Origin of the sequence: Variovorax boronicumulans (assembly GCF_029892485.1) — a bacterium.
Lineage (GTDB): Bacteria > Pseudomonadota > Gammaproteobacteria > Burkholderiales > Burkholderiaceae_C > Variovorax > Variovorax boronicumulans_B.
The window spans coordinates 284125-340595 of sequence record NZ_JARXVG010000005.1 but is presented as its reverse complement, the minus strand read 5'-3'; the positions used below and the strand labels follow the sequence as shown (position 1 = coordinate 340595).

The 56471-nt window shown below is 66.8% G+C and carries 52 protein-coding genes (2 of these 52 only partly in view); 30 read left to right on the top strand and 22 right to left on the bottom strand.

Annotated features, from left to right (window positions below; all coding sequences use genetic code 11):
- From M2282_RS14525 to M2282_RS14515, 3 genes are all read left to right on the top strand, one after another.
- A protein-coding gene (locus tag M2282_RS14525; RefSeq protein ID WP_280809477.1) for a DUF4136 domain-containing protein crosses the window boundary here: on the top strand, positions 1–339 show its 3' portion. Its footprint begins 291 nt before the window's first position; the window shows 339 of its 630 coding nt (coding positions 292–630); its start codon lies beyond the left edge, outside the window; it ends in the stop codon at positions 337–339.
- A 21-nt stretch (positions 340–360) separates the two neighbouring features.
- On the top strand, positions 361–1005 hold the full coding sequence (locus M2282_RS14520) for a histidine phosphatase family protein (RefSeq protein WP_280809476.1): 645 nt from the start codon (positions 361–363) through the stop codon (positions 1003–1005).
- Positions 1006–1126: 121 nt separating this feature from the next.
- A complete protein-coding gene (locus M2282_RS14515) occupies positions 1127–1765 on the top strand; it encodes a Crp/Fnr family transcriptional regulator (protein WP_280809475.1) in 639 nt (212 codons plus the stop codon).
- 23 nt (positions 1766–1788) lie between these two features.
- Here M2282_RS14515 and M2282_RS14510 read toward each other — a convergent pair whose 3' ends face one another.
- Together M2282_RS14510 and M2282_RS14505 are read right to left on the bottom strand one after the other, a co-directional pair.
- A complete protein-coding gene (locus tag M2282_RS14510; RefSeq protein WP_280809474.1) occupies positions 1789–4956 on the bottom strand; it encodes an efflux RND transporter permease subunit in 3168 nt (1055 codons plus the stop codon).
- Positions 4953–6101, bottom strand: coding sequence for an efflux RND transporter periplasmic adaptor subunit (locus M2282_RS14505; protein ID WP_348541738.1), 1149 nt, complete (start codon positions 6099–6101; stop codon positions 4953–4955). The genes M2282_RS14510 and M2282_RS14505 overlap by 4 nt, the downstream gene beginning before the upstream one ends.
- Positions 6102–6355: 254 nt before the next feature.
- On the opposite strand from M2282_RS14505, the gene M2282_RS14500 reads away from it, so the two are divergent.
- From M2282_RS14500 to M2282_RS14460, 9 genes are all read left to right on the top strand, one after another.
- Positions 6356–6811: a hypothetical protein gene (locus M2282_RS14500; RefSeq protein WP_280809472.1), complete on the top strand. Its 456-nt coding sequence runs from the start codon at positions 6356–6358 to the stop codon at positions 6809–6811.
- Between the two features lie 84 nt (positions 6812–6895).
- A complete protein-coding gene (miaB, locus tag M2282_RS14495; protein WP_280809471.1) occupies positions 6896–8260 on the top strand; it encodes a tRNA (N6-isopentenyl adenosine(37)-C2)-methylthiotransferase MiaB in 1365 nt (454 codons plus the stop codon).
- Entirely contained in the window at positions 8260–9687 is a 1428-nt protein-coding gene (locus M2282_RS14490; protein WP_280809470.1) for a sensor histidine kinase, read from the top strand. The genes miaB and M2282_RS14490 overlap by 1 nt, the downstream gene beginning before the upstream one ends.
- Positions 9688–9788: 101 nt before the next feature.
- Entirely contained in the window at positions 9789–10412 is a 624-nt protein-coding gene (locus M2282_RS14485) for a hypothetical protein (RefSeq protein ID WP_280809469.1), read from the top strand.
- Entirely contained in the window at positions 10409–11797 is a 1389-nt protein-coding gene (locus tag M2282_RS14480; RefSeq protein WP_280809468.1) for a sigma 54-interacting transcriptional regulator, read from the top strand. The genes M2282_RS14485 and M2282_RS14480 overlap by 4 nt, the downstream gene beginning before the upstream one ends.
- A 193-nt stretch (positions 11798–11990) precedes the next feature.
- The gene (locus tag M2282_RS14475; RefSeq protein WP_280809467.1) at positions 11991–12194 is read left to right on the top strand and encodes a hypothetical protein; all 204 of its coding nucleotides are present in this window, start codon (positions 11991–11993) and stop codon (positions 12192–12194) included.
- A gap of 5 nt (positions 12195–12199) precedes the next feature.
- A complete protein-coding gene (mdoH, locus tag M2282_RS14470; RefSeq protein WP_280809466.1) occupies positions 12200–14224 on the top strand; it encodes a glucans biosynthesis glucosyltransferase MdoH in 2025 nt (674 codons plus the stop codon).
- Between the two features lie 306 nt (positions 14225–14530).
- On the top strand, positions 14531–15430 hold the full coding sequence (locus tag M2282_RS14465; protein ID WP_280809465.1) for an RNA ligase family protein: 900 nt from the start codon (positions 14531–14533) through the stop codon (positions 15428–15430).
- Positions 15427–16566: an AAA family ATPase gene (locus tag M2282_RS14460; RefSeq protein WP_280809464.1), complete on the top strand. Its 1140-nt coding sequence runs from the start codon at positions 15427–15429 to the stop codon at positions 16564–16566. The genes M2282_RS14465 and M2282_RS14460 overlap by 4 nt, the downstream gene beginning before the upstream one ends.
- Positions 16567–16643: 77 nt before the next feature.
- Here the strand turns inward: M2282_RS14460 and ffh are convergent, their stop codons facing one another.
- Positions 16644–18032, bottom strand: coding sequence for a signal recognition particle protein (gene ffh / locus M2282_RS14455; RefSeq protein ID WP_280809463.1), 1389 nt, complete (start codon positions 18030–18032; stop codon positions 16644–16646).
- A 185-nt stretch (positions 18033–18217) separates the two neighbouring features.
- On the opposite strand from ffh, the gene M2282_RS14450 reads away from it, so the two are divergent.
- The 8 genes from M2282_RS14450 (at position 18218) to M2282_RS14415 (ending at position 28633) form a co-directional block, all read left to right on the top strand.
- Positions 18218–19033 (top strand): cytochrome C assembly family protein, encoded by an 816-nt coding sequence (locus M2282_RS14450; protein ID WP_280809462.1) that lies wholly within the window; start codon positions 18218–18220, stop codon positions 19031–19033.
- Positions 19030–19302: a PP0621 family protein gene (locus M2282_RS14445; protein WP_280809461.1), complete on the top strand. Its 273-nt coding sequence runs from the start codon at positions 19030–19032 to the stop codon at positions 19300–19302. Before M2282_RS14450 ends, M2282_RS14445 begins: the two co-directional genes overlap by 4 nt.
- Positions 19303–19318: 16 nt before the next feature.
- Positions 19319–21016: a two-component system sensor histidine kinase NtrB gene (locus tag M2282_RS14440; protein WP_280809460.1), complete on the top strand. Its 1698-nt coding sequence runs from the start codon at positions 19319–19321 to the stop codon at positions 21014–21016.
- 4 nt (positions 21017–21020) lie between these two features.
- Positions 21021–22592, top strand: coding sequence for a sigma-54-dependent transcriptional regulator (locus tag M2282_RS14435; protein ID WP_280809459.1), 1572 nt, complete (start codon positions 21021–21023; stop codon positions 22590–22592).
- A complete protein-coding gene (gene ampD, locus M2282_RS14430) occupies positions 22579–23199 on the top strand; it encodes a 1,6-anhydro-N-acetylmuramyl-L-alanine amidase AmpD (RefSeq protein ID WP_280809458.1) in 621 nt (206 codons plus the stop codon). The genes M2282_RS14435 and ampD overlap by 14 nt, the downstream gene beginning before the upstream one ends.
- Positions 23200–23548: 349 nt before the next feature.
- Positions 23549–26464: a ribonucleoside-diphosphate reductase subunit alpha gene (locus M2282_RS14425; RefSeq protein WP_280809457.1), complete on the top strand. Its 2916-nt coding sequence runs from the start codon at positions 23549–23551 to the stop codon at positions 26462–26464.
- A 191-nt stretch (positions 26465–26655) separates the two neighbouring features.
- Positions 26656–27885: a ribonucleotide-diphosphate reductase subunit beta gene (locus M2282_RS14420; protein ID WP_280809456.1), complete on the top strand. Its 1230-nt coding sequence runs from the start codon at positions 26656–26658 to the stop codon at positions 27883–27885.
- 196 nt (positions 27886–28081) lie between these two features.
- The gene (locus M2282_RS14415) at positions 28082–28633 is read left to right on the top strand and encodes a histone H1-like DNA-binding protein (RefSeq protein ID WP_280809455.1); all 552 of its coding nucleotides are present in this window, start codon (positions 28082–28084) and stop codon (positions 28631–28633) included.
- A gap of 81 nt (positions 28634–28714) precedes the next feature.
- Here the strand turns inward: M2282_RS14415 and M2282_RS14410 are convergent, their stop codons facing one another.
- From M2282_RS14410 to M2282_RS14380, 7 genes are all read right to left on the bottom strand, one after another.
- The gene (locus M2282_RS14410; RefSeq protein ID WP_280809454.1) at positions 28715–29617 is read right to left on the bottom strand and encodes a carbohydrate kinase family protein; all 903 of its coding nucleotides are present in this window, start codon (positions 29615–29617) and stop codon (positions 28715–28717) included.
- Positions 29618–29678: 61 nt separating this feature from the next.
- Positions 29679–31079, bottom strand: a complete 1401-nt coding sequence (locus tag M2282_RS14405; RefSeq protein ID WP_280809453.1) for a zinc-ribbon and DUF3426 domain-containing protein — start codon at positions 31077–31079, stop codon at positions 29679–29681.
- Between the two features lie 83 nt (positions 31080–31162).
- Positions 31163–32053, bottom strand: coding sequence for a 50S ribosomal protein L11 methyltransferase (gene prmA / locus M2282_RS14400; protein WP_280809452.1), 891 nt, complete (start codon positions 32051–32053; stop codon positions 31163–31165).
- Between the two features lie 16 nt (positions 32054–32069).
- Positions 32070–33419 carry an acetyl-CoA carboxylase biotin carboxylase subunit gene (gene accC, locus M2282_RS14395; protein ID WP_280809451.1) on the bottom strand — a complete coding sequence of 450 codons (1350 nt, stop codon included), beginning with the start codon at positions 33417–33419 and terminating at the stop codon, positions 32070–32072.
- 120 nt (positions 33420–33539) lie between these two features.
- Entirely contained in the window at positions 33540–34001 is a 462-nt protein-coding gene (accB, locus tag M2282_RS14390) for an acetyl-CoA carboxylase biotin carboxyl carrier protein (RefSeq protein ID WP_280809450.1), read from the bottom strand.
- 100 nt (positions 34002–34101) lie between these two features.
- Positions 34102–34656: a TlpA family protein disulfide reductase gene (locus M2282_RS14385; protein ID WP_280809449.1), complete on the bottom strand. Its 555-nt coding sequence runs from the start codon at positions 34654–34656 to the stop codon at positions 34102–34104.
- Complete coding sequence (locus M2282_RS14380) at positions 34657–35253, bottom strand: hypothetical protein (protein ID WP_280809448.1); 597 nt, start codon at positions 35251–35253, stop codon at positions 34657–34659. It abuts the gene before it with no gap.
- Positions 35254–35364: 111 nt separating this feature from the next.
- Here M2282_RS14380 and mpl point away from each other — a divergent pair, with 111 nt between their 5' ends.
- Entirely contained in the window at positions 35365–36756 is a 1392-nt protein-coding gene (mpl, locus tag M2282_RS14375; RefSeq protein WP_280809447.1) for a UDP-N-acetylmuramate:L-alanyl-gamma-D-glutamyl-meso-diaminopimelate ligase, read from the top strand.
- The gene (locus M2282_RS14370) at positions 36753–37262 is read left to right on the top strand and encodes a cupin domain-containing protein (protein ID WP_280809446.1); all 510 of its coding nucleotides are present in this window, start codon (positions 36753–36755) and stop codon (positions 37260–37262) included. Before mpl ends, M2282_RS14370 begins: the two co-directional genes overlap by 4 nt.
- Positions 37263–37269: 7 nt before the next feature.
- On the opposite strand, the gene M2282_RS14365 is transcribed toward M2282_RS14370, so the two are convergent.
- The 6 genes from M2282_RS14365 to M2282_RS14340 form a co-directional block, all read right to left on the bottom strand.
- On the bottom strand, positions 37270–38388 hold the full coding sequence (locus tag M2282_RS14365; RefSeq protein WP_280809445.1) for a 3-deoxy-7-phosphoheptulonate synthase: 1119 nt from the start codon (positions 38386–38388) through the stop codon (positions 37270–37272).
- A gap of 228 nt (positions 38389–38616) precedes the next feature.
- Entirely contained in the window at positions 38617–39150 is a 534-nt protein-coding gene (locus M2282_RS14360) for a hypothetical protein (protein ID WP_280809444.1), read from the bottom strand.
- A gap of 46 nt (positions 39151–39196) precedes the next feature.
- Positions 39197–40657 (bottom strand): metalloprotease TldD, encoded by a 1461-nt coding sequence (gene tldD, locus M2282_RS14355; RefSeq protein WP_280809443.1) that lies wholly within the window; start codon positions 40655–40657, stop codon positions 39197–39199.
- A gap of 48 nt (positions 40658–40705) precedes the next feature.
- A complete protein-coding gene (rodA, locus tag M2282_RS14350; protein WP_280809441.1) occupies positions 40706–41860 on the bottom strand; it encodes a rod shape-determining protein RodA in 1155 nt (384 codons plus the stop codon).
- A 32-nt stretch (positions 41861–41892) separates the two neighbouring features.
- Positions 41893–43761 carry a sensor histidine kinase gene (locus M2282_RS14345; protein WP_280809440.1) on the bottom strand — a complete coding sequence of 623 codons (1869 nt, stop codon included), beginning with the start codon at positions 43759–43761 and terminating at the stop codon, positions 41893–41895.
- Positions 43762–43767: 6 nt separating this feature from the next.
- The gene (locus tag M2282_RS14340; RefSeq protein ID WP_280809439.1) at positions 43768–44511 is read right to left on the bottom strand and encodes a response regulator transcription factor; all 744 of its coding nucleotides are present in this window, start codon (positions 44509–44511) and stop codon (positions 43768–43770) included.
- A gap of 366 nt (positions 44512–44877) precedes the next feature.
- On the opposite strand from M2282_RS14340, the gene M2282_RS14335 reads away from it, so the two are divergent.
- The 5 genes from M2282_RS14335 to mtgA all read left to right on the top strand — a co-directional run bounded on the left by M2282_RS14335 (position 44878) and on the right by mtgA (position 50182).
- Positions 44878–45471: a YqiA/YcfP family alpha/beta fold hydrolase gene (locus M2282_RS14335; protein ID WP_280809438.1), complete on the top strand. Its 594-nt coding sequence runs from the start codon at positions 44878–44880 to the stop codon at positions 45469–45471.
- Between the two features lie 127 nt (positions 45472–45598).
- Complete coding sequence (locus M2282_RS14330; RefSeq protein WP_280809437.1) at positions 45599–47659, top strand: ribonuclease catalytic domain-containing protein; 2061 nt, start codon at positions 45599–45601, stop codon at positions 47657–47659.
- Between the two features lie 49 nt (positions 47660–47708).
- Positions 47709–48560, top strand: coding sequence for an energy transducer TonB (locus M2282_RS14325; RefSeq protein WP_280809436.1), 852 nt, complete (start codon positions 47709–47711; stop codon positions 48558–48560).
- 16 nt (positions 48561–48576) lie between these two features.
- Entirely contained in the window at positions 48577–49434 is an 858-nt protein-coding gene (aroE, locus tag M2282_RS14320) for a shikimate dehydrogenase (RefSeq protein WP_280809435.1), read from the top strand.
- Between the two features lie 4 nt (positions 49435–49438).
- Positions 49439–50182, top strand: coding sequence for a monofunctional biosynthetic peptidoglycan transglycosylase (mtgA, locus tag M2282_RS14315; protein ID WP_280809434.1), 744 nt, complete (start codon positions 49439–49441; stop codon positions 50180–50182).
- On the opposite strand, the gene M2282_RS14310 is transcribed toward mtgA, so the two are convergent.
- On the bottom strand, positions 50148–50564 hold the full coding sequence (locus tag M2282_RS14310; protein WP_280809613.1) for a DUF2809 domain-containing protein: 417 nt from the start codon (positions 50562–50564) through the stop codon (positions 50148–50150). The two genes, mtgA and M2282_RS14310, sit on opposite strands and share 35 nt — an antisense overlap.
- Positions 50565–50573: 9 nt before the next feature.
- Between M2282_RS14310 and M2282_RS14305 the strand changes: the two genes are divergently transcribed.
- The 3 genes from M2282_RS14305 to ruvC are packed head-to-tail and all read left to right on the top strand — an operon-like array spanning position 50574 to position 52970.
- Positions 50574–51425: a lysophospholipid acyltransferase family protein gene (locus M2282_RS14305; RefSeq protein ID WP_280809433.1), complete on the top strand. Its 852-nt coding sequence runs from the start codon at positions 50574–50576 to the stop codon at positions 51423–51425.
- Position 51426: 1 nt separating this feature from the next.
- Positions 51427–52416 carry a phosphatidate cytidylyltransferase gene (locus M2282_RS14300; protein WP_280809432.1) on the top strand — a complete coding sequence of 330 codons (990 nt, stop codon included), beginning with the start codon at positions 51427–51429 and terminating at the stop codon, positions 52414–52416.
- Positions 52417–52421: 5 nt separating this feature from the next.
- Positions 52422–52970 (top strand): crossover junction endodeoxyribonuclease RuvC, encoded by a 549-nt coding sequence (gene ruvC, locus M2282_RS14295; protein WP_280809431.1) that lies wholly within the window; start codon positions 52422–52424, stop codon positions 52968–52970.
- A 4-nt stretch (positions 52971–52974) separates the two neighbouring features.
- Here ruvC and M2282_RS14290 read toward each other — a convergent pair whose 3' ends face one another.
- The 5 genes from M2282_RS14290 to ftsA all read right to left on the bottom strand — a co-directional run.
- Entirely contained in the window at positions 52975–53457 is a 483-nt protein-coding gene (locus M2282_RS14290) for a hypothetical protein (RefSeq protein ID WP_280809430.1), read from the bottom strand.
- Positions 53458–53526: 69 nt separating this feature from the next.
- Positions 53527–53703 (bottom strand): hypothetical protein, encoded by a 177-nt coding sequence (locus M2282_RS14285; protein ID WP_280809429.1) that lies wholly within the window; start codon positions 53701–53703, stop codon positions 53527–53529.
- 18 nt (positions 53704–53721) lie between these two features.
- On the bottom strand, positions 53722–54645 hold the full coding sequence (lpxC, locus tag M2282_RS14280; RefSeq protein WP_280809428.1) for a UDP-3-O-acyl-N-acetylglucosamine deacetylase: 924 nt from the start codon (positions 54643–54645) through the stop codon (positions 53722–53724).
- Positions 54646–54846: 201 nt separating this feature from the next.
- Complete coding sequence (gene ftsZ, locus M2282_RS14275; RefSeq protein ID WP_280809426.1) at positions 54847–56067, bottom strand: cell division protein FtsZ; 1221 nt, start codon at positions 56065–56067, stop codon at positions 54847–54849.
- Positions 56068–56237: 170 nt separating this feature from the next.
- Positions 56238–56471, bottom strand: the 3' portion of a protein-coding gene (ftsA, locus tag M2282_RS14270; RefSeq protein ID WP_013539446.1) for a cell division protein FtsA. The gene runs 996 nt beyond the window's last position; 234 of the gene's 1230 nt are visible here — the last part of the coding sequence; its start codon lies beyond the right edge, outside the window — the gene reads right to left on this strand; it ends in the stop codon at positions 56238–56240.

Below are 56471 nucleotides of genomic sequence, written 5' to 3'. Positions count from 1 at the left end.
TCCCCCTGGGCCGACCCGTGGCTTTTCGACGGCCCCTGGGGCCATGGCTACGGCGGCGGATACGGCTATGGCCGCCGCTTCTACGGTGGCGGCTGGTACGGCGGCCCGGCCTACTTTCCACCGGCGGCCAACCCCTGGTACGAACGCGAAGTGAGCATCGTGCTGCGCGAGGCAGGCTCGAACCGCGTGGTCTACGAGACCCGGGCCCGCAACGACGGCCCCTACAACGCGAGCGCGGCGATCCTTGCGGTGATGTTCCAGGCTGCGCTGCAGGGCTTCCCGAATCCGCCGCAGGGCGAGCGGCGGGTGAACATCGACCTGGCCCCGGCCCGAAAGTAGTGCACTTCTAGAATCGGCCGGATGCAAGAAGCCACCCGACTGATCGCCGTTCGCCACGGCGAGACCGCCTGGAACCTCGACACCCGCATCCAGGGCCACATCGACATCGGGCTCAACGCCACCGGCCTCTGGCAGGCGCAGCGGGCGGGCCAGGCACTGGCCGACGAAGACATTGGTGCGATCTACGCGAGCGACCTCTCGCGCGCCTGGCAGACCGCCGAGGCCATCGCCAAACCGCACGGCCTGACCGTGCAATCCGAGCCGCGCTTGCGCGAGCGGGCCTTCGGTCATTTCGAGGGCATGAGCTTTGCCGAGATCGAGGCCAGGCTGCCGGAGCAGGCCAGGCGCTGGCGCTGGCGCGATCCCGAGTTCGAACCCGAAGGCGGCGAAAGCCTGCTGACCTTCCGCGACCGCGTGACGGGTGTGGCCGCGGAACTGGCGGCGCGCCACCCGGGCGAGCTCGTGGTGCTGGTCGCGCACGGCGGCGTGATGGATGTGCTCTACCGCGCGGCCACCCGCCAGGCGCTGCAGGCGCCGCGCACCTGGCAACTGGGCAATGCCGCCATCAACCGCATGCTGTGGACGTCCGGCGGGTTCAGCCTGGTGGGCTGGAGCGACACCGCGCACCTGGCTGCCGGTAACGCGCTCGACGAGACGACCTCCTAGTGCGCTGTCCCGCAAAGGGCTGCGCCCGGTGACCTTGCCAAGCACAGGAATGAAAAGAATAAATTCCGAACCCTCGGCCTATGCCAGCTGGGACGCCTCCCTGGCCCTCTCGACCCCATGGATGGCAGCCACCGACCTGGGCAGCGTGGTCAAGTTGGCAACCGGGGACGTGCTGGCCCGCCAAGGGGAGCGGCACAGCTATTTCTATCTGCTTCGATCCGGATTTGTTCACTCGACCATCCAGCGAAGCAATGGCGCCGAATTTCTGCTCGAGATATTCGGGCCGGGTGCCATCTTTGGCGAAGGCCCGGCATTTGCCGACCGGCCCCGCCCGACCACCACGCGAGTGGCGGAGCCTGCGATCCTCAGCCGCTATCTGCCGGCGGATATCACCCGGAAATTCGCCACCATGCCCGAGCTTGCGGCCTCGCTCATTCAACTCCTCGGCTTCAAGAATCAGATGATTGTTGAAAAGCTTGCGGGCGTTGCGTCAGCGGCCCCCAGAGAGCGGGTGGTCGATCTGCTGCTGCGTATGGCGCGATTGCAATCGAGCGGCGATTTTTCGGCGACACAGGAACCGGGGAATTTCCAGGTCGATCTCACGCACGAGAAAATTGCCGCCATGACCGCATTGAGCCGGGTCACGGTGACGAGAACGCTGAACCAGCTGTCGAGGGACGGGGTCATCGAGACACGGCCCAGGCAGGTCATCATTCATGACGCTTCTGCGTTGCGTCGTTTGCAGTACAAAAACAGCTGACTCTCCGACGGCTGCCTTGCAGTTCAGGCATGCGCCGCCGTGTCTCCGGCCACGCCCGTGTCAGCCTTCTTCGCCTCGCCCGGCAGTTCCACCATCGGCCCGGTGCCGCTGTAGCGGTCGAGCGCCAGGTAGATCGCGGGTGTGATGTAGAGCGTGATCACCTGCGAGAAGATCAGCCCGCCCACCACCGCCACGCCCAGCGGCTGGCGCAGTTCGGCGCCGGCGCCCAGGCCCAATGCGAGCGGCAGCGCGCCCATCAACGCGGCCAGCGTGGTCATGAGGATGGGGCGGAAGCGCAGCCGGCAGGCTTCGCGGATCGCATCGACCGGCTTCATGCCTTCGGTGCGCTGCGCATCGAGGGCGAAGTCAATCATCATGATCGCGTTCTTCTTCACGATGCCGATCAAGAGCAGGATGCCGATGGTCGCGATCAGCGTGAGGTCGAAGCCGAAGATCTTGAGCGACAGCAGCGCGCCCACCGCCGCCGAGGGCAGCCCCGCCAGAATGGTCAGCGGATGGATGTAGCTCTCGTACAGCACGCCCAGCAGCACGTAGATGACCAGCACCGCCAGCACCAGCAGCACCGCCTGGCTCGACTGCGAGCTCTGGAACACCGCCGCATCGCCGCCGTAGGTGGTGATGATCGACTGCGGCATGTTCAGCTCGCTCTTGAACTGGTCGATCTTCGCGGTCGCGTTGCCCAGCGGCACGTCGGGCGCGAGGTTGAACGACACCGTCACCGCCTGCAACTGCCCCTGGTGGTTGACCGAGGTCGGTCCCACGGTGCGCTTGATGCTCGAGAAGGCCGACAGCGGCACCAGCTTGCCCGAGGTGCTGCGCACCGACAGGCGCGAGACGTCGTCTTCGAACTGCCGGTCGCTGTCGGCGGCCGAGAGGATCACCTGGTAGGTGTTGCTCGCGGCGTAGATGCTGCCGATCTGCCGGTCGCCGTACGCGTTGTAGAGCGCGGTGCGCAGGTCGCCGACCGCCACGCCGAGCACGCCGGCCTTGTCGCGGTCGATCTCCAGCGTGGCCTGCAGGCCACGGTTCTGCGAATCGCTGGTGACGTCGCGGAAGGCCGCGTCGGCACGCATGCGCTCCATGAGCTTCGTGGACCAGGGCACCATCTCGCCGGCGTTCACGCTCTGCAGCGTGTACTGGAAGCGCGCCTTGCTCTGGCGCCCGCCCAGGCGCAGGTTCTGCACCGGCTGCATGTAGACGGCAATGCCCGGGATCTCGCGGAAGCGCTGGCGCAATGATTCGAGCACCTTGGCCATCTGCGGGCGCTCGCTGCGCGGCTTGAGCACGGCGAACAGGCGCCCCGAGTTCTGCGTGGCGGTCGGGCCGCCCACGCCGACGAAGGAGCTCACGTAATCGACGCTGGGGTCGTCCTTGAGCGTCGCGGCCACACGGTCCTGCAGCACTTTCATGGCGGTGAAGGAAATGTCTTCGGCCGCCTCGGTCGTGATCTGGATCTGGCCGATGTCTTCCTCGGGGAAGAAACCCTTCGGAATGGTGATGAAGAGCCAGGCCGTGACGACGAAGGTCAGGCCCGCGGCCGTGAGCATCACCCACCGGTGCGCGAGCGTCCAGTCGAGCGTGCGCATGTAGTTGCTGTGCACCCAGCGGTAGCCGCGTTCGAAGGCACGGCCGATGGCGGTGCCCGGCTCGGGGTGCTCTTCCTCGTGGTCGAGCGCGCCTTCCTTGCGCGGCACCTGCTTGAGCAGCCGGCTCGCCAGCATCGGCACCAGCGTGAGCGACACGATGGCCGACACCAGCACCGCCAGCGCCACCACCACCGCGAACTCGTGGAACAGGAGGCCGATGACGCCCGGCATGAAGAAGATCGGGATGAACACCGCCACCAGCGAGATCGAGATCGACACGATGGTGAAGCCCACCTCGCGCGCGCCGCGCAGTGCCGCGGCGAAGGGCTCCATGCCCTTCTCGACGTAGCGCATGATGTTCTCGAGCACCACGATCGCGTCGTCCACCACCAGCCCCACGGCCAGCGTGATGCCCAGCAGCGAGACGTTGTCCAGGCTGTAGCCGAAGGCGTAGAGCAGCGCGACCGCGCCGATCAGCGAGATCGGAATGGTCGCCGCCGGAATCAGCGTGGCCACCAGCCGGTGCAGGAAGAGAAAGATCACCAGTACCACCAGCGCGATGGTGCCCAGCAGCGTGAGCTGCACGTCGTGCACCGCCTCGCGGATGGAGAGCGAGCGGTCGTTCACCATCTGGATCTCGACCGACTGTGGCAGCTCCGCCTTGAAGCGCGGGATGAGCGCGCGCACCGCGTCCACCACCTGCACGGTGTTGGCATTGGGCTGGCGCTGCACCGCGAGCGAGATGGAGTCCTGGCCGTTGAAGCTGCTGGCGGTCTTCACCGATTCGAAGCTGTCCTCGATGGTCGCCACTTCGTCCAGCCGCACCGGCGCGCCATTGCGCTGGCCGACGATGAGCTTGGCGAAATCGGCCGCCTTCACGAGCTGGCGGTTGGCCTGGATGGTGAGCGTCTGGCGCGGGCCGTCGAGCGTGCCGACGGGCGTGTTGGCGTTGGCCGAATTCACCGCCTTGGCGAGTTCGTCGAGCGTGATGTTGCGCGCGTTGAGCAGGTCGGCATTGGCCTTGATGCGCACCGCAAAGGCCTTGCGGCCGTACACGCCCACCTGCGCCACGCCGTCGATGGTCGAGAGCGTGGGCGAGATCAGGTTCTCGGCATAGTCGTTGAGCTCGGCCGGGTTCATCGACGGCGAGATCAGCGCGATGAACAGCACCGGCGCATCGGCCGGGTTCACCTTGCGGTACGAGGGGAGCTGCGTCAGCTCCTGCGGCAGCTGGCGCTGGGCGCGCAGGAGCGCGGCCTGCACGTCGACGGCGGCGGCGTCGATGTCGCGGCTGCTCACGAACTCGAGCGTGAGCGAGGTCACGCCCTGCGTGTTGACCGAGCTGATGGTCTGCAGGCCCGGAATGGTGGAGAACTGCTTTTCGAGCGGCAGCGCGACCGAACTCGCCATGGTGTCCGGACTCGCGCCCGGCAGCTGCGCGTTGACGTTGATGACCGGCGTGTTGTAGCTGGGCAGCGCCGCCACCGGAATGCTGAAGTACGCAAAGATGCCGATGACCACCACCGCGGCAGACAGCAGCACCGTCATCGCGGGACGACGGATGCAGAGCTCCGAAATGTTCATGCGCGTTCCCGTACGGGCTTGATGTCCGACGAGGCGGCGCTGCCGGGCGTGACGCCCGTGGTGCCGTTGGGCGCGGTGCCGGGTGCGGCGGGCGCCTTGGCATCGACGCGGACCTTGCCGCCCGGGCGCACGTTCTGGCTGCCCTCGATCACCACCTGCTCGCCCGGCTCGATGCCGCTCACCGCCACCTTGGTGCCGAAGGTGTGCAGCGTCTTCACCTTGCGGCGAGTGGCGGTCTTGGCCGCATCGACCACATAGAGCGAGGTGCCGTCGGACAGCATCATCAGCGCCGCAGCCGGCACCACCGTGGCGCCGTTGAGCGTGCGCACCGTGATGCGCGTGCCGACGAACTGGCCCGGCCAGAGGCCCTGGTCGGCATTGGCGAACACGGCCTTGGCGCGCACGGTGCCGATCTGCGGATCGACCGTGTTGTCGACGAAATCGAGCGTGCCGATGAGCGGCGTCTTGCGCCCGGTGACGAGGGCTTCGACCGGCGCCCGGTTGCGCGCGGCTTCCAGCAGGTCCTGCAGGTTGCCTTCGGGCACCGGGAAGCTGACCGCGATCGGGTCGAGCTGCGTGACGGTGACCAGCGACAGCGTCGGCTGCACCAGCGTGCCCGGATAGATGTTGACGGCGCCGATGCGGCCCGCAATGGGCGCGCGCAGCGTGGCATAGCCCAGCGCCACCTGCGCCGACTGCACCGCGGCACGGTCGGCCGCCACGGCGGCGCGCTGCGCCTCGAGCTGCGAGAGCGTGGCGTCGGCCGCGCTCTTGGAAATGAAGTTCTGTGCCAGCAGGTCCTGGCTGCGCCGGTACTGGCGGTCGAGGTCGGCGAGGGTGGCCTCGTCCTTCTGCTGCTGGGCGCGGGCCCGGGCGAGGTTGGCCTGGTCGTTGCGGTCGTCCAGCGAGAAGAGCAGCTGGCCCGCCTTGACGAACTGGCCTTCCTTCACATGCACGGCGCTGACGGTATTGGTGACCTGCGGACGCAGGTCGACGCTGTTGAGGGACACCACGCTGCCGTTGACCTGCACCGTGACCGGCACGTCCTGCTTTTCGGCGGTGGCGAGGGTCACGAGGGCGGGTGCGCCGGCGCCGGCGGTCGCCGCCGTCTTTGCATTCTTTGCCCCGGCCTTGTCACCGGACATGCTCCACCACCCGCCGGCGACGGCTACGATCAACACACCCGCAAGGGCGATGGCGGCATTTTTCTTCATGGGTTCTTGTGCACTTTGGGCTAACACCGGCTATTGGATCAGTGGCCGGCGCACGGTGTTGATGGGGCCCGTAAAGAAATGTAAAGCAGGTCAACCGAAAAGCCCGCGCTCAACCTGCTGTGGCCGGCACGAAGGGTTCCACCCCCTCGTTAAAATCGCCGCTCCACAGCCTCTGGATATACCCCATGAACCGCTGCAAGAAAACCACGAATGCCCTCACTTTCATCGCGCTTTGCGCCCTTGCCGCAACCGCCGGACTTTTCACGCTGCAGGCCAGCGCACAGGACGAAGTTCCCCGTCCGCAAACCCAGAACGAATCGCTGAACGGCGGCCGCAATTTCCCCATCGGCACGCTGCGCGGCAAGTTCATGGTGACCAATGCGCCCGACGTCGAACTCGACGGCCATGCCGACCGGCTGGGCGCCGGCGCCCGCATCCGCAGCCCGCAGAACATGCTGGTCATGCCGGGCGCGATCATTGGCCAGAAGTACCTGGTGAACTACACACGCGATGCCGCCGGCCTGCTGCGCGAAATCTGGATCCTCACGCCCGAGGAAGCCGTGGCCAGCCGCGAGTCGCTGAGCAAGCCGCTGCTGAACATCTGGCCGTTCACTTCGAACGACACCCTCAATACGCAGTAATCGCTGCAAGCAAGAAAGAAAGGCGGCGCAGGCCTTCCGCGCCCGCCGCGCCCTCCCCCTTCGGAGGGCATCAGAGAGCACCCCATGAAAAAAGTATTCATCAAGACCTTCGGCTGCCAGATGAACGAGTACGACTCGGACAAGATGGCCGACGTGCTGAACGCCGCGCAGGGCTACGAGCCGACGCAGAACGTGGACGAGGCCGACCTCATCCTGTTCAACACCTGCTCGGTGCGCGAGAAGGCCCAGGAGAAGGTGTTCTCCGACCTCGGCCGCGTGAAGCACCTGAAGGCCAAGGGCGTGAAGATCGGCGTGGGCGGCTGCGTGGCCAGCCAGGAGGGCGCGGCCATCATCGCGCGCGCCCCGTACGTCGACATCGTGTTCGGCCCGCAGACGCTGCACCGCCTGCCCGAGATGCTGAACGACCGCGAGCGCCTGGACCGCCCGCAGGTGGACATCAGCTTCCCCGAAATCGAGAAGTTCGACCACCTGCCGCCCGCGCGCGTGGAAGGCGCGACCGCCTTCGTGTCGATCATGGAAGGCTGCTCCAAGTACTGCAGCTACTGCGTGGTGCCCTACACCCGCGGCGAAGAAGTGAACCGCCCGCTGGACGACGTGCTGGTGGAGATCGCCGGCCTGGCCGACCAGGGCGTGCGCGAGATCACGCTGCTCGGCCAGAACGTGAACGCCTACCGCGGCAAGATGGGTGACACCTCTGAAATCGCCGACTTCGCGCTGCTCATCGAATACGTCGCCGAGATCCCCGGCATCGAGCGCATCCGCTACACCACCAGCCATCCGAACGAGTTCACGCCGCGGCTGATCGAGGCCTATGCCAAGGTGCCGCAACTGGTGAGCCATCTGCACCTGCCGGTGCAGCACGGCAGCGACCGCATCCTGATGGCGATGAAGCGCGGCTACACCGCCATGGAATACAAGAGCACGGTGCGCAAGCTGCGCGCCATCCGTCCCGATCTCGCGCTCTCCAGCGACTTCATCGTCGGCTTCCCCGGCGAGACCGACGAAGACTTCGCCAAGATGATGAAGCTCATCGACGACTGCCAGTTCGACAACAGCTTCAGCTTCATCTTCAGCCCGCGTCCCGGCACGCCGGCCGCGACGCTGCAGGACGAAACGCCGTACGAGGTCAAGCTCGCGCGCCTGCAGACGCTGCAGCGCGTGATCGACGGCAATGTGCGCCGCTTCGGCGATGCGCTGGTGGGCAGCACTCAGCGCGTGCTGGTCGAGGGCGCGTCGCGCAAGGACGCCAACGAACTGATGGGCCGCACCGCCTGCAACCGCGTCGTCAACTTCGAAGGCGATGCACGCCTGGTCGGCCAGATGACCGACCTGCGCATCACGCGCTCGCTGGCCTACACACTGCGCGGCGAGGTGGTGACGCGCGAGTCGTCGCCGGCACTGCAGCCTGCCGTGGCGCTCACCCACTGATGGCGAAGCGACCTTCGATCCGGGGCTCATTCCAGCAGCTCCTGCTCTTTGCCTTTCTGCTGATCACCGCGCTCCTGGTGGGCGTGGCATTGCGCTCGGTGTTCCAGTACGACGCGCTCATGACCCAGAGCCGCGACGCCGCGGCGCGCGCATTGCGCCTTTCGGGCGCAGCGCAATCGCTGGCCGAACGCAGCGCGGCCATGGAACGCGCGGGCCGCCAGTCGCTGGTGCTCAACGACGCGGTGCTGCGCCGCCGCTTCGACGAGGCCGCGCGCGAATCGCACCAGGTGCTCGAGCGGCTCGAGAAGAACGGCCTGCTGCCCGCGAGCATCGAGCCGTGGCGCGTGCAGCTGGGCGTGATCGAGGGTCTGATGAGCGGCAGCGCCGACAGCGGCCTCGCCCGCGAAAGCACGATGGCGATGCAGTTCCGCGAGCTCGACACGCTCAACACGAACCTCGCGCAGCAGGCCCAGTTCCTCATCGAAATGCAGAACGACGCGCTCGCCAAGCGCATCGAGAACGCGCGCCGCCGGCTGATGCGCGAAGTGGTGGCCGCCAGCGTGCTGGCCGTGGTGCTGGCGCTGGCCTTCGGCATCTGGCTCGCGCGCCCCTTTAAACGCATGGAGCACGCCATCGTCGGCCTCGGCCAGAACCGGCTCGACGAACCCATCGACATCCGCGGCCCGGCCGACGTGCGGCGCGTGTCGCAGCAGCTCGAATGGCTGCGGCTGCGCCTCACCGAACTGGACGCCGACAAGGCGCGGTTCCTGCGGCACGTGTCGCACGAGCTCAAGACGCCGCTGGCCGCACTGCGGGAAGGCGTTTCGCTGCTCGAGGACGGCGTGGCGGGTCCGATGAACCCGGCGCAGCTCGAAGTCGCGCAGATCCTGAACCAGAACACCGTGTCGCTGCAGGGCCAGATCGAGGCGCTGCTGCGCTTCAATGCCGCTGCCTTCGAGGCGCGCGAACTGCGCCGCGAGCGCACCGAACTGCTGCCACTCATCGAGGAGCAGATCGAAGCCCAGCGGCTGCAATGGCAGGCCCACGGGCTGCGGGTGCGCGCCCAGGGCGAGTCGCTCGTGCTCACCGTCGACCGCACCAAGCTCGGCACGGCGATCGCCAATCTGCTGTCCAATGCCATCCGCTTTTCGATTCCCGGCGGCGTCATCACGCTCGTGGTGTCCGGCACGCCGGAGGCCGTCTACATCGACGTGAACGACGCCGGGCCGGGCATTGCCGAGGGCGATCGCGACCGGATCTTCGAGCCCTTCTACCGCGGCGAACGCCAACCCGAGCACACGGTCAAAGGCACCGGGATCGGACTTTCCATCGTGCAGGAGTACATTGCAGCCCACGGGGGCCGCATCACGCTGCAGCCTGACGGCCCAGGTGCGCGTTTCCGCATCGAGTTGCCGCGCACCGCCTGACCCGCCTCCGGCACGCCCCACCTGAATCACCGCTCCGCGCTTTTTTCCAGCCCATGTCTTTTTCGTTCGTCCGCAGTTCCACCCTCGCCGGGGCGTTGGCCATGGCATTCGCCCTGTTGCTGGCCGCCTGCGCCGCGCAGCCCAAGCCACCCGCCGAGGCCGATGCACTGCCCCCGCCCGCCGTCGTGCCGCGCGTCATGCCGGTCGAGGCCGAGCCCCGTGCGCCCGCCACCCAGCCGGCCTCGCTCTTCACGCTGATGACCCAGGGGCCGCAGGCGGCCATGCTGTCGTATGCCGACAAGGTGCGTCCGTTGGGCGGCGGCGAACTCAATGCCGAGATCGCCCGCATCGGCGACCCCGGCGATTCGCCGACCACGCAGATGCAGTTGGCGATCCTGCTGTCGCAGACCCGCGTGCCGGCCGATCTGGCGCGTGCGCTGGGCCTGCTGCAGCGCGTGATCGCCAACCCCTCGCCCGAGGCGCAGCCTCTGCATCCGCTCGCGCGCGCACTGGCGGCCCGTTATGTGGAGCAGCGCCGCGTCGAGGACGACCGCGACAAGCAGGTGCAGCAGCTGCGCGAGAGCCAGCGCCGCATCGACCAGCTCAACGACCGCATCGAAGCACTGCGCGCCATCGAACGCAGCTTCGCGCGGCCCGCCGCCAGCACGCCGGCCCCTGCGGGAGCGCCTGCACCGGCAACCAACGGAAATAAACCCAGTCAATGAGCACCTCTGGCGCCCGCCTCCTCGTGGTCGACGACGACCCGGACATGCTGAAGCTGATCTCGATGCGGCTGGTGTCGGCGGGCTACCAGGTCACGGCCGTGACCTCGGCCGAAACCGCACTCACCCAGCTCGAAATCGAACATCCGCAGCTGGTACTGAGCGATGTGCGCCTGCCGGGGCGCGATGGCCTTGCCCTCTTCGACGAGATCCGCAAGCGCCATCCTTCGTTGCCCGTGATCCTGCTGACAGCCCACGGCACGATTCCCGACGCGGTCGAAGCCACCGCTCGCGGCGTGTTCACCTACCTCACCAAGCCCTACGACGCTCGCGAACTGCTCGACAAGATCGGGCAGGCGCTGGCGCTAGGCGCTCCCGCCAGCACGCCGGCCAAGGGCGGCGACGAAAGCTGGCGCGCCGAGATCGTGAGCCGCAGCAATCGCATGGCCGAGCTGCTGGCCGAGGCGCGCATGGTCGCCAAGTCGGATGCCTCGGTGCTGCTGCGCGGCGACTCCGGCGCCGGCAAGGAACTGCTCGCACGCGCCATCCACAAGGCCAGCGCGCGCGCCGACAAGCCGTTCGTGGCGGTCAACTGCGGCGCCATTCCCGAAGCGCTGCTCGAGTCGGAACTGTTCGGCCACATGAAGGGCGCCTTCACCGACGCCCACGCCAACCACAAGGGCCTGTTCCAGCAGGCCGACGGCGGCACGCTGCTGCTCGACGAAATCGGGGACATGCCGCCCGCCCTGCAAGTGAAGCTGCTGCGCGTGCTGCAGGAACGTGCGGTGCGGCCGCTGGGCGCGAGCCAGTCGATCGAGGTCGATGTGCGCATCGTCTCGGCCACCCACCGCGACCTCGATGCCGCAATGGAGGCGGGCCAATTCCGCGAAGACCTCTATTACCGCCTGAACGTGGTGACGCTCACGCTGCCGCCGCTGTCGGCGCGGCGCGAAGACATTCCGCTGCTGGCCAACCACTTCCTGCAGCGCCTGTCGACGAAGTACGGCAAGCGGCTCTCGGGCTTCGCGCCCGAGGCGCTGAAGGCGCTGACCACGGCCGCCTGGCCGGGCAATGTGCGCCAGCTGTTCAACGTGGTCGAGCAGGTCTGCGCACTGTCGAGCTCGCCGCTGATTCCGCTGGCGCTGGTGCAGCGGGCGCTGCGAGTGCCCACGGTCGAGGTCCAGACCTATGCCGACGCCAAGCAGCGTTTCGAGCGCGACTACCTGGTTGGCCTGCTCAAATTGACGGATGGCAACGTGGCCGACGCGGCCCGCCTGGCCGACCGCAATCGCACCGAGTTCTACCGGCTCCTGCAGAAGCACGAACTCACGCCCGGCCACTTCAAGGCCGACGCTGTCGCTCCGGGCTCGGACCCTGTCGCCGAGTAGCGACGGGCCTAAGTCGTTGATTTGAAAGGCTATTCCTTACCAGCCTTCCAGGCTTGTCGGGATTCGGCGACAAAAACAGGGGTTTTGAGGGCCTCCGGCGGGCCTCCCCACCGAAAACCGTACCCAGATCGCTGCAAGTCGTTGATCTGAAAGCGTTTTTCCATGCTGGCACAGGGTTTGCCCCTGTACTGGCATGACAGCACTTACCAGCCCATCTTTCGCACTGCGCCAGCAGCGCGACGGCCTGCGTCAAAAGCAGTTTTCCCTCTCGCGGCCCCGTGCCGCGGGTCATTCACTCGCCGCGCTCGCCAGCGCTGGCGGCGCCGAGCCGGATTGCGTCATCAAGCGCTTTCCGGGCATTGGCGACACCCCCTCCCTCGACAAGCAACGTTGGTAAATCACATGAAGCCCACTGACTTCTCCCAACTGAACGTGCTGACCGAAGCCGATTTCTCGCACCGCAGCCCGGTGCGCGAAGAACGCCATCCCAACTCGGTCACCGCACCGCCGGTCAACCGCGGTTCGATGACGCCCCGCCCCTGGCGCGGTTTCTGGAACAGCATCGGCACCGCCCTCCTGGTCAAGCTCGGCGCAGGCCGCTCGGCCGAAGGCACCGACGTTGAATCCGCCGAATCGACCCAGCAGGTCAAGCAGCCGTGGCAGCGCGCCGCGGCCCGCCGCCGCAACGCCTTCATGCTGCTCACCGTGCTGAGCACCGTGATCGCCTCGACGCTCTTCGCCGGCGTGCAACCCGACTACGACAATGTCTGGCTCGAATACGGCCAGATCGGCCTGTACGGCCTGCTTTCGGGCTGGGTCGTGACCGGCTTCGTGACCGCCCTCATGGGCTTCTACGTTTCGGTGCGCGGTGACAAGCACGCGCTGTCGGCCAAGCAGGTCGCCAACCATCCGATGAACCCCGAGGCCCGCACCGCGATCATCATGCCGATCTGCAACGAAGACGTTGCCACGGTATTCGCTGGCCTTCGCGCCACCTGCGAATCGGTCGCCTCCACGGGTCACGCGAAGCAGTTCGACGTGTTCGTGCTGTCCGACAGCTACAACCCCGAGACCGCCGCCGCCGAGCGCGCTGCCTGGGAAGACCTGCGCGCCGCCCTCGCCGACAGCCCGAACCAGCCGCAAGTGGAGGTCTACTACCGCCTGCGCACCCGCCGCACGCACCGCAAGGCCGGCAACGTGGCCGACTTCTGCCGCCGCTGGGGCAAGGATTACCGCTACATGGTCGTGCTCGACGCCGACTCGGTGATGAGCGGCGACTGCCTGACCTCGATGGTCAAGCTGATGGAAGCCAACCCGACCGCCGGCATCATCCAGACCGCGACGCAGGCCATCGGCCACGTCACTCTGCACGCCCGCGCACAACAATTCGCTTCCCGCGTGACGGGCCGCCTGTTCACGCTGGGCATGCAGTTCTGGCAACTGGGCGAATCGCACTACTGGGGCCACAACGCCATCATCCGCGTCGAGCCTTTCATGAAGCATTGCGCGCTGGCCCCGATCAAGGGCACCGGCGGCATGTCGGGCGGCATCATGTCGCACGACTTCGTCGAAGCCGCGCTGATGCGCCGTGCCGGCTACAACGTGTGGCTGGTGTCCGACCTGGTCGGCAGCTACGAGCAGCAACCGCCGGACCTGCTGGCCGAACTGCAACGTGATCGCCGCTGGTGCCAGGGCAACCTGCAGAACGCCCGCCTGATGGCCGAGCCCGGCATCCATTCCGTGCACCGCGCGATGTTCGTGACCGGCACCATGGCCTACGTTTCCGCTCCGCTGTGGCTCGCGTTCCTGACGCTGGGCACGGCCCTGTGGCTCAGCGGTTCCAGCCTCGTGTCGAGCTGGAGCGTGCTGCCTGCCGAACTGGCCGGCCTCTGGGTCTGGACCCTGTGCCTGTTGTTCCTGCCGCGCGTGCTGGGCATCGCTGCCGTGCTGATGCGCGGCGAGCAACGCCAATACGGCGGCACCTGGGGTCTGGTAAAGAGCTCGATGATGGAAAGCGCCCTGGCCATCGTGCAGGCACCGGTCCGCATGCTCGCGCACTCGCTGTTCGTGCTGGTCGCCCTCACCGGCATCAAGCTCGACTGGAAGTCGCCCCCGCGTGAAGCCAACGCCGTGCCCTGGAAGATCGCTGCCACGCAGCTGGCCCCGATGACGCTGGTGATCGCCATGCTGGCCGTCGGCGTCGCGATGATCGACCCGAGCGCGCTGATCTGGCTCATGCCTGTCGGCCTGCCGCTGCTGCTGGCGATTCCGCTGACCGTGCTGACCAGCCAGATCGCGCTGGGAACCACGCTGCGCGACCGCGGCTTCCTGCTGATTCCCGAGGAATCGCGCTCGCCGGCCGTGCTGCGCCGCGCCTGGATGCATGCACTGCGCCTGGCGCGCCCGGCGGCTCTGGCTGCGGCCTGATGCGCTGAAGACACAGCACCCGCGAAGAGCCGGCCTGAGGGTCGGCTTTTTTCATGGTGCGTGGCTAGAATCGCCCACTCTTTTTCTTTCAACCCACGGATCGTCCGATCCCCTGGAGCGCCAAGTGCCCCGATTCGCCGTCATCACCCTCTGACGCCAACAACACCACTTCATTGCTGGTCATGTCGGGCGCCAAGCTGTGTTCCACGGACCAGTCACGGCCTCCCGGGCCATTGAAGTCGACTCTCTTTCCAGCTTCGCTCCCGCACGTTGTCGGTTCTTCCTGATTTCCATCTGGAGAACAACGTGTTCCCTCTCTCTTCCCTTTCATCGATTCCGCTGCTCAAGTACCCGCGTACTGCGCATCTGGAAGGCTCGCGCCTGCAGGCCGGCGATACCGGCGACGGCCAGACGCCGTTGTCCGCTCTGCACGGCCAGCATGTGGTCATCGAGGAAAAACTCGATGGCGCGAATGCGGCCGTGTCGTTCACTTCGGCAGGCGAACTGCTGCTGCAATCGCGCGGCCACTACCTGGCCGGCGGCGCAGGCGAGCGGCAGTTCAACCTGTTCAAGCACTGGGCCGCAGCGCATGAGGCCGCGCTGCTCGAACGGCTCGAAGACCGCTATGTGATGTACGGCGAGTGGTGCTTTGCCAAGCACAGCTGCTGGTACGACCGGCTGCCGGCGTTCTTCCTGGAGTTCGATCTGTACGACCGGCAGGCGGCGTGCTTTCTCTCGACGCCCGCACGGCATGCGCTGCTGGCCGATGGCCCGGTGATGTCGGTGCCCGTGCTGTACGAGGGCGAGATGCCACGCAGCGCGAAGGCACTGCGCTCGCTGGTGCAGCCGTCACTGGCGCGCAGCGCCGACTGGAAGCCGGCTTTCGAGCAGGCCGTGACGCAAGAGGACCAGCCGCTCGATCTCGTGCGACAGCAAACCGACCTGTCTGACCTCGCCGAGGGCCTGTACCTCAAGACCGAGTCGGGCGGCCCGGTGACCGGCCGCTACAAGTGGGTGCGGCCTGACTTCGTGCAGACCATCCTCGATTCGGGCTCGCACCACAGCCGCCGGCCCGTGCTGCCCAACCAGCTCGCGCCAGGCGTGGATCTCTACGCACCGACGCCACAAGTGAGCTGGCAAGACCTGGGACTGCGCACACTGCGCGCCCTCACCGACCTGACAACAACCGCAAGGAGGCCGCGATGACTTACGACGATCTGCGCGCACTGGTCCCCACGCCCACGCAAGGCTACGACTGGACGCAGTGCTGCGACCTGCTGCCGGCCCTGCTGCGCCTCGAAGAAACGCCACAAGACCCGTACTACCACGCCGAGGGCAACGTCGGCATCCACACGCGCATGGTGCTCGACGCGCTGATGCAGGACGACCACTTCCAGCGCGCCGATGCCGACCGCCGCTTCGTGCTGTTCATGGCCTGCCTGCTGCACGACATCGCCAAGCCCGACACCACGGTGATCGACGGAGCCAGCGGCCGCATCGGCCAGCCCGGCCATTCGCGCTGCGGATCGGTCGACGTGCGCGTGCGGATGTGGAAGGCCCGCGTGCCGTTCGCGTTGCGCGAGGCGGTCTGCCGGATCATCGCGGTGCACCAGGTGCCGTTCCATGCCTTCGCCTCGCGCAGGGGCGAGCGGCCCGAGTGGCTGGCGCACAGGCTCTCGTGGGAACTGAGCCTGCCCGACCTGTGCTGCGTGGCGCGCTGCGACATGCTCGGCCGCCACTACGAAAAGCGCGCCAACAGCCTCGCCGACATTGCGCTCTTCGAGCAGCTCGCGCAGGAAGAAGGCTGCTGGGAAGGCCCGCGAAAGATGGTCGATGCGCACACGCGCCTGGCCTACTTCCGCGGCGCCGACACCAGCCCCGACTACCCGCTGTTCCAGCAGCCAGGCGCGCAGGTCACGGTGATGTGCGGCCTGCCCGCGAGCGGCAAGAACCACTGGGTGGCGCAGCAACGCAAGGGCTTGCCGGTCGTGTCCTTCGACGATGCGCGCGCCGAGCTGGGCCTCAGGCACGGCGAGAACGACGGCTTGGCCGCACATCACGCGGTCGATCAGGCCAAAGGACTGCTGCGCAAGCACGAGCGCTTCGTCTGGAACGCCACGCACCTGAGCCAGCAGATGCGCACCAAGACGCTGGACTTGCTCTGGGCGTACCACGCGCAGATCGAGTTGGTGTACCTGGAGGTGCCGCATGCCGAGCTGATGCGCCGCAACCGCGAGCGCGACACCACGCTGTCGAACGCGGGCATCGAGCGGATGCTGCACCGCTGGGAGCTGCCGGCGCCGATCGAGGCGCATGACACGGTCTACGAAGTGCAGACCTGAAAACGAAGAAGCCCGCCGGGAAATGCCCCGGCGGGCTTCTGTCTATCTATTTCTGTCTATCTATATATGTATGCGGCTCAGAACGGCAGCTTCGGCCCGCCGGGCCCACCCATCCCGCCCATGCCCTTCATGCCGCCCATCTTCTTCATCATCTTCATGAGGCCGCCGCCCTTCATCTTCTTCATCATTCCCTGCATCTGCTCGAACTCGTTGAGCAGGCGGTTCACTTCCTGAACCTGCACGCCTGCGCCGGCCGCGATGCGGCGCTTGCGCGTGGCCTTCAGCAGCTCGGGCTTGCGGCGCTCCAGCGGCGTCATGCTCTGGATGATCCCTTCCTTGCGGCGGATGTCGCGCTCGGCGCGCGTCATGTCGGCCTCGGTCGCCTTGGCGGCCATCTGCGTGGGCAGCTTGTCCATCAGGCTGGAGAGACCGCCCATCTGTTTCATCTGCTGCAGCTGGCCGAGAAAGTCGTTCAGGTCGAAGCCTGCACCGCTTTTGACCTTGGCCGCGAGCTTCTGCGCCGCCGCCACGTCGACGCCGGCCGTGACCTGCTCGACCAGCGCGACGATGTCGCCCATGCCCAGGATGCGGCCCGCATGGCGCTCGGCGTCGAACACTTCCAGGCCGTCGATCTTCTCGCTCGTGCCCGCGAACTTGATCGGCACGCCCGTGACCTGGCGCACCGACAGCGCAGCACCGCCGCGCGAATCGCCGTCGGTCTTGGTCAGGATGATGCCGGTGAGGGGCAGGGCCTCCTTGAAGGCCTTGGCGGTGTTGATCGCATCCTGGCCCTGCATGGCATCGACCACGAACAGGGTCTCGACCGGATCGAGCGCTGCATGCAGCTGCTTGATTTCGGTCATCAGCACTTCGTCGATCGCGAGGCGACCGGCGGTGTCGACCAGCAGCACGTCGAAATAGTGGCGCTTGGCGTGGTCGAGCGCGGCGCGCGCGATGTCCAGCGGCTTCTGGTCGGGCGTGCTCGGGAACCATTCGGCGCCAGCCTGCTTCGTCACCGTCTTGAGCTGCTCGATGGCGGCGGGGCGGTACACGTCGCCCGAGACGGTCAGCACCTTCTTCTTGCGCTTCTCGATCAGGTGCTTGGCCAGCTTGGCGGTGGTGGTGGTCTTGCCGGCGCCCTGCAGGCCGGCCATCAGGATCACCGCAGGCGGTTGCGCCGCGAGGTTGATGTCGGAAATGCCCTCGCCCATGGTGGCGGCGAGCTCGCGGTTCACGATGCCGACCAGGGCCTGGCCCGGCTTGAGCGAGCCCAGCACTTCCTGGCCGAGCGACTTCTCTTTCACGCGGGCAACGAAATCGCGCACCACGGGCAGCGCCACGTCGGCCTCCAGCAGCGCCATGCGCACCTCGCGCAGCATGTCCTGCACGTTGCTTTCGGTGATGCGGGCCTGGCCGCTCATCGTCTTGACGAGGCGGGAGAACTTTTCTGTGAGGGCGGTGGCCATGGAGAGGAAGCCTTGCTGCCCGCCGCGGCGGGTCATTGGAAAGTCGTGAACCTGAGATCGGCTGTCTATTGCCCCTTCGGGAAACACCGAGGAACCGGCTTTGCCGGGCCTCAGGTGTTGCCCCCGGTGAGGGGGTTGGCGCTGCGACACGAAGTGCGCAAGCCTGGGGGAGATAAACTCCACCGATGATTTTAGCGATCCCCTCCCCACTCGGCGTGGCGCTGGGCATCGCCACCGCGGCGGCCTACGGTTTTGCCGCTGCTGCAGGTGCCAGGCTCAGCCGTCAAACCACCCAATGGGCCCTCGGAATTGCGTGGCTTTTGCATGCGACCGTCCTCGCCCATGGGTTGATCGGCAGCGAGCCGCGCTTCGGTTTCGCCCCTGCGCTCTCGGTCACGGCATGGCTGGTGCTCACCGTCTACGCGATCGAAAGCCGCATGTATCCCCAATTGAAGGTGCGACGCGCGCTGGCCTGGCTGGGAGCTGCCGCAGTGCTGCTGGCCATTCTTTTCCCCGGTACACCGCTGCATGTCACCGCCTCGCCATGGCTGCCCTTGCACCTCGCATTGGGCATCGCCTCCTACGGCCTCTTCGGCGCGGCCGTGGTCCATGCCTGGCTGATCACGCGCGCCGAAAAGCAGATCCGCCTGACGACCGGCGCCCCCCCCGAGGGCGGCGTGCCGCTGCTCACGCTGGAGCGCCTCACCTTCCGCTTCGTGACCGCGGGCTTCGTGCTGCTGTCGGCCACGCTGCTGGCCGGCCTGCTGTTCACCGAGCAGTTGTACGGCGCCGCGGGCCGCGCCTGGAAGTGGGACCACAAGACGACGTTCTCCGTGCTCGCCTGGGCCACCTTCGCGGTTCTCCTGATCGGCCGTGCACGCTTCGGCTGGCGCGGCCGCACGGCCCGCCGCGTGCTGTACGCCGGGTCCGCCCTGCTGCTGCTGGCCTATGTGGGTTCCCGCTTCGTGCTCGAAGTGGTGCTGGCGCGTCCTCCCGTATGAAATACCTCCTCGTCCTCGCCGTGCTCTGGATCGCCATCTGGCTCTGGCGCAAGAACCGGCGCGAAGAAATGCGCGACGCCCAGCGCGAGCGCATGGCCAAGGCGCAACAACGCCCGGCCGCGCCACCGGCGGTCGGCGCGCCGCAAGCCATGGTGCGCTGCGCCCATTGCGGCCTGCACCTGCCCGCGAGCGATGCCATTGCCGGCCCCGACGGCGCGGTCTATTGCAGCACCGCGCACCGTCAGGCCGCCATCGCGGCGCGCGGCTGAGCGCGCGCCCCGTTTCATGAGCACCCCTCTCTGGTCGCGCGGCGATCCGGTCACCGACTGGGACGTGCTCGAGCAAGGCGGCAGCGAGAGCAACGCGCTGCTGCGCCTGTGGCGCGGCTTCATGGCCGCGCGCTGCTTCGTCGCGCTGGTGCTGGTGCTGCTGCAGGGCTTGGCCTTCGCGCTCGGGCAGACGATGCAGACGGTGGCCATCGCGATCTCCGCGGGCTACCTGGTCATCACCTGGCTGGAGATGCGCTATGCGCACTTCGAGCCGCCGATCCGCGGCTTCTCGACGCTGTGGCTGCTGACCATCGGCGTCGACCTGGCCACCTTCACCGCACTGCAGGTGCTGCAGGGCGGCAACGTCAACTACACGCCACTGTTCGCGCTGCCGGTGCTCATGAGCGCGGTGCTCGGCACGGTGATGGTGAGCCTGGGCACCACGGCCACCGTCACGCTGCTGCTGCTGGCCGACGCGGGATGGCACTGGCTGCAGCAGCCGGGCGACTCGTCCGCCCGCTTCGTGCAGGCGGCGCTCACCGGCACCGGTCTCTTCGTGGTGGCCCTGCTCGCGCACGAACTGGCACGGCGGCTGGCACGCGAAGAGGCGGTCGCGCAACGCAACCGCAGCAGTGCGCAGATGCAGGCGGAGGTCAACGACCTGGTGATCGAGACGCTTGCCGAAGGCGTGCTGGTGATCGATGCCGAAGGCATGGTGCATGCGGCCAACCCGGCGGCCGACGCGATCCTCGGACAGGGCCTGGCCAAGCTCCCGCTGCCATTCGCGCTGCACGCGCAGCCCGCCTGGCATGCACTGGCTGCGCTGTCGCGGCAGACCTTCGCGCGGCGGGCGCCCCAGTCGGAAGAAATTCCCGTGGCGCAGGCGCGCGGCGCGGCGCGCGAGGTGCGCGTGCGCACCCGCCTCACACCCACCAGCGACCGGCGCGCCGACAGCCTCTGCGTGATGTTCCTGCAGGACCTGCGCGAACTCGAAGCCCGCATCCGCACCGAGAAGCTGGCCGCGATGGGGCGCATGTCCGCCGCCGTGGCGCATGAAATCCGCAACCCGCTGGCCGCCATCGCGCAGGCCAGCGCGCTGCTCAGCGAAGACCTCACCGACCCCGCGCACCGCAAGCTCACCGACATGGTCCAGCACAACGCGCAGCGCCTGGCCCGCATCGTGGACGACGTGCTCGACGTATCGCGCGCCCGCCAGCAGCGGGTGCTCTCGCTCGGCGAACAGGTCGTGCTCGACCCCGCAGTGCAGGTACTGGCCGAGGAATGGGTGCGCCAGACGCAGCGCAAGGGCGTGCTCATCGCGCTCGATGCGCCCAACAGCGACGTGCGCTTCGATGCCGAGCATCTGCGCCGCCTGCTGGTGAACCTGCTGGACAACGCCTCGCGCTATGCGGGCAAGCATGAGGGCTCGATCCAGGTGATCACCACGCTGCAGCGCGCGGGCACCAACCGCCCGTCGCTGCAGGTGTGGAGCGACGGCGCGCCGCTGGAGCCGGCGGTGCAGCGCCACCTGTTCGAGCCTTTCTTCTCGTCCGAGAGCCGCTCCAGCGGCCTGGGCCTGTTCCTCTGCCGCGAGCTGTGCCGGCGCCATGGCGCCACCATCGGCTACGAGCGGCGGGCGCTGGTGCCGGGCGGCCCCGAGGGCAACGAATTCTTCGTCAGCTTTGCCGCCAGCGAAAACCGGCTGACACAATAGCGCCGTGAGCACCCCCCTGTCTTCCGCCCCGCGCCCCGCACAGATCCTTGTCATCGACGACGAGCCCGACCTGCGCACGCTGTATGAACTGACGCTGCTGCGCGAGGGCTACCGCGTCGAGGCCGCGGGCAGCGTGTCCGAGGCCTGGCAGCACCTGGAGGCCGGGCGTTTCGATGCGGTGATCACCGACATGCGGCTGCCCGACGGACAGGGCATGGAGATCATCCATCGCATCCAGAAGAACCAGCGCAGCGAGCGCTGCGTGGTGATGACGGCCTACGGTTCGGCGGAAAACGCCGTCGAGGCACTCAAGGCCGGCGCGTTCGACTACCTCACGAAGCCGGTCGACCTGAAGCAGTTTCGCGCGGTGGTCGCCTCCGCGGTGCAGGCCGCCCGGGCACCCGTCGTCCAGGTCAAACCCGTGCAGGCAGCATCGGTCGCGCCGAGCGAACGCGCCGTCGCCGATGCGCCATCGGTTACCGGCAGCGGCGTCGCGGCGCTCGACAGGCTGGTGGGCGAGTCGGAGCCGATGCGCCTGGTCAAGTCGCGCATCGCCAAGGTGGCGCGCGGCATGGCGCCGGTGCTGGTGCGCGGCGAGTCGGGCACCGGCAAGGAGCTGGTGGCGCGTGCGGTGCATGCGTGCAGCCAGCGCAGCGACGGGCCCTTCGTCGCCGTCAACTGCGGCGCGATTCCCGAGAACCTGCTCGAGGCCGAGTTCTTCGGCGCGAAGAAGGGCTCTTACACCGGCTCCTCGCAGGACCGCGACGGCTACTTCCAGGCCGCGCGCAGCGGCACGCTGTTCCTCGACGAAATCGGCGATCTCCCGCTGGCCATGCAGTCGAAGCTCCTGCGCGCCATTCAGGAGCGCAGCGTGCGCTCGATCGGCTCGACGCAGGAAGAAGCGGTCGACGTGCGCATCGTGAGCGCCACCCACAAGGACCTGCATGCCGAGGTGCAGGCCGGCCGCTTCCGGCAAGACCTTTTCTACCGCCTCAACGTGATCGAGATCGCGGTGCCCGCGCTGCGCGACCGTCGCGAAGACCTGCCCGCGCTGTGCGCCGCGCTGCTCGCGCGCATCGCGCAGGACGGCGGGCTGCCGGTGCCGCACCTGTCGGCCGAACTGCTGCGCCGCCTGGCATTGCATCCGCTCGACGGCAATGTGCGCGAGCTCGAGAACCTGCTGCACCGCGCCGTCGCGCTCAACGACGGCGACGAACTGCACCTCGACCTGATGGGCGGCAACGTCGCCACCACGATGGCGGCTGCCGACACCGCGTCGATCGCGTCCGCGCAGCTCGCGCCGCGCAGCGATGCGGCGGCACCGGTCGCCACTGCGCCGACGCCCGTGGCCGAAGCCAGGCCCGCCCCGCCGCCGCTGCCCTCCGACCTGCAGGCCTACCTCGACCAGCAGGAGCGCGAGATCCTCGTGCGCGCGCTGCACGAGAGCGGCTTCAACCGCACCGCGGCCGCCGCGCGGCTGGGCATGAGCCTGCGCCAGATCCGCTACCGCATCGCGCGGCTGGGCATTACCACGCCCAACGGCGACGATGGCGCGAGCAGCCATGTCGACGACTGAAGACACCGCACACGACGCGCCCTCGGCCGAAGACGGGCTCTGGCAGGCCGGCTGGTACCGCTTCGCGAAAGCCCTGCCCTCGCCGAACTTCGGTCCCCGCCCGGGCGGCGCGCAGACCGACCTGATCGTGCTGCATTCGATCAGCCTGCCGCCCGGCGAATACGGCGGCGATGCGGTGCAGCAACTCTTCACCAACCGGCTCGACTGGGACGCGCATCCGTACTTCCAGTCGATCCGCGGCATCGAGGTGTCCTCGCATTTCTATGTGCGCCGCAACGGCGAGCTCTGGCAGTTCGTGAGCTGCGACGACCGGGCCTGGCATGCGGGCGTGTCGGCATGGCGCGGCCGCGGCAACTGCAACGACGACTCGATCGGCATCGAGCTCGAAGGCCTGGAAGGCCACACCTTCGAAGCCGCGCAGTACGAGACGCTGACCAGCCTCTGCCCCGCGATCGCGCAGCACTACGCCATCGAATACATCGCCGGTCACGAGCACATCGCACCGGGCCGAAAACAGGACCCCGGCGCGGGTTTCGATTGGCGATTGCTGCACGCGCAACTGGGCTGGAAATCACAGATGTTTCCCCCATCTGTGATGGAGCGCTAATTTTTTCAATCGCGCGACGCCCCGCGATGCCCTGCCCTCGGGCCGCATCGCTTTAGCGAATGCAGATGCGAACCGCAGCAACCATGCGCCTTGCAAGCCCAAATCCGCTCGCAAGCCACGCGCCATGCGGGTTGCGCGACCATAGGCCAGTATTCACGCGGCATCGACAGCCATGGCCCATGCCTAGAGAGATACCCGCAGTAGGTGAATCACTCACAAAACACTACCGGTAGTGGCTTGTAGACCCCTGGCACCCTAGATATAGTGTCCTCCGTCCGGTCAACAACGCCGGCGCGACACCAGCCAAGGCGTCGCCATCCAACAAGAATTGCCAACCGAGAGGAAGCGAATGCAAACTGCCCTGAACACCCCATCGACCCCGCGTGCCGTTCCCTCGACGCCACCACAACAGCAGCGAGACACCGCTGGCTCCCCCACCGGCCAGAACCTGGCCCACTACCAGATCATCCGCCGCAACGGCGCCGTCGTTCCCTTCGAGCCGAACAAGATCGCCATCGCGATGATGAAGGCCTTCCTGGCCGTGCACGGCACCCAGGGCGCGGCTTCGGCCAGCGTGCGAGAGACGGTCGACGTGCTCACGCAAGGCGTGATCCGCGCCATGGTGCGTTCGCGTCCGGGCGGCGGCACCTTCCACATCGAGGACGTGCAGGACCAGGTCGAGCTCGGCCTGATGCGCGGCGGCCACCACGAGATCGCACGCGCCTACGTGCTCTACCGCGAACGCCGCACGCAGGAGCGTTCCAAGCAGGGCGAACACGACATGCCCGCCGTGCAGACGCTTCATGTGCTGGACAACGGCGAGCGCGTCGAACTCGACCTGAACCAGCTCAAGGGCCTGATCGAATCGGCCTGCGAAAACCTGGGCGACAGCATCACCGCCCAGCCCATCGTCGCCGAGACGATGCGGAACCTCTACGACGGCGTGCCGCTCGACGAGGTCTACAAGGCCTCGATCCTGGCAGCGCGCACGCTGATCGAGAAAGACCCCGACTACACCTTCGCCACCGCGCGCCTCTTGCTGCACACGATCTTCAAGGAGATCATCGGCCGCGAAGTGATGCCGGTCGACCGCGCCACCGCCTACGCCGACTACTTCCCGCAATTCATCAAGAAGGGCGTGGAGAACGACCTGCTCGACGAAAAGCTGCTGCAGTACGACCTGCCCCGCCTCGGCGCGGCGCTGAAGGCCGAGCGCGACAACCAGTTCGACTACCTCGGCCTGCAGACGCTGTACGACCGCTACTTCCTGCACGTGCGCAAGTCGCGCATCGAGCTGCCGCAAGCCTTCTTCATGCGCGTGGCCATGGGCCTGTCGCTCGGCGAAATCGACCGCGAAGCCCGCGCCATCGAGTTCTACGAAGTGCTGTCGTCGTTCGACTTCATGTCGAGCACGCCCACCCTGTTCAACGCCGGCACGCTGCGCTCGCAACTGTCCAGCTGCTACCTGACCACCGTGCCCGACGACCTGGACGGCATCTACGAGTCGATCAAGGAAAACGCGCTGCTCTCGAAGTTCGCAGGCGGCCTGGGCAACGACTGGACCCGCGTGCGCGCGCTCGGCAGCCACATCAAGGGCACCAACGGCGAATCGCAGGGCGTGGTGCCGTTCCTCAAGGTGGTGAACGACACCGCCGTGGCGGTGAACCAGGGCGGCAAGCGCAAGGGCGCGGTCTGCACCTACCTGGAAACCTGGCACCTGGACATCGAGGAGTTCCTGGAACTGCGCAAGAACACCGGCGACGACCGCCGCCGCACGCACGACATGAACACGGCCAACTGGATCCCCGACCTCTTCATGCGCCGCGTGATGGAAAAGGGCACCTGGACGCTGTTCTCGCCCTCCAACGTGCCCGATCTGCATGACCTGTTCGGCGCCGACTTCGAAAAGGCCTACGTCGCCTACGAAGAGAAGGCTGCCCGCGGCGAGATCAAGCCCGCTCGCACCATCCAGGCTTCGGACCTGTGGCGCAAGATGCTCACGATGCTGTTCGAGACCGGCCATCCGTGGATCACGTTCAAGGACGCCTGCAACGTGCGCTCGCCGCAGCAGCATGCCGGCGTCGTGCACTCGTCGAACCTCTGCACCGAGATCACGCTGAACACCAGCGACACCGAAACCGCCGTCTGCAACCTGGGCTCGGTGAACCTGCTGCAGCATCTGAAGGACGGCAAGGTCGACCAGGAAAAGCTCAAGCGCACGATCTCGACCGCGATGCGCATGCTCGACAACGTGATCGACATCAACTACTACGCGGTGAAGAAGGCGCGCGACTCGAACCTGCGCCACCGTCCGGTGGGCCTGGGCCTCATGGGCTTCCAGGACGCGCTGTACGAACTGCGCATTCCCTACGCCTCGCAGGAAGCCGTGCAGTTCGCCGACGAGTCGATGGAAGCCATCTGCTACCACGCCTACTGGGCATCGACCGAGCTGGCCAAGGAACGCGGCAAGTACTCGAGCTACAAGGGCTCGCTGTGGGACAAGGGAATTCTTCCGATCGACACGCTCGACCTGCTCGAGCAGGCACGCGGCGGCTACGTCGAGGTCGACCGCTCGTCCACGCTCGACTGGGATGCGCTGCGCCAGAAGATCAAGGCCGACGGCATGCGCAACTCCAACTGCGTGGCCATCGCACCGACCGCGACCATCTCGAACATCATCGGCGTGGACGCCTCGATCGAGCCGTGCTTCGGCAACCTCTCGGTCAAGTCGAACCTGTCGGGTGAATTCACCGTGATCAACCACTACCTGGTGCGCGACCTCAAGCGCCTGGGCCTGTGGGACGACGTGATGGTCATGGACCTGAAGCACTTCGACGGATCGCTGCGTCCCATCGACCGCGTGCCGCAAGACATCAAGGCGCTCTACGCCACCGCGTTCGAAGTGGAAACCACGTGGCTGGTCGAAGCCGCCTCGCGTCGCCAGAAGTGGATCGACCAGGCGCAGTCGCTCAACATCTACATGGCCGGCGCATCGGGCAAGAAGCTCGACGACACCTACAAGCTCGCATGGCTGCGCGGCCTGAAGACCACCTACTACCTGCGCACGCAGAGCGCGACGCACGCTGAAAAATCGACGGTGCAATCGGGCCGTCTCAACGCGGTGTCGTCGGGCAGCGATGCACCCTCGGGCATGAGCGCACTCGAAGCCGCCGCTGCTGCAGCGAAGGCGCAGATGAGTGCGATGCCTGCCACCGACATCGCCTTCTGCGGTGTTGACGATCCGACCTGTGAAGCGTGCCAGTGACACGCCGATGCTCGCGACAGTGAGTCAGTGAGGTGCATGCGAAAGTCGCGCGACGTTCAAGCAATGAAGGCATTGACTGACATCGCGCGATGCATGCGAGCAACATAACAACCACATAAATGGCGCACGATGTGAACGAGCACTTTGCAACTCACATCGTTGCTCCGATAATTTGAGCATTGGATTTTTCTATGTTGACCTGGGACGAAGAAGTCAAGCCCTCCTTACCAAAGGATATGCAACAAGGATTGCAGCACCACAACGCATCGACCAGCGGCTTGCCCGCAGGCCGTTCGGTGGACGCTCCGACTTCGTCTATTGCACAACCTGCACCGCGCAAGCTCGATGACGGCATCGCCGCACCGCTGCGCCAGGTTGCCGCCACCGCAACGCCTGCGGTCGCCCAGCGCGTCAAGGCTTCCGACAAGCGCATCATCAACGGCCAGACCGACGTCAACCAGCTGGTGCCGTTCAAGTACAAGTGGGCCTGGGAAAAATACCTCGCCACCTGCGCCAACCACTGGATGCCGCAGGAAGTGAACATGACGCGCGACATCGCGTTGTGGAAAGACCCGAACGGCCTGACCGAAGACGAGCGCCGCATCGTCAAGCGCAACCTCGGCTTCTTCGTGACCGCCGACTCGCTGGCCGCCAACAACATCGTGCTGGGCACCTACCGCCACATCACGGCCCCCGAATGCCGCCAGTTCCTGCTGCGCCAGGCTTTCGAAGAAGCGATCCACACGCACGCGTACCAGTACATCGTCGAGTCGCTCGGCCTGGACGAGAGCGAGATCTTCAACGCCTACAACGAAGTGCAGTCGATCCGCGAGAAGGACCAGTTCCTGCTCCCGTTCATCGACGCCATCAGCGATCCGCACTTCAAGACCGGCACGCACGAGACCGACCAGACGCTGCTCAAGTCGCTCATCGTGTTCGCCTGCCTGATGGAAGGCCTCTTCTTCTACGTCGGCTTCACGCAGATCCTCGCGCTCGGCCGCCAGAACAAGATGACCGGCGCCGCCGAGCAGTACCAGTACATCCTGCGCGACGAGTCGATGCACTGCAATTTCGGCATCGACCTGATCAACCAGCTCAAGCTCGAGAATCCCGGCCTCTGGACCTCCGAGTTCAAGGCCGAGATCAAGGACCTCTTCATGAAGGCCGTCGAGCTCGAATACAAATACGCCGAAGACACCATGCCGCGTGGCGTGCTCGGCATGAACGCCTCCATGTTCAAGGGCTACCTGCGGTACATCGCCAACCGGCGCGCACAGCAGATCGGCCTCGAAACGCTCTTCCCGAACGAAGAAAATCCGTTCCCCTGGATGAGCGAAATGATTGACCTGAAGAAAGAGCGCAACTTTTTCGAAACCCGCGTGATCGAGTACCAGTCGGGTGGTGCGCTCTCCTGGGATTGAATCTTTCCGACAAGAATTAATGAATTCAAGAATTGCCCTTGCCACCGATCGCGCCGAAGAGCGCGGCATGGATGAGGGCTCAGGTGTTCATGGTGCTGGGGCTCAGATTCCAACGCCATGAATCGCTTCACGCTACCAACGTGCGTGGAGTGCTTCAATAGGTTGATTTTTTCAACTTGATCAAGGAGAAATAGAAATGGCAACTGCAAAGAAAGCGCCGGCTAAGAAAGCCGCTGCAAAGAAGGCTCCGGCAAAGAAGGTCGCGGCCGCTAAGAAGGCTCCGGCAAAGAAGGTAGCAGCGAAGAAGGCTCCGGCCAAGAAGGTTGCTGCCAAGAAGGTCGCCGCCAAGAAGGCTCCTGCCAAGAAGGTAGCAGCGAAGAAGGCAGCTCCGGCCAAGAAGGCCGCTGCGAAGAAGGCTCCGGCGAAGAAGGCCGCTGCCAAGAAGGCGCCTGCCAAGAAGGCTGCGGCAAAGAAGGCTCCTGCCAAGAAGGCAGCCGCCAAGAAGGCCCCTGCAAAGAAGGCCGCTGCCAAGAAGGCTCCTGCGAAAAAGGCTGCGGCCAAGAAAGCCGCGAAAAAGCCCGCTGCCAAGCCTGCCGCTGCTGCGAAGCCTGCGGCGGCGCCCAAGAAGCCTGCTGCAAAGAAGGCTGCCAAGGCACCCGCCAAGGCTGCTGTAGCGCCTGCCCCTGCTGCGCAAACGACGCTGAATCCCCAGGCAGCCTGGCCGTTTCCCACGGCCAGCAAGCCCTGAGTTTCTCAGCGCCCTTGACGGCAAAAAACCCGGCACCTCACGGTGTCGGGTTTTTTTATGGGCGCTCGGAAAAGCGGCTTCCTACAGGCCCAGTGCCTTCCGATCGACCTGGTAGTTCTGCGGTCCGCGTTGCGCAATCTTGAGCGCGCCGATGCGGTTGCCCAGTGCCGCGCATTGCGCGAGCGGCCATTCCTTTTCGAGACCGAACAGCAGCGCGCCGCGCCACGCATCGCCGCAACCCGTGGGCTCGACCACGGCAGTGGGCGTCACGCCCGGCACATGTTCGCGCTCGCCATCGATCCAGACCTCGCAGCCCTCGGCCGCCAGCGTGACCACCAGGCCGCGCACGCGCTGGGAGATCTCGGCCAGGCTCCAGCCGGTGCGCTGCGACAGCATCTTTCCTTCGTAGTCGTTGACCACGACCCAGCTCGCGAGATCGACGAAGTGCTTGAGCGCATCGCCGTCGAACATCGGCAGGCCCTGGCCCGGGTCGAACACGAACGGAATGCCGGCAGCGGCGAACTGCTCGGCGTGCTGCAGCATCGCCTCGCGGCCATCGGGCGCGATGATGCCGACCTTGATGTCCTCGCGCGCGGTCACCTGGGTGATGTGCGCCTGCTGCATCGCACCGGGGTGGAACGCGGTGATCTGGTTGTTGTCGACGTCGTTCATGATCATCGCCTGCGCGGTGAAGGTGTCGTCGAGCTGGCGCACGAACTCCGTGTCGATGCCCAGCGAGCGCATGCGCTCCAGGTAGTCGGCGCCGTCGCTGCCGAGCGTGGCCATCGGCAGCGCCGTGCCGCCCAGCGCGTTGAGGCTGTAGGCGATGTTGCCGGCGCAGCCGCCGAAGTCGCGCCGCAAGCTGGGCACGAGGAACGACACATTCAGGATGTGCAGCTGGTCCGGAAGGATCTGATCGGCGAACCGGCCCTCGAAAGTCATGATGGTGTCGAACGCGAGGGAACCGCAAATCACTGCTGCCATGGGTGAACCGTTTGTCGAATGAAGATGGACGAAGGAAGGACGCTCGTGTGCAAGCGTCCGGCTAGGGATAGAAGGCTTCCACGCGGTAGCCGGCGATCGGCGGCAGCGCAGCGGCCTCGGTCGGCGACAGCGTCAGCGGCAACGAAGCCGCGCGATCGGCACGCGCCGCAAGTACCGACGGCGCCCCGTAGTCCGCAGGCATCAACACGCGCCGCACCACCGCGCGTTCCTGCGTGTCGAGCAGCGACAGCTCGACGGCCGGCATCGCGAGCGGCACCGTTGCACCATTGCGCAGGGTGAAGCTGAGCCGGTAGTCGTTGCCGCCGCTCTTCTCGCGCGCAAAGGCGGCGCCCTCGATCAGGATGTCGCCGATCTGGCGCAGGGCCGAGAGCTCGCAGCCGGTGTACTGGCACAGCGTCGCCAGGGCGGGGCGCAGGCCCGGCTGGCGTGCGGCGATCCCGTCGCGCTCGTGGCGAACGATCTGCACGATGAGCAAAAGAACGGCGAGCACCGCCAGCACGGACAACAGCAGCCGCACGCCCTTGCGCTGCCAGAAGCCGGGCGCATGGTCGTCGTGCGCCTGGTCATCGGAAAAACGGTGGTCTTCCTCGCGCTCCGCGAACATCGGCGGCAGCGAGGCGGACTCTTCCGGTTCGCTCGCCTGCCGCACCACCGACGACGCTGCTGCCGCCTTGGCCGCAGCCCTGGCTTCGCGCGACTTGTTGGCGATGGCGATCTTGGCCGACTTGACGCGCGCCCGGCGCAGCGCCTTCTGCATCTGGATCTGGTCGTGGTCCTTCTCTTTTTCCTCTGCCTCCTCCGCGTCATCGTCGAGGGTCGGCTCGATCAGGCCGTGCGCATTGGCGCGCGGCACAGGCAGTGGCGGTGCTGGCGGAGGCGGCGATGGCGGTGGTGCCGCGAGATTCAGGTCGATGTTCGGGAACGGCGGCAGCGAGCTCGCTGGCGGCCGCCACGGAGGCTCGCTGACATCCAGGTCGGACCAAGGCTCGTCCGCGACGATGCCGTGCGCAGGCAGCGAGAAGGACGACGGCTGCGGCGGTGGTGCGGGCGGCGTTGGCGAAGGAGGTGGCGCGGCGGTGACCTCCATGGGCGCGGTCTCTGCCGGCGCCGGCGGAGGCGCCACTTCGGCTGGCCCATGATCCTCAGGCTCGTCGTCGAAGAAGTCGGCGTCTTCAGGAGACTGGGAAGGCTTCGCCGGCGCAGATGGCGGCTCGGTGCGAGCTTCGGAGGAAGGCTCGACCAGCGAAGGCGAGTAGCCCGCGGCTGGCGGCGTTGCAGGCACAACGGCCGACGCGCCATCAGAGGATTCATGCAGGTCGAGCGTCGCATCGAAGACATGGCTGCAGCGGCCGCAGCGCACCCATCCATCCGAGATGCGAAGTTGATCGCGCACCACCTTGAAGGTGGTGGTGCAGGCGGGGCAACGCGTGACGAGGCTCATGACCGGGCGATTGTAGGGTTGGGCCCCTGTCGCACGAACAGCGCGAGCGGTGCGCGGCGGCGCGGAATCCCGGCCGCGCTGCGTCAGCAGCGTGCCGTCATCAGGATCCAGCCATCCTCGCTGTCGCTGACCTCGAGGGTCGCATAAGGCGCGTAGGCCTCCTTCAGCTCATCGGCCTGGCGCTCGAGGATGCCGGCCATCACCAGCGATCCGTCGGGTGCCACATGGCTGTGCAGCAGCGGTGCGAGCACCTTGAGCGGCGTGGCCAGAATGTTCGCGAGCACGGTGTCGTACGTGCCCTTGGCCACTTCCGGCAGGCCGGCATTCAGGCTGACGCCATTGGCTTCGGCATTGAGCCGGGTCGACGAGACCGCGGCTTCGTCGATGTCGACGGCATCGATGTGGGGTGCGCCGAACTTCGCCGCGCCGATCGCGAGGATGCCGGAACCGCAGCCGTAGTCGAGCACGCGCTGCTTGGCAAAAGCGCCCTCGCCCTGCTTCGCGATCCAGCGCAGGCACATGCGCGTGGTGGGATGCGTGCCGGTGCCGAACGCCAGGCCCGGATCGAGCCGGATCACCTGCTTCGCCTGCGCGGGCGGTTCATGCCAGGTCGGTACGATCCAGAATTCGGGCGTGATCTCCACCGGCGCGAACTGCGATTGCGTGAGCCGCACCCAGTCCTGCTCGGGCACATTCGCCACGCCGAGCACTGCGCAGCCTTCGAAGAAATCCTGCAGCGCGAGCACCGACGCAGCCTCGTTCGCGAGCGCCTCGTCGGCGAACAGCGCGATCACGCGCGAGCGCTGCCAGCCCTCCTTGGGCGGGGGCATGCCGGGCTCGCCGAACAGCGCCTGCTCGGCGTCGGTCTGCGCGTCGGCGTCCTCGACCGACACGCTCAGCGCATCGAGTGCGTCGAGCGCATCGCTGAGCATTTCGACCCGGTCTTCCGGTGCCATCAGGCGAAGTTCGAACATGGCGTCGTCTCGTGGGTCAGCGCTTGTGCGCTGCGAGCCACTCTTCAAGATAGTGGATGTTCGTGCCGCCGCTCATGAACTTGGCATCGACCATCAGCTCGCGGTGCAGCGGGATGTTGGTCTGGATGCCTTCGATCACGGTCTCGTTCAGCGCCGTGCGCATGCGGGCCATGGCCTGCTCGCGCGTGTCGCCGTACACGATGATCTTGCCGATCATCGAGTCGTAGTTCGGGGGCACGAAGTAGTTGGTGTACGCATGCGAATCCACGCGCACGCCAGGGCCGCCCGGCGGGTGCCACATGGTGATGCGGCCCGGCGACGGCGTGAACTTCCACGCGTCCTCGGCATTGATGCGCACCTCGATGGCATGGCCGCGCATCTCGATCTGGCGCTGGGTGAACGGCAGCTTCTCGCCGGCCGCCACCATGATCTGCGTCTTCACGATGTCGATGCCGGTGGTGAACTCCGTCACCGGGTGCTCCACCTGCACGCGCGTGTTCATCTCGATGAAGTAGAACTCGCCGTTCTCGTAAAGGAACTCGAAGGTGCCGGCACCGCGGTAGCCGATCTTCTTGCAGGCCGCGGCGCAGCGCTCGCCGATCTTCTCGATCAACTTGCGCGGAATGCCGGGGGCCGGCGATTCCTCGATCACCTTCTGGTGGCGGCGCTGCATGGAGCAGTCGCGCTCGCCCAGGTAGACCGCGTTCTTGTGCTTGTCGGCGAGGATCTGGATCTCGATGTGGCGCGGGTTCTGGAGAAACTTCTCCATATACACGGCCGGATTGCTGAAGGCCGCGCCGGCCTCCGCCTTGGTCATCTGGATCGCGTTGATCAGCGCCGCCTCGGTGTGCACCACGCGCATGCCGCGGCCACCGCCGCCGCCCGCCGCCTTGATGATGACCGGGTAGCCGATCGCACGGGCAATGCGCTTGTTGGTGGCGGCGTCGTCCGAGAGCTCACCCTCGGAGCCGGGCACGCAGGGCACGCCCGCCTTGATCATGGCCTGCTTGGCCGAGACCTTGTCGCCCATCGTGCGGATGTTGTCCGGCGTCGGGCCGATGAACTGGAAACCGCTCTGCTCCACGCGTTCGGCGAAGTTGGCGTTTTCGCTCAGGAAACCGTAGCCGGGGTGGATGGCTTCGGCATCCGTCACTTCGGCTGCCGAAATGATCGCCGGCATGTTGAGATAGCTCAGCGCCGACGGGGCCGGGCCGATGCACACGGCTTCCTGCGCCAGCTTGACGTACTTGGCGTCGCGATCGGCTTCGGAATAGACCATCACGGCCTTGATGCCCATCTCGCTGCAGGCGCGCTGAATCCGGAGGGCGATTTCGCCGCGATTGGCGACCAGGATCTTTTTAAACATATGCGCCCTCGCGGCTGCATCGCCCGCACGCTGCGCGTGCCAGGGCAATTTGACGGTCTGCGCCCGTCCGCGCCGGGGCGCGAGCCCCCCGGTTCGCAACCAGAATCTTCTTGAACATGGTCACTCGATGATGAACAGCGGCTGGCCGTATTCGACCGCCTGCCCGTTTTCGCCGAGGATCTGAGTGATCGTGCCGGACTTGTCGGCTTCGATTTCGTTGAGGATCTTCATCGCTTCGATGATGCAGATCGTGTCGCCCTCGTTCACCTTGCTGCCGATTTCGACGAAGGCGGCGGCGCCCGGGCTGGACGAGCGGTAGAACGTACCCACCATCGGCGACTTGACGGCGTGGCCGGCCGGTGCAGCTTCGACTGCGGGCGCGCTGGCTGCGGCCGTTCCAGCGGGAGCGCCGGCAGCGGGTGCTGCAGCGGGAGGCGCTGCCAGGGTTTGCACATATTGCACGGGGGCGGCGCCGCCACCCTTGACGATGCGAACCTTGCCTTCGGTTTCGGTGATTTCCAGTTCGGAAATATTCGATTCGGACACCAAGTCGATCAGTGTCTTGAGTTTGCGCAGATCCATGGGACTCCAGTGCCGGCTTTGCCGGTCATTCGGATATAACTTGGCTGAAAATCGGCGATTTTCAGCGTTTGGTGGCTAACGCCAGTTTGGGCGGCCGATTCTAACCATGAACAAGTTCACGCCGCCAAGTCTCAAAATCGGCGGTTTCCAGCTTGCCCATTTTACGAGCTGCAACAGAGCCGTTACCGTTGAGGACCAAGGTGAACGGCAATCCGCCGCCGGTATTGCCGAGGTTCTTGACCAGTTCCGTGCCTTGCAGGCCCGCCAGCCCCGTCGGATAGGTGACCGGGGTGCGCTGAAGGAATTTGCGCACCGCGCTGGGCTGATCGATGGCCAATCCAACCACTTGCCAGCCATTGGCGCCATTTTGTCGAAAAAAGGCATCGATCATCGGCATTTCTTCAACGCACGGCGGGCACCAGGTGGCCCAGAAGTTGAGCAGCAGCGGCTTGCCGCGCAGGCTCGACAGGACGAGGTCACCACCCTCCGGACGTTCGAATTTCTGGGCCCAGAAGGTCGCGTCCAGTTGCTCGCCACCCGCCACATTGCCGCCGGCGCTGTGTTCCCGCCACCAGGCGCCACCCGCCCCGGCAGCGGCGGCCACCGCCGCCACGCCGCCATAGAGCATGCCGCGTCGTGTCGGCGAAGAAGTCATTCACTTGTCCTTTTCTCTTTCAATCAGTCGGCGCAACGCGGGCAGGTCGCCGCGCGGCGTTCGGCCCTGGGCATCGGGCTTCAGGGCGCCGCGCAGGTCGTCGAGGTCGTAGACCAGCAGATGCACGCCGATTTCCTCGCCGAGCGCGCGGCTGTGGGCATGCACGCTCAAGGCCTCGACCTGCTCGCCATGAAAGCCGGTGACCATGCGCGGCTCGTAGTCCACGTGGTGGTCGATCAGGGCGATCTCGGCGGACTTGGAATCATCGCAGAACATCTGTATGTAGATGTCCGACAGCCGTGTGGCCGTGCCGTGCCACACGGCGCCGCCGATATGCGGGCGGAAGGCGGCCATGCGCTCCATCCATTCCAGCGCCAGCAGGCGCAGCGCATGCAGTTCCTGCGGCTGGGTGTCGGCGCAGAAAAGCGCAATGTAGTCGCGCACCTCGGCCTCGACTTCGTCGTTGTTCGGCAGCGAAGTGCGTGCCGGCAGGCCCAGGTCACGCACGGCCCGGCGTTTGGCGGGGCCGTATTCCAGCCCTTCCTCGACCACAAGGCGGGCTGCGGTGGCGGCGATTTCGCGCTTGGACGTGTCCATCGGGGCATTTTGCCCGCAGTAGGCGTCATGCACACGAAATCAACACGAAGCTCGGGGCGAAGACCGCGCCTGAGGGGAGAGCTCCCTGTTCCGCCTCCCTAGAATCGCCCGATGCACATTCATATTCTGGGTATCTGCGGCACGTTCATGGGCGGCGTGGCCGCCCTGGCGCGCGAAGCGGGCCACCGGGTCACGGGCTGCGATGCCGGCGTGTACCCGCCGATGAGCGACCAGCTGCGCTCCCTCGGCATCGACCTGATCGAGGGTTTCGGCGCCGATCAACTCGCCATCGCACCCGACATGTTCGTGGTCGGCAACGTGGTTTCGAGGGCGCGCCTGCCCGACGGCAGCCCCAAGTTCCCGCTGATGGAGGCCATCCTCGACGCCGGCAAGCCCTACACCAGCGGCCCGCAGTGGCTGGCCGAACACGTGCTGCTGGGCCGCCATGTGCTGGCCGTGGCCGGCACGCACGGCAAGACGACGACCACGTCGATGCTGGCCTGGGCGCTCGAGCAGGGCGGCAAGGCGCCGGGCTTCCTGGTGGGCGGCGTGCCGCTGGACTTCGGGGTGTCGGCCCGCCTGGGCGACGGCGCCGCCTTCGTCATCGAGGCCGACGAATACGACACCGCCTTCTTCGACAAGCGCAGCAAGTTCGTGCACTACCGGCCGCGCACCGCCGTGCTCAACAACCTCGAATTCGACCACGCGGACATCTTCGATGACCTCGCCGCCATCGAACGCCAGTTCCATCACCTCGTGCGCACCGTGCCCGGCACCGGGCGACTGGTGGTGAATTCCACGGAGGAAAGCCTGCAGCGCGTGCTGGCCCAGGGTTGCTGGAGCGAACTCGCGCGATTCGGCGCAGGTGGCGAATGGGAAGCCCGCGGTTCGCACGACGCCTTCGACGTGCTGCGGCAGGGAGAGCTGGTGGGCCGGGTCGAGTGGGAACTCTCGGGCCTGCACAACCAGATGAATGCGCTGGCCGCGATCGCCGCCGCCGACCACGTCGGCGTTGCGCCGGCCGATGCGGCGCGCGCGCTCGGCAGTTTCCGCAACGTGCGGCGGCGGATGGAATTGCGCGGCACGGTGGGCGCGATCACCGTCTACGACGACTTCGCACATCACCCCACCGCCATCCGCACCACGCTCGACGGCCTGCGCAAGAAGCTCGACGAGGCCGGCAAGCAAAGTGAGCGCATCCTCGCTGTCTTCGAGCCGCGCAGCAACACGATGAAGCTGGGCGTCATGGCTGCCCAGCTGCCCTGGAGCCTGGAGTCGGCCGACCTCTCTTTCTGCCACACGGCCGGACTCGACTGGGATGCCGCCGCGGCCCTGGCGCCGATGGGCAACCGCGCACAGGTCGCTGGAGCCGTCGAGCCGCTGGTCGCGCAGATCGTCGCGGCGTCCCGGCCGGGCGATCACATCGTCTGCATGAGCAACGGCGGCTTCGGCGGCGTGCACGACAAACTGCTTGCGGCGCTCCGCACGGCTACCGCATCATGACCGCCATGCGCGCCCGGGAACTGATCGACAGCCTGAAGCTGCAGCCTCATCCCGAGGGCGGCTGGTACAGCGAGGTGTTCCGTTCGCCGGCCAGCGTCACGCCGACCGACGGCCGGGCGCCCCGCAGCGCGCTCACCAGCATCTACTTCATGCTCGAGGCGGGCCAGCATTCGCGCTGGCACCGGGTGCTGTCCGACGAAGTCTGGGTGCACCTCGAAGGCGTGCCGCTGGCGCTCTGGACTTGCGATGCCGCGATGCGCACGGCGCCGGCCCATGTACGGCTGGGCCCGGTCGATGCGCACGGCACGCGCCCCCAGCACGTGGTGCCAGCTGGCCAGTGGCAGGCCGCCCGCCCGATCCAGGGCCATTCGTCGGGCGACTACACGCTGGTCGCCTGCATGGTCGGCCCGGGCTTCGACTTTGCCGACTTCTCGATGGTGCCGCCCGACAGCGACGAGGCGGCGTCGATGCGGCACCACTGGCCCGACCTGGCCGGAATGCTCTGAACCTTGCTCAGCCGCGGCGGGCCTTGACGGCCTGCGACAGCGTCTCGAGCACCTGCACTGAATCGTCCCAGCCGATGCACGCGTCGGTGATGCTCTTGCCGTATTCGAGGCCCGAGAGCTGGTCCTTGCCCGGCGTGAACTTCTGGGCGCCGGCCTGCAGGTGGCTCTCGACCATCACGCCGAACACGCGGTTCGAGCCGCCGGCAATCTGGCTGGCGATGTCCTTGGCCACGTCGATCTGCTTCTGGTGCTGCTTGGAGCTGTTGGCATGGCTGCAGTCGACCATCAGCGTGGGCGGCAGCTTGGCGGCTTCGAGGTCCTTGCAGGCGGCTTCGACGCTGGCGGCGTCGTAGTTCGGCGCCTTGCCGCCGCGCAGGATCACATGGCAGTCGCGGTTGCCGTTGGTCTGCACGATCGCGACCTGGCCGTTCTTGTGCACCGAGAGAAAGTGATGGCCGCGGGCCGCCGCCTGGATCGCATCCGTGGCGATGCGGATGTTGCCGTCGGTGCCGTTCTTGAAGCCGATGGGGGCCGAGAGGCCCGAGGCCAGCTCGCGGTGCACCTGGCTTTCGGTGGTGCGCGCACCGATGGCGCCCCAGGCGATCAGGTCGCCGATGTACTGGGGCGAGATCACGTCGAGGAACTCGCTGCCCGCCGGCAGGCCGATGCGGTTGATGTCGATCAGGAGCTGACGTGCGATGCGCAGGCCTTCGTCGATGCGGAAGCTCTCGTCCAGGTACGGGTCGTTGATCAGGCCCTTCCAGCCGACTGTGGTGCGCGGCTTCTCGAAGTACACGCGCATGACGATCTCGAGGGTGCCGGCGTACTTTTCGCGCTCCACCTTCAGGCGGCGGGCGTACTCGAGCGCCGCGGCGGGGTCGTGGATGGAGCAGGGGCCCATCACCACCAGCAGCCGGTCGTCCTTGCCGCCCATGATGTTGTGGATGTTGCGGCGGGTGCCCTCGATCAGCGTTTCGACCGGCGTGCCGCGGATCGGGAAAAAGCGGATCAGATGTTCAGGAGGGGGCAGCACGTTGATGTCCTTGATGCGTTCGTCGTCGGTCTTGCTGGTTTTTTCGACGCTCGCATACCAGCTGTCGCTGGCCGGGGCAGTGTTCGTGCTCATGGTGCTTTTCCTTGTTGGAGTGAATATCGTCAGGGCATAAAAAAACCGCCGGGGCTTGCGGCGCCGGCGGTTTTGGGAGGTGTTCGTTTGCTTTACGCGCTCGCCTCTCGTCCGCCGGAAACCGGGAACCAAAAGTAGGCAAAGAAATAAGCGCGGAGGGCGGACATAGGGGCGGAATGTAGCACGGAAAACATAGACCCGGTCAAGCGGCCGGGCCCAAGGGATGGTTTACCGGTAGCCCGATTCGTTGGCGTTGTGAATGATCCAGATCAGGTTGCCGCCGGTGTATTCACCCATGCCGCCGCCCGCGAAGATCAGCCGTCCCTGCCCCTTGTATGTCATCTCGAAACGATGGCGATCGCTGCCGAAATAGAACGGGATGAAGGCCTTGCCCGTCACGTACGCACCCTGGTCGGTCGGCGGGCCGGCGAGGTCGGTGACCTGCTTGGCGCTCATGCCGATCTGCAGGCGGGTGAACTTGCTGTTGCGCGCCGGGTTGCCGGTGATCTCGCCTTCGTAGCCGTTCAGGCCCTTGACCGTGCGGCCGCTGCCGGCTTCGACCTTGGAGGAGTCGGTCACGTTGCCGCGGCCGTCCATGCCGGCGCCGGAACCGGTGCGGGCCGGTGCCGCAGGTGCGGGGGCAGGCGCCGCCGCAGGCTGGCTGGCGCTGGAGCCGCCACGCGATGCGCAGCCGGCGCTTGCCAATACAACAACGGCAGTTGCGGCCCACAGCGCAGCAGAAGAATTGATCCTGTTCCTCATCGAAGGCTCCTTCCTTGTTTGTGAAGGAGCGCAGCTTAACAAGGCTTCAGGCCGTTCCGCCCACGGTCAACCCGTCGATCCGGAGGGTCGGCTGGCCGACGCCCACGGGCACGCTCTGGCCTTCCTTGCCGCAGGTGCCCACGCCCGAATCGAGCTTCATGTCGTTGCCGATCATGGTCACGCGGGTGAGCGCATCGGGGCCGTTGCCCACGATGGTCGCGCCCTTGACCGGGTACTGGATCTTGCCGTTCTCGACCCAGAAGGCCTCGCTGGCCGAGAACACGAACTTGCCGCTCGTGATGTCGACCTGCCCGCCGCCGAAGTTGGTGGCGTAGAGGCCCTTCTTGATGCTGGCCACGATTTCCTGGGGGTCCTTGTCGCCGCCGAGCATGTAGGTGTTGGTCATGCGCGGCATCGGCACGTGGGCGTAGCTCTCGCGGCGGCCGTTGCCGGTGGGCTTGACCTTCATGAGGCGGGCGTTCATCGAGTCCTGGATGTAGCCCTTGAGGATGCCGTCCTCGATCAGCACGTTGCGCTGGCTGGCGTTGCCCTCGTCGTCGACATTCAGCGAGCCGCGGCGATCGGCGATCGTGCCGTCGTCGAGCACCGTGACGCCCTTGGCTGCCACGCGCTGGCCGATGCGGCCCGAAAACGCGCTAGAGCCCTTGCGGTTGAAGTCGCCTTCCAGCCCGTGGCCGATGGCTTCGTGCAGCAGGATGCCGGGCCAGCCGGAGCCGAGCACCACGGTCATCTCGCCGGCAGGCGCCGGGCGGGCGTCGAGGTTGGTCAGCGCGGCCTTCACGGCCTGGTCGACGTATTCGGCGATCTTCTCGTCGTCGAAGTAGGCCAGGCCGAATCGGCCGCCGCCACCGCCGGAGCCGACTTCGCGCCGGCCGTTCTGCTCGGCAATGACGGTGACCGACAGGCGCACCAGCGGACGCACGTCGGCGGCCAGCGTGCCGTCGGCGCGCGCCACCAGCACCACGTCGTATTCGCTCGCCAGGCCCGCCATGACCTGCGCCACGCGCGGATCGCGCGAACGCGCCAGCTTCTCGGTCTTCTCGAGCAGCTTGACCTTGGCCGTGCTGTCGAGCGTGGAGATGGGATCGACGCCGTTGTAGAGCGAGCGGCTGGAGGCGATCTTGCGGGTCGGCGTCTTCACGCGGCCGGTACGGCCGGCGGAAGAGATCGAGCGGACCGTGCGGGCCGCGTCGAGCAGCGATGCTTCGGAAATGTCGTCCGAATAGGCGAATGCGGTTTTCTCGCCGCTGACCGCGCGCACGCCGACGCCCTGGTCGATGCTGAAGCTGCCGGTCTTGACGATGCCTTCCTCGAGGCTCCAGCCTTCGCTGCGCGTGTACTGGAAGTAGAGATCGGCGTCGTCCACCCGGTGGGAGGTGATCTCGGCAAGGGCCTTGCTCAGGTGCGATTCGTCGAGGCCGAACGGCGTGAGAAGGAGTTGTTGCGCCGTGGCGAGGCGCTCGATGGTGGGTTCGCGAGAGATCATGGCAGCCATTCTAGGCAGCCGCCCTCTTCCGTGCCGCCCCGAAGGGCACTAGTTCTGGGCCTGTTTCCTGGCCCGGGCGATCGACATCAGGATGCCCAGCCCCAGCCCCAGCGTCACCATCGCCGTTCCGCCGTAGCTGATGAACGGCAGCGGCACCCCCACCACCGGCAGGATGCCGCTCACCATTCCCATGTTGACGAAGGCATAGGTGAAGAAAATCATCGTGACCGCGCCCGCCAGCAACCGCGAGAACAGGGTCGTCGCACTGGTCGCAATGGCCAGCCCGCGGAAGATCAGGAGGATGAAGGCCGAGATCAGCGCCAGGTTGCCCATCAGCCCGAATTCCTCGGAATAGGCGGCAAAGATGAAGTCGGTGGTGCGCTCGGGAATGAATTCGAGGTGCGTCTGGGTGCCCTGCATGAAGCCCTTGCCGCCGACGCCGCCCGAGCCGATGGCGATCATCCCCTGGATGATGTGGAAGCCCTTGCCCAGCGGGTCCTTGCTCGGGTCGAGCAGCGTGCACACGCGCTGCTTCTGGTAGTCGTGAAGCACCCGCCAGTCGACGCCGTCGGCGCACAGCCTTGTCTCGAAACTCACGATCAGCGTCACCGCGATGGCGCCGATCACCACCGGCGGGACGATCAGCTTCCAGGGGAGGCCCGCGAAGAAGATCACCGCCATGCCCGCGGCCAGCACCAGCAGCGAAGTGCCCAGGTCAGGCTGCTTCATGATGAGCCCGACCGGCACCGCCAGCAGCACCGTGGCCACCACGAAGTCGAGCGGCCGCAACTGGCCTTCGCGCCGCTGGAACCACCAGGCCAGCATCAGCGGCATGGCGATCTTGAGGATTTCGCTCGGCTGGATCACCACGCCGATGTTGATCCAGCGCTGGGCGCCCTTCTTGGTGATGCCGAAGAGCGCCACCGCGATCAGGAGCGCCACCCCGGCCGCGTAGAGGGGCACCGCGAACATCATCAGCCGCTGCGGCGGCACCTGCGCCACCACGAACATGATGAAGCCCGCCAGCAGCATGTTGCGGCCATGGTCGACGAAACGCGAGCCGTGGTCGTAGCCGGAGGAGTACATGGTGAGCAGGCCGGCAAAGGCCAGCAGCAGCACGGCGAAGGCCAGAAAGCCGTCGAAGCCCTGGAAGATGGGCGCGATTCGGCGCGCCAGGGAGGGCTGATTGAACACGGCGGACATGGGGGCGGATTATCCCCGCCCCGAAACCCGTTTCAGCCGAAACCGAGTTGAACGACCGTGCGCCCGGGTCGGCTTTCGACCGCCAGCACCGCGCCGATGGCGCCGGCGCGCTCCAACAGCGCCCGCGGGACCTGCGAGGCGTCGAAGCCCCGGCCGTTGTCGATCACCCGCAGCCGCACCGTGTCGCCCTGCATGTCGGCCTCGATCCGCAGCACGTTGGCCTGGGCGTGCTGCAGCACGTTGGAGATGGCCTCGAACAGCAGGAACTGCAGCTGCCGCATCGCGTGCGCATCGAGCAGTTCCACCGGCCCGATCTCGTCCACCGCCCATTCGAACTCGATGCCCGCCGCCGCCAGCCGGGGTTCCAGCCGGTAGCGCAGCGCCGCCAGCAGCGCGCCGACGTCGCCCGGCGGCAGGTGGATCGAGTCGATCGACAGCTTGAGCTGGTCGAGCGAGTCGCGCAGCGTGCGCAGCAGCTCTTCGTCGCTGGTCTGGCCCGATTGCAGTTGCCGGATCGCCGAGCTGATGTGCGAGCCCACGCCGTCGTGCATGTCGCGCAGGATGCGCTCGCGCTCGTGGGTACGGGCCTGGTCGCGGGCCACTTGCTCGAGCTCGGCATAGGTCAGGGCCAGTTCGCGCTCGCGCTGCGCCACGCGCTCGGCGAGCGCGGCGACCCATCCGCGCGCCTGGGTGCTCACCGCATGAAAGCGCCGCAGCACGATCAGGAGCAGCGCGATGCCGAAGAAGATCGACGAATAGCGCACCCAGGTGGTCTCGCCGTAGGCATCGCTCAGGCGGATCACCAGCCAGTCGCGGACGCCGAAGGCCACCGTGACGAGCGCCGCGATGGCCACCAGCATCTGCTCGGCGTTCGGGCGGCGCACGGTCGCCACCAGGAAACCGCCCACGAAGACGCCGATGACCACGATCTCGATGGCGAGCCAGCCGGTAAGCCACACCGGTTGCTCGCGATGCAGCGCCAGCGCGCTCGCCGCCACGGTTCCAGCGACGACCGCGGCCAGGGGCCAGCGCAGCCACTGCAGCCGGGAATTCCGCGCCCACCCCGCGAGGTGGTAGCAGAACATCATGGCCGAGGCCGCCCAGCCCGCATAGCAGGCGGCCATCAGCACGCCCCAGGGAACCCAGGGCAGCGGCGGCTCGGCGATCACGCCGTCGGCCACGCGGATCGCCCAGCAGAACTCGGCCAGCGCCGCCCAGAAATAGATGCCGTCGCGCCGGTGCCGCCCCACGGCGCCGGTGTCGACCTGCGTCAGCCAGAGCGCCAGCGCGATGCTGCCCACGACCAGGCTGAAGGCGGTCAGCAGCACCGAGCCGGTGAAGCGCCAGGCATAGGCGCTCTCGAAGAGTTCGGTGCGCACCGGCGTGGCGGGCCCGACCACCACCCGCGACAGGCCGGCGCGCCGGGCGCTGTCGGCGCGCAGGCGGATCTGCAGGTTGTTCTCGCCGGCTTTCAGCAGCCGCCCGGGCACCGGCACGTAGATGGGCGCCTTGGCGTAGTCGGCATCGTTGCCCACACCCAGGTCGCCGTAGACCTGCAGCAGCGCGCCGTTCAACTGCACCTCGAAGACATTGCCGACGCGTGGAATGAAGATGCCCCAGGGCGTTTCAGGCGCGGCTGCGAGGGTGAACGGCAGGTCGAAGCTCGCAAGGCCCGGCTGGCCGCGGTGCTGGCGGTCCCAGTGGTAGGACAGCTCGACCGGTCCGGTGCGGGTGACGCCGTCGACCGACGTCGTGACGGTGCCGCGGCGCAGTTCGATCGGACCGTCGGCAGCCTGGACCGCCCGGGCGGTCTCCGCCGCCGCCGCGCCTCCCATGCTGGCAGCACCCGCCACCAGCACCGCCAGCCACAGCGAAAGCAGCGACCGCAACCTCGTCAGCATCCGTCCTCAGCCTGGGTGAGGCAGCAGGCCGAGGCGCGTGGCCTCGAAGACCGCCTCGCTCTTGGAATGCACCGCGAGCTTGCCGTAGAGGTTCTTGATGTGGGTCTGCACCGTATGCACGCTCAGGCCCTTGAGCCGCGCGATCTCCGCGTACGAGAAGCCGCGGGCGATCAGCGTCAGCACCTCATGCTCGCGCGCGGAGAGCAGGCCGCGCTCGTTCTCGTCGAAGGCCGCCTCGGGAGCAGCGATGCCGGGGGCGAGGATGCTGGCCGATTGCAGGCTGCGGTACTTGGCCAGCACCCGTCGCGCGATCATGGGCGAGATCGGCGATGCGCCGGCCTTCATCTCCACGATGGTCTGCGCGATGTCCTCGGGCGCGGCGTCCTTGTGGATGTAGCCCACCGCGCCGGCCTCGATGCTGGCGAGCACGTTCTCCTCGTCGCCGAAGACCGACACCACCAGCGGCTCGCAACCCGGAAAGCGCGCAACGGCGTCGCGGATCACGTCCAGGCCGGTGCCGTCGGGCATGCCCAGGTCCACCAGCAGGACGTCGGGGATCGTCGCGGTGCGCGCCAGCCAGCCCAGCGCCTCCTGCACCGTGCCCGCGCTGCCGAGCCAGAAAAGGCGCGGGCTGCGCTGCACGCTCGCCTCGAAGAAGGCGCGCGCGCGGCTGTCGTCCTCGACCACGAGAACGCCCCACCGGCGCAGCGTCCCGTCATCCAGTGCCTCTGTGTTCATGGGATGGAGCATAAGCCTCGGCGCTCCCCCGAATGCCTCCAGGGCATACCGCTTTCATGGGATGCGCCGTGCGGATCGCATCCCGAGAATGGGGCGTTTTCTCTCTCTTTTTGCCACGGGTTCATCGCCGTGCGTGCAACGCCGGCAACAGGGAGCAGCCCATGAATACTTTCAGGCTCCAGTCAGGCGACCGATGCAGGGTTGAGGCCGGAGAGATGTTCATGCGCTGTAAGTCGTTATGACTTATCGCTTCCCTCAAGAAGCCCTTGCCGCCGTTTTTTGAACCCCGCGAGCCGCTTTTCGGGCACGGACCTCATGCAGAATCACTGCGCCTGCGCCACCGAGATGCGGCGTTCGCACCTTCCCGCCCTTCCCCCCATGGACCTGCAAACCACCCATCTGCTGTACCTGCACGGCTTCCGCTCCTCGCCCCGTTCGACGAAGGCGCGGCTCGTGGCGCAACGGGTGGCCCAGGCGCATCCGAACCTGCAGTGGTGGTGCCCGCAGCTGCCACCCTCGCCGCACGACGCCATCGACATGGTGATGAAGGGCATCGCCCACTGGCCGCGCAAGTCGATGGCCGTGATCGGCTCGTCGCTCGGCGGCTTCTATGCCACCTACGTCGCCGGCATGACGCGCTGCCGCGCGGTGCTGCTCAACCCGGCCGTGCATCCGGCGCGCGACCTCACCCGCTACATCGGCGCCCAGACCGCCTGGCACGATCCGGCCGAGCATTTCTATTTCCGGCCCGAGTACATCCACGAATTGCGCGCCATGGAAGTCGGCGCGCTCACGCGGCCCGAGCGCGTCTTCGCCATCATCGCCAAGGGCGACGAGGCGCTCGACTGGCACGAGATGTCGGCGCGCTACCCCGACAGCAACATCAAGCTGCTGGAAGGCGGCGACCATGCACTGTCGGATTTCGAGACGGCGCACCTCGACGACGTCATGGCGTTCATCAACCCTGTCTGAATTCCAGGAACACCGCGGAACCGGCTCTGCCGGGCCGCAGGTGTTGCCCCCGGAAGGGGGTTGGCGGCCACACGAAGTGGGCAAGTCTGGGGGAGAGCCTATCCCCAGCATGGGACAATCCGCGTCTATGTTTGTATTGTTTGAAGAAGCCGGCAAGTACCTCGGCGGCCGTGTCCTGTCGGAGGCCGAAGCCTCGGCGCAGGTCGAGCTCGAGACCGGCAAGCGCGTCAAGGTCAAGGGCGCCAACATCGTTCTGCGGTTCGAGAAGCCGTCCCCGGCCGAGCTGATCGCCGAGGCGCGCGCGCTCGCCGCTGCGATGGACCTCGACCTGGCCTGGGAATTCGCGGCCGAGGGTGAATTCGGTTTCGCCGACCTGGCCGCCGACTATTTCAGCGACAAGCCCACGCTGGCCCAGCAGGCCGCCGCGCTGTTCGCGCTCTTCGAGGCGCCGCACTACTTCCGCCGCGCGGGCAAGGGGCGCTTCAAGAAGGCGCCGGCCGAAATCGTGCAGCAGGCGCTCGCCGCCATCGAGAAGAAGAAAGTCATCCAGGCGCAGATCGTCGAATGGGCCGGGCAACTGGCCGAGGGCCTGTGCCCGCCGCCGATCCGCGAGCAGCTCTACAAGATCCTGTTCAAGCCCGACAAGAACGCCCCCGAATACAAGGCCGTGGTCGATGCCGCGCGCGCCACGCAGCGCCCGCCGCTCGACCTGCTGGAGCGCGCCGGCGCAATCGATTCGCCCTATCAGTTCCACTGGCGGCGCTTTCTGTTCGAGAACTTCCCCAAGGGCCACGGCTTCCCCGCGCTCGCCGCACCGGCCATCGTGGACGACCTGCCCGTCGCCACGGGCGTGCAGGCCTTCTCGATCGACGATTCGCAGACCACCGAAATCGACGACGCACTCTCAGTGCAGGGCCTGGGCAGCGGCTCCGTCACGGTCGGCATCCACATCGCGGCGCCGGCCCTGGCGCTCACGCCCGGCAGTGCCATCGACAACGTGGCGCGCGCGCGAATGTCGACGGTCTACATGCCGGGCTACAAGATCACGATGCTGCCCGACGAGGTGGTCAACACCTACACGCTGCTCGAAGGCGCCGACCGTCCGGCCGTATCGCTCTATGCGCGCTTCGACGAAGCCACGCTCGAGCTGCAGGGCACCGAGACCAAGCTCGAACGCGTGCCCATCGTCGCCAACCTGCGCCACGACCAGCTCGACAGCGTCGTCACGCAACCCTGGCTCGAAGATGCCGCAGTCACGAGCGCCGACACGCCCGAAGCCGCCGCGAACCTGCGCGCGCCGCTCTCCTTCCTGTTCCGCCTCGCGAAGCAGTTGAAGGCGCAGCGCGAAGTGGTGCGCGGCAAGCCCGAGAACTTCAACCGGCCCGACTACAACTTCCGCCTTGTCGGCAACGACGGCAACGAACCCACCGGCAACGAGCAGGTGCAGATCACGACGCGCCAGCGCGGCGCGCCGCTCGACCTGATCGTCTCCGAAGCGATGATCCTGGCCAACAGCAGCTGGGGCGGCTGGCTTGGCGAACTCGGCGTGCCCGGGCTCTACCGCAGCCAGGCGAGCCTGGCGCCCGGCATCAAGGTGCGCATGGGCACGCGCGCGCTGCCGCATGCGGGCCTGGGCGTGAAGAGCTATGCGTGGAGCACCTCGCCGCTGCGCCGCTACACCGACCTCGTGAACCAGTGGCAGATCATCGCGGCCGCCCGCCACGGCAAGACCGCCGCGCTGGCCGCGCCCTTCAAGCCGAAGGACGCCGACCTGTTCTCGATCCTCTCGGGCTTCGATGCGGCCTATGCAACGTACAACGGCTACCAGGGCGGCATGGAACGCTTCTGGACGCTCAAGTACCTGCAGCAGAACGGCATCACCGAACTCGAAGCGACGGTCATCAAGGACATCCCCAACGGCGCGCTGGTGCGTGCCGATGCGCTGCCGCTGGTGTTCCCGGTCGCGGGCCAGCAGGAACGCGGCGCTCGCCTGCGCGTGAAGCTCGGCGAGATCGACGAGATCGCGCTCGACGTGAACGGCACCGTGCTCGAACGCCTCGACACGCCGAAGGCCGATGCCTCGGCCGAGGACGAGAGCGGCGAGGACGAAGAAGAAGTCGCCGGCCCGATCGCCATTGCCGTCGACCTGAGCGACAGCGAGGCCGCGCCGGAAAACACACCTGCATGAACTTCGGCGACACGTCCGGAGAAATGCAGCCCCTGGAGGAGTTTCGAGAATGAACTTCAAGGACCTCAGCACGCTGCAGATTGCCCTGGGCGTGTCGGTCATTGCGCATGCCGCGCTGCTGGCGGTGCGCTTCGTCGATCCCGAGGCGTTCAACCGCGCGTTCACCGACACGCCGCTCGAGGTGATCCTGGTCAACAGCAAGACCAAGGAGCGGCCCGACGCGAACGCCAGGCTGATGGCGCAGACCTCGCTCGCGGGCGGCGGCGACCTCGACAAGGGGCGCGCGACCAGCCCGCTGCCGCCGTCCAGCTTCACCGCGGTGGGCGATTCGTTCGAAGACGCACGCAAGCAGGTCGACGCCCTGCAGGCCGAGCAGATGCAGATGATCACGCAGCTCAAGCGCGACATCGCCGCGATGCCGGTGCGCGATCCGCGCAACGCGGGCGACCCGACCGAAGCCGCCGCGCAGGAAGAAAAGCGCCGCCAGATGGTCGAGCTGCTGGCCCAGATCGAGCGCCGCGTGAACGAAGAGAACTCGCGCCCCAAGAAGCGCTACGTCAGCCCCTCCACGCGCGAGGCCGCGTTCGCGGTGTACGTGGACACCATGCTGCGCCGTGTCGAGGCGCGCGCCGCGGAAAACTTCCCCGAGCTGGCCGGCAAGAAGCTGTACGGCGAACTGAAGATGACCGTGACCGTCAACTTCGACGGCAACGTGCTCGCCACCGTGGTCGACCAGAGCTCGGGCAACATCGCGCTCGACCGCCGGGCGCAGGCCATCGTTCGCAGCACCGGCAACTTCGGCAAGTTCACGAGCGCGATGCGCCAGGAGCAGGCCGACCAGATGGTGATCCAGGGCACGTTCCGCTTCGCGCGCGACGGCACGATGGAAATCTCCCAATAAACGGCAAGGCGCAGCGATGGACCTGTACTGCGTCATGGGCAACCCCGTCGAGCACAGCCGCTCGCCGCGCATCCATGCCCGCTTTGCCGAACTCTGCGGCCAGCAGATGGACTATGGCCGCCGGCTGATTCCAATCGGAGCCTTCGCCGAAGGCATCGCCGCATTCCGCCGTGAAGCCGCCGAGCGCGGCGACAGCGCGCGCGGCTGCAACATCACCGTGCCCTTCAAGTTCGAAGCTGCCGCCCTGGCGCAGCACACCAGCGAGCGAGCCACGCTTGCGCAGGCGGTCAACACGCTGCGCTTCGAGGCCGACGGCAGCATCCATGCGGACAACACCGACGGCATCGGCCTGGTCAACGACATCGTCCACAACGCGGGCGTGCCGTTGGCGGGCAAGGAGTTGCTGCTGATCGGCGCTGGCGGTGCCGCTGCCGGCGTGCTCGGCCCGCTGCTCGACGCCGGCGCCTCGCGCATCGTGGTGGCCAACCGCACCATCGACAAGGCGGTCGCGGTGGTCCGGCGCCATGCCGCACTCGCGCTTGGCCACGGTGCGACGCTCGAAGCCTGGGCGCTCGACGAGGTGCCGGGCAGCTTCGACGTGGTGGTCAACGCCACCGCCTCCAGCCTGGCGGGCGATGCGGTGCCGGTGAGCGCGCAGGTGCTGCGCCCCGGCGCGCTGGCGGTCGACATGATGTACGGGCCTGCAGCGGCGGGCTTCATGGCATGGGCCGAAGCGCACGGCGCCGTCCCCCGCGACGGGCTCGGCATGCTGGTCGAGCAGGCGGCCGAATCGTTCGGGATCTGGCGCGGCGTGCGCCCGCCGTCGGCACAGGTGCTGGCGGAACTGCGCGCATCGCTCGCCGCGGGTCACTGAAAAAATGAAGGCCGTGCTGCGCCTCGTCGCCTGCCTCGTGGTGGCGGGCCTTGCGCTCGAACTCTTCTTTGTCGTGCGCATCGCGGCCATGGCGGTCATCGATCCGCAGAGCACCGCCTTCCAGCGCTCCGAGGCCTGGCAGGTCGCCATCCACAAGGGCAGCGAGGGCGGCTGGCGCCAGGAGTGGGTGCCGTATGCGCAGATCAACGACACGCTCAAGCGCGCCGTCATCGCGAGCGAAGACGCCGGCTTCGTCGATCACAACGGCGTGGAGTGGGAGGCCATCGAACGCGCGCGCCAGCGCAACGCCAAGGCCGAGGAGCTTGCCGCCAAGCGCGCCGCCCGCGCCGTGGCGCGCGGCAAGCCGATGCAGCCGGTGCGCCTGCGCGGCGGCTCCACCATCACGCAGCAGCTCGCGAAGAACCTGCTGCTCTCGGGCGAGCGAACGATGCTGCGCAAGGGCCAGGAGCTGGTGCTCGCGACGCTGCTCGAGGTGTTTCTCGACAAGCGCCGCATCCTGGAGATCTATCTGAACAACGTCGAGTGGGGCGAAGGCGTGTTCGGTGCCGAGGCTGCATCGCAGTACTACTTCAGGAAGCCCGCTTCGCGCCTGAGCGCGAACGAAGCCGCACGCCTCGCGGTGATGCTGCCGAGCCCCAAGTTCTTCGAGCGCAAGCCCGGCTCGCCTTACCTCAGCGGGCGGGCATCGACGGTCATGGCGCGGATGTCGTCGGCCGAACTGCCCTGATCCTGGCGCGCAGTGCCTCGATGGCCAGCACAGCCGCGAAGCCGATCGTGTAGGCCACCACGTCCCACCAGTCGGCCGTGCTGCCGAGCACGATGCGCAGGGCGCGGTTCGGAATGTGCAGGTGCCAGGCGGACGCGAGGAACTGCCCCAACTCCACGGCGTAGCCCACGCCGAGCGCGGCCAGCGCGAGCGGCAGCACGCGCGCCGCGATGAAGGTCTTGAAGACGAAGTAGACCCACACCACCGCCAGCACATCGCCGAAGAAACTTCGCAGCCACCCCCAACGCGCGCCGACGGTGGCCAGCAGCGCAAGAACAATGAACAGGGCCACCGCCCACACCAGTGAAAGAGGATCGAATCGCCATCGCATGGCCCGTATCATCGCGCCCATATGCTGGCAAAGCTCACAGGTTGGTTGTTGTTGGGAATCGTCCGGTTGCTCACTGGCGCGCAGGCGCGCTGGTACGGCTGTCCACCGAAGGCCGAACAGCGCATCTATTTCGCCAATCACCAGAGCCACGCCGACCTCGTGATGATCTGGGCGGCACTGCCCGAGGAATTGCGCAGCATCACCCGGCCGATCGCGGCGCGCGACTACTGGGCCAACACGCCGTTCAAGCGCTGGATCACGACGGAAGTGTTCAACGCGGTGTATGTGGAGCGCGCGGCCACGGCGCCTGCTGCACCTGCCGCGCCCGAACCAGTCGCGCCGGCACCCGCATTCGCCGTTGTTGCCGCGCCCATCGAGCGCATCGAGCCTTCGATGGAGCCGCTGCTGCCGGCCACGCCGCGCACCGAGACCGTGAACGAACTGCAAGGCGTGCTCGACCTTCCTGCGCCGCCACCCCCTGCGCCGCCCGTCGAGACGCCGGCACCCGCGGCAGAGCCGGCACCGCCGACCGAACCCGCAGCGCCTGTATCCGATCCACTCGCGCCATTGGTCGAAGCGCTGCGCAGCGGCGACTCGATCATCATCTTTCCCGAAGGCACGCGCGGCCACACGGGTGAGCCGCAGAAGTTCAAGTCCGGCCTCTACACGCTCGCGACGATGTTCCCCGACGTGGTGCTCGTGCCGGCCTGGATCGACAACGTGCAGCGCGTCATGCCCAAGGGCGAGATCGTGCCGGTGCCCATTCTTTGCTCCGTTACCTTCGGCGCGCCGCTGCGCGTCGAAGAAGGCGAAGAGCGCCGCCCTTTCCTCGACCGCGCGCGTGCCGCGGTGATCGCATTGCGCGATATCTGACATGAACCAGTTCCTGCGCAGCCTCACCCCGACCCAGCAGGTCGCGGCCCTGTTCCTCATCGTGTTCGGCGTGCTGGTGATCATCAGCACCACCGCCTTCTTCCTGAGCTTCAGGGAAAAGCGCAACCCGGTGCACGACGCCACCTGGCAGGCCGAGCTCGCGCACTTCCGCGCGCTGCTGGGCACCACCTGGTTCATGGTGGTGATCTTCTGGATCGGTTGGGCGCTGGGCGAGACGGTGGCCACGGTGCTCTTCGCGCTGATCTCGTTCTTCGCGCTGCGCGAGTTCATCACGCTCTCGCCCACGCGGCGCGGCGACCACCGCAGCCTGATCCTCGCGTTCTTCGTGGTGCTGCCGATCCAGTTCTGGCTGGTGGCCACGGCGCGCTTCGACCTCTTCACCGTGTTCATCCCGGTCTACGTGTTCCTCGCAATCCCGGTGGCGAGCGCGCTGGCCAACGACCCCAGCCATTTCCTCGAACGCAACGCCAAGCTGCAGTGGGGGATCATGGTCTGCGTCTACGGCATGAGCCATGTGCCGGCGCTGCTGCTGCTGAGCTTTCCGGGGTACGAGGGCAAGAGCGCGTTCCTCGTGTTCTTCCTGGTGTTCGTGGTGCAGACCTCGGTGCTGGTGCAGCACCTCATCTCGCGCCGCACGCAGCGTGCGCCGTTCGCGCCCAACGTGAGCCGCAGCTTCAACTGGACCAGCTGGGGCATCGGCATCGTGGTCGCGAGCCTGGTGGGCGCGCTGTTCTCGTTCATCACCCCATTCAAGTTCGGGCAAGCGCTCGCGGTGTCGGTCATCGCCTGCATCGCGGGCTCGATGGGGCACCTGGTGATGAAGGCGCTCAAGCGCGACCGAGGCATTCCGAACTGGGGCAAGAAGGGCGTGGGCGTGACGGGTGCGAACGGGCTGCTGGACCGGGTCGATGCGCTGTGCTTCGCGGCGCCGATATTCTTCCATTCGATCCGCTGGTACTTCAACGCCTGACAGACATGCGCATTCTCGGCATCGACCCCGGCTTGACGACCACCGGCTTCGGCGTGGTCGATGCGGACGGCCACGCGCTGCGCTACGTGGCCAGCGGAACCATCAACACCCGGCACCTGGGCACCGGCAACCTGCCGGCGCGCCTGAAGGTGCTGTTCGACGGCATCGCGGAAATCGCGGCGCGTTACCAGCCCGATGCGTCGGCGGTCGAAATCATCTTCGTGAACGTCAATCCGCAGTCGACGCTGCTGCTGGGACAGGCGCGCGGCGCCTGCGTGACCTCGCTGGTGAACAGCAATCTCACGGTGGCCGAATACACCGCGCTGCAGATGAAGAAGGCCGTCGCGGGCCACGGCCAAGCCGCCAAGGCGCAGGTGCAGGAGATGGTGAAGCGGTTGCTCGACCTGCCCGGATTGCCCGGCGCCGACGCGGCCGACGCACTGGGCATCGCGATCACGCATGCGCAGGTGGGGCGGTCGATGGCTCGGCTGGCTCAGGCCGCGGAGTTGTCGAAGACGCATGCCGGCACCTACCGGCAAGGGCGTTCGCGCTGACTGACTATCTGCGGAAGTCCAGGCGCCCGTTGGTCCAGCGTCCGTCGATGCGCCGGTTGTCCACGATCATCCCGACCCAGGGGCGCGCGATGTCCGGGCTGCTGAGGTTGATGTAGCGGCCCACCAGCGTGTCGGGTGCGATGTAGCGGACATCGAGCAAGGCATGGCGTTCGCCGTTGCCCCAGTCGAACATCAGGTAGAAGCGGCCGCCGGCCACCTTGACCATCGCCTTGCCTTCCTTCCAGGCCTGTGCGGTGTCGCCACAGATGGTCGGGTCCGCGCCGCCGTTCCATCGGCTGGACCACGCGCCCGCGATCGAGTCGGGCACCTCATCGTCGATCGATCCCCATGGCTGCGCATCCGGATCATCGTTGCTGCCACTCAGCTCGACGCTGTCGGCGAATTCCTCCACATCGGGGCCGTCCGGGTCCGGGGCATCCTGGACGCCGAACGGATTCCTCGTGGGCTGTGCAGGCTGTGTGTTCATGGCGCCATCGTGCGCCCGCGCCTCCCGTCCCGCATGCCGTTTCCGGACATGCGAACGGAGAAGAAAAAACTAGGCCACGCGCTCGGCGATCAGCACCGCGAAGAAGCCGAAAGCCGCGAGCAGCGTCCACTTGAGCACGATCCAGCCGACGCGCCGGTACTTCGCCTGCCCGGTGCCCGCATAGAACGCGAACGACACGCCGGCCACCAGCAGCAGAAACAGGATCGCCCAGCGAAAGAGGAGCATCGTCCGGAGCGCGGCGACCTACCAGGCCCGCGCCACTTCGCCGAAGCCGCGCGGTGCGCGCTTCTCGTCGTCGAAGGTCACGACCTCGTAGGCATCGCTGTTCGCCAGCAGTTCGCGCAGCAGCTTGTTGTTGAGCGCATGGCCCGAGCGGAAGGCCGTGTAGGCCGCGAGCAGCGGCTTGCCGATGATGTAGAGGTCGCCCATCGCATCGAGGATCTTGTGCTTCACGAACTCGTCGTCGTAGCGCAGGCCGCCGGCATTGAGCACCTTGGTGTCGTCCATCACGATGGCGTTGTCGAGACCTCCGCCAAGGGCGAGGCCCTTGCTGCGCATGTACTCGACTTCTTTCGTGAAGCCGAAGGTGCGCGCACGCGCGATGTCGCGGCTGTACGAATCGGTGCCGAGGTCGAATTCCACACGCTGGCCGGTGGAATTGACCACGCGGTGATCGAAGTCGATCTCGAAGCTCAGCTTGTAGCCGTGGTAGGGCTCCAGGCTCGCCCACTTCTCGTTGGCGCCTTCGCCTTCGCGCACCTCGACCTTGCGGGTCACGCGGATGAAGCGCCGCGGCGCCTTCTGCAGTTCGATGCCCGCGCTTTGCAGCAGGAACACGAAGGACGAAGCCGAGCCGTCGAGGATCGGCACTTCGTCGGCCGTGATGTCGATGTAGAGGTTGTCGATGCCGAGGCCGGCGCAGGCCGACATCAAATGCTCGACCGTCTGCACCTTCGCGCCGCCGGTCGAGACCGTCGAGGCAAGGCGCGTGTCGGTGACCGCTTCGGCGGTCATGCGGATTTCAACGGGTTCAGGCAGGTCGACGCGGCGGAACACGATGCCCGTGTCGGCCGGGGCCGGTCGCAGGGTCAGTTCCACGCGTTGCCCGCTGTGAAGCCCCACGCCCACGGCGCGGCTGATCGACTTGAGGGTTCGTTGTTGCAGCACGCCGGGGATTTTAGGCGCGCCACGGGCGTGACGGCCTAATCCCCTCGCTATGGCAGCGATAGACATCGGTTCTACGCAATCTGGGCGATGGACGCAAAGGGCACGAAGTGAACGCAGCGCCTAGAGCCAGCGGAAGTCCCTTTCAGGTCTTCCCTGTACCCCTTGCGAACCTTCGTGCCCTCTGCGTTCGGTCGCTTTCCGTCAATCAGCTTGACGGCGCAGGAATGCGGGAATTTCGAAATCGTCCATGCCACCCGACGACAGCGCATCCACCTTGGCCGCAGCCATCGTGCGGTTGGTGCGCCACACGCTGGGAACGGCCATGCCGTCGTAGTTCGGCTGGTTGCCGCCGCCGCCGTGACCGCTGGTGTGGCCGACGCCCCCCATGGTGGGCACGTTGAACGGGATGTTGTCGGTGCCGGTGCGAATGACTTCCAGCGTCGGCGCCTGGCGGCGTGCGTCCGCGCGCGACAGGCCCGTGGCCACCACGGTCACGCGCATTTCGTCGCCCAGGGCTTCGTCGTAGGCGGCGCCGTAGATCACATGCGCGTCGGGCGAGGCGTAGGCGCGGATGGTGTTCATCGCGAGCTTCGATTCGTTCAGCTTCAGCGAACCCTTCGATGCCGTCACCAGCACCAGCACGCCCTTGGCGCCCGAGAGGTCGATGCCTTCGAGCAGCGGGCAGGCCACGGCCTGTTCGGCTGCGATGCGCGCGCGGTCCGGGCCTGCGGCCGCGGCCGTGCCCATCATGGCCTTGCCCGGCTCGCCCATCACGGTGCGCACGTCTTCGAAGTCGACGTTCACGCCGCCGTACTCGTTGATGATTTCCGAGATGCCGCCCACGGCGTTCTTGAGCACGTCGTTGGCGTGCGCGAAGGCTTCGTCCTGGGTGATGTCCTCGCCGAGCACGTCGAGCAGCTTCTCGTTGAGCACCACGATCAGCGAATCGACATTGGCTTCGAGTTCGGCCAGGCCGTCGTCCGCGTTCTTCATGCGGCGGCCGCCTTCCCAGTCGAAGGGCTTGGTCACCACGCCCACGGTGAGGATGCCCATTTCCTTGGCGATGCGCGCGATCACCGGCGCAGCGCCGGTGCCCGTGCCGCCACCCATGCCGGCGGTGATGAACAGCATGTGCGCGCCGTCGATGGCCGCGCGGATCTCGTCCACCGCGAGCTCCGCGGCTTCACGGCCCTTGTCGGGCTTGCTTCCGGCGCCCAGGCCGCTGGTGCCCAGCTGGATGATCTTGTTCGCGTTGCTGCGGGTGAGCGCCTGCGCGTCGGTATTGGCGCACACGAACTGCACGCCCTGCACACCACGCTCCATCATGTGGGCGACTGCATTGCCGCCACCGCCGCCGACGCCGATCACCTTGATCTGCGTGCCTTGATTGAATTCTTCGACTTCGATCATTTCGATGGTCATTTCTAACTCCTTGAATATTGCAGTTGCCGTTATGTATCTATGAATAATTCTTTTGCCGTGACGTGTTCAACGAGAGCGCCGTCACGATGGTGGACCTGTTCGTCGCCATCGCTCGTTGAAATGCAACGGCGGACTGCCGCGAGCTAGCCAGAGTGGGGAGTGGTTCATGGTCAGAAGTTCCCCACGATGAAGTCCTTGAAACGTCCGAACGCAGTCTTTACCGACCCGTTCTTCTGCGCGACCTTGAAGCCGCGCATGCGTGCGAAGCGCGCTTCTTCGAGCAGCCCCATGACGGTAGCCGCACGGGGCTGCGCCACCATGTCGGACAACGCGCTCGAATACTTCGGGATGCCCCGGCGCACGGGCTTCAGGAAGATGTCTTCACCGAGCTCGACCATGCCGGG

What these genes read in the sequence shown, in the direction of transcription:
- ruvC (WP_280809431.1), top strand. Translation starts at nt 52,422, where the DNA reads ATGCGCATTCTCGGCATCGACCCCGGCTTGACGACCACCGGCTTCGGC.
- rodA (WP_280809441.1), bottom strand. Translation starts at nt 41,860, where the DNA reads ATGTCCGCCGTGTTCAATCAGCCCTCCCTGGCGCGCCGAATCGCGCCC.
- miaB (WP_280809471.1), top strand. Translation starts at nt 6,896, where the DNA reads ATGAAAAAAGTATTCATCAAGACCTTCGGCTGCCAGATGAACGAGTAC.
- tldD (WP_280809443.1), bottom strand. Translation starts at nt 40,657, where the DNA reads ATGATCTCTCGCGAACCCACCATCGAGCGCCTCGCCACGGCGCAACAA.
- M2282_RS14515 (WP_280809475.1), top strand. Translation starts at nt 1,127, where the DNA reads ATGGCAGCCACCGACCTGGGCAGCGTGGTCAAGTTGGCAACCGGGGAC.
- M2282_RS14365 (WP_280809445.1), bottom strand. Translation starts at nt 38,388, where the DNA reads ATGAGCACGAACACTGCCCCGGCCAGCGACAGCTGGTATGCGAGCGTC.
- M2282_RS14415 (WP_280809455.1), top strand. Translation starts at nt 28,082, where the DNA reads ATGGCAACTGCAAAGAAAGCGCCGGCTAAGAAAGCCGCTGCAAAGAAG.
- M2282_RS14405 (WP_280809453.1), bottom strand. Translation starts at nt 31,079, where the DNA reads ATGAGCCTCGTCACGCGTTGCCCCGCCTGCACCACCACCTTCAAGGTG.
- M2282_RS14485 (WP_280809469.1), top strand. Translation starts at nt 9,789, where the DNA reads ATGGCATTCGCCCTGTTGCTGGCCGCCTGCGCCGCGCAGCCCAAGCCA.
- M2282_RS14325 (WP_280809436.1), top strand. Translation starts at nt 47,709, where the DNA reads ATGAACTTCAAGGACCTCAGCACGCTGCAGATTGCCCTGGGCGTGTCG.
- M2282_RS14360 (WP_280809444.1), bottom strand. Translation starts at nt 39,150, where the DNA reads ATGAGGAACAGGATCAATTCTTCTGCTGCGCTGTGGGCCGCAACTGCC.
- M2282_RS14345 (WP_280809440.1), bottom strand. Translation starts at nt 43,761, where the DNA reads ATGCTGACGAGGTTGCGGTCGCTGCTTTCGCTGTGGCTGGCGGTGCTG.
- mdoH (WP_280809466.1), top strand. Translation starts at nt 12,200, where the DNA reads ATGAAGCCCACTGACTTCTCCCAACTGAACGTGCTGACCGAAGCCGAT.
- M2282_RS14310 (WP_280809613.1), bottom strand. Translation starts at nt 50,564, where the DNA reads ATGATACGGGCCATGCGATGGCGATTCGATCCTCTTTCACTGGTGTGG.
- prmA (WP_280809452.1), bottom strand. Translation starts at nt 32,053, where the DNA reads ATGTTCGAACTTCGCCTGATGGCACCGGAAGACCGGGTCGAAATGCTC.
- mtgA (WP_280809434.1), top strand. Translation starts at nt 49,439, where the DNA reads ATGAAGGCCGTGCTGCGCCTCGTCGCCTGCCTCGTGGTGGCGGGCCTT.
- M2282_RS14300 (WP_280809432.1), top strand. Translation starts at nt 51,427, where the DNA reads ATGAACCAGTTCCTGCGCAGCCTCACCCCGACCCAGCAGGTCGCGGCC.
- M2282_RS14380 (WP_280809448.1), bottom strand. Translation starts at nt 35,253, where the DNA reads ATGGACACGTCCAAGCGCGAAATCGCCGCCACCGCAGCCCGCCTTGTG.
- M2282_RS14290 (WP_280809430.1), bottom strand. Translation starts at nt 53,457, where the DNA reads ATGAACACACAGCCTGCACAGCCCACGAGGAATCCGTTCGGCGTCCAG.
- M2282_RS14385 (WP_280809449.1), bottom strand. Translation starts at nt 34,656, where the DNA reads ATGACTTCTTCGCCGACACGACGCGGCATGCTCTATGGCGGCGTGGCG.
- M2282_RS14500 (WP_280809472.1), top strand. Translation starts at nt 6,356, where the DNA reads ATGAACCGCTGCAAGAAAACCACGAATGCCCTCACTTTCATCGCGCTT.
- M2282_RS14410 (WP_280809454.1), bottom strand. Translation starts at nt 29,617, where the DNA reads ATGGCAGCAGTGATTTGCGGTTCCCTCGCGTTCGACACCATCATGACT.
- M2282_RS14340 (WP_280809439.1), bottom strand. Translation starts at nt 44,511, where the DNA reads ATGCTCCATCCCATGAACACAGAGGCACTGGATGACGGGACGCTGCGC.
- M2282_RS14425 (WP_280809457.1), top strand. Translation starts at nt 23,549, where the DNA reads ATGCAAACTGCCCTGAACACCCCATCGACCCCGCGTGCCGTTCCCTCG.
- M2282_RS14475 (WP_280809467.1), top strand. Translation starts at nt 11,991, where the DNA reads ATGACAGCACTTACCAGCCCATCTTTCGCACTGCGCCAGCAGCGCGAC.
- M2282_RS14335 (WP_280809438.1), top strand. Translation starts at nt 44,878, where the DNA reads ATGGACCTGCAAACCACCCATCTGCTGTACCTGCACGGCTTCCGCTCC.
- M2282_RS14505 (WP_348541738.1), bottom strand. Translation starts at nt 6,101, where the DNA reads ATGTCCGGTGACAAGGCCGGGGCAAAGAATGCAAAGACGGCGGCGACC.
- M2282_RS14440 (WP_280809460.1), top strand. Translation starts at nt 19,319, where the DNA reads ATGAGCACCCCTCTCTGGTCGCGCGGCGATCCGGTCACCGACTGGGAC.
- M2282_RS14420 (WP_280809456.1), top strand. Translation starts at nt 26,656, where the DNA reads ATGTTGACCTGGGACGAAGAAGTCAAGCCCTCCTTACCAAAGGATATG.
- M2282_RS14285 (WP_280809429.1), bottom strand. Translation starts at nt 53,703, where the DNA reads ATGCTCCTCTTTCGCTGGGCGATCCTGTTTCTGCTGCTGGTGGCCGGC.
- ffh (WP_280809463.1), bottom strand. Translation starts at nt 18,032, where the DNA reads ATGGCCACCGCCCTCACAGAAAAGTTCTCCCGCCTCGTCAAGACGATG.
- M2282_RS14480 (WP_280809468.1), top strand. Translation starts at nt 10,409, where the DNA reads ATGAGCACCTCTGGCGCCCGCCTCCTCGTGGTCGACGACGACCCGGAC.
- M2282_RS14305 (WP_280809433.1), top strand. Translation starts at nt 50,574, where the DNA reads ATGCTGGCAAAGCTCACAGGTTGGTTGTTGTTGGGAATCGTCCGGTTG.
- ampD (WP_280809458.1), top strand. Translation starts at nt 22,579, where the DNA reads ATGTCGACGACTGAAGACACCGCACACGACGCGCCCTCGGCCGAAGAC.
- M2282_RS14450 (WP_280809462.1), top strand. Translation starts at nt 18,218, where the DNA reads ATGATTTTAGCGATCCCCTCCCCACTCGGCGTGGCGCTGGGCATCGCC.
- M2282_RS14330 (WP_280809437.1), top strand. Translation starts at nt 45,599, where the DNA reads ATGTTTGTATTGTTTGAAGAAGCCGGCAAGTACCTCGGCGGCCGTGTC.
- M2282_RS14490 (WP_280809470.1), top strand. Translation starts at nt 8,260, where the DNA reads ATGGCGAAGCGACCTTCGATCCGGGGCTCATTCCAGCAGCTCCTGCTC.
- ftsZ (WP_280809426.1), bottom strand. Translation starts at nt 56,067, where the DNA reads ATGACCATCGAAATGATCGAAGTCGAAGAATTCAATCAAGGCACGCAG.
- M2282_RS14445 (WP_280809461.1), top strand. Translation starts at nt 19,030, where the DNA reads ATGAAATACCTCCTCGTCCTCGCCGTGCTCTGGATCGCCATCTGGCTC.
- mpl (WP_280809447.1), top strand. Translation starts at nt 35,365, where the DNA reads ATGCACATTCATATTCTGGGTATCTGCGGCACGTTCATGGGCGGCGTG.
- M2282_RS14460 (WP_280809464.1), top strand. Translation starts at nt 15,427, where the DNA reads ATGACTTACGACGATCTGCGCGCACTGGTCCCCACGCCCACGCAAGGC.
- aroE (WP_280809435.1), top strand. Translation starts at nt 48,577, where the DNA reads ATGGACCTGTACTGCGTCATGGGCAACCCCGTCGAGCACAGCCGCTCG.
- M2282_RS14510 (WP_280809474.1), bottom strand. Translation starts at nt 4,956, where the DNA reads ATGAACATTTCGGAGCTCTGCATCCGTCGTCCCGCGATGACGGTGCTG.
- M2282_RS14520 (WP_280809476.1), top strand. Translation starts at nt 361, where the DNA reads ATGCAAGAAGCCACCCGACTGATCGCCGTTCGCCACGGCGAGACCGCC.
- M2282_RS14370 (WP_280809446.1), top strand. Translation starts at nt 36,753, where the DNA reads ATGACCGCCATGCGCGCCCGGGAACTGATCGACAGCCTGAAGCTGCAG.
- accB (WP_280809450.1), bottom strand. Translation starts at nt 34,001, where the DNA reads ATGGATCTGCGCAAACTCAAGACACTGATCGACTTGGTGTCCGAATCG.
- accC (WP_280809451.1), bottom strand. Translation starts at nt 33,419, where the DNA reads ATGTTTAAAAAGATCCTGGTCGCCAATCGCGGCGAAATCGCCCTCCGG.